This window comes from Streptomyces sp. 5-10 (assembly GCF_014712245.1).
Taxonomy (GTDB): domain Bacteria; phylum Actinomycetota; class Actinomycetes; order Streptomycetales; family Streptomycetaceae; genus Streptomyces; species Streptomyces violaceusniger.
Map to the genome: position 1 here is coordinate 1 of NZ_JACVYG010000064.1, position 56,923 is coordinate 56,923.

At 71.3% G+C, this 56,923-nt stretch carries 46 protein-coding genes and 4 pseudogenes; 16 read left to right on the plus strand and 34 right to left on the minus strand.

Annotated elements, in window-relative coordinates:
- Positions 1–1,323, plus strand: a pseudogene (locus IEJ02_RS41410) (hypothetical protein); the annotation flags it as partial.
- Between the two features lie 51 nt (positions 1,324–1,374).
- Entirely contained in the window at positions 1,375–3,195 is a 1,821-nt protein-coding gene (locus IEJ02_RS41415; RefSeq protein WP_191069498.1) for a protein kinase domain-containing protein, read from the plus strand.
- A gap of 79 nt (positions 3,196–3,274) precedes the next feature.
- Here the strand turns inward: IEJ02_RS41415 and IEJ02_RS41420 are convergent, their stop codons facing one another.
- Entirely contained in the window at positions 3,275–4,558 is a 1,284-nt protein-coding gene (locus IEJ02_RS41420) for an adenylosuccinate synthase (RefSeq protein WP_137978850.1), read from the minus strand.
- Between the two features lie 214 nt (positions 4,559–4,772).
- Here IEJ02_RS41420 and IEJ02_RS41425 point away from each other — a divergent pair, with 214 nt between their 5' ends.
- Positions 4,773–5,852, plus strand: coding sequence for a hypothetical protein (locus tag IEJ02_RS41425; RefSeq protein WP_191069532.1), 1,080 nt, complete (start codon positions 4,773–4,775; stop codon positions 5,850–5,852).
- A 63-nt stretch (positions 5,853–5,915) separates the two neighbouring features.
- On the opposite strand, the gene IEJ02_RS41430 is transcribed toward IEJ02_RS41425, so the two are convergent.
- The gene (locus IEJ02_RS41430) at positions 5,916–6,458 is read right to left on the minus strand and encodes a GbsR/MarR family transcriptional regulator (RefSeq protein WP_191069531.1); all 543 of its coding nucleotides are present in this window, start codon (positions 6,456–6,458) and stop codon (positions 5,916–5,918) included.
- Between the two features lie 101 nt (positions 6,459–6,559).
- Here IEJ02_RS41430 and IEJ02_RS41435 point away from each other — a divergent pair, with 101 nt between their 5' ends.
- Together IEJ02_RS41435 and IEJ02_RS41440 are read left to right on the plus strand one after the other, a co-directional pair.
- Positions 6,560–7,477 (plus strand): ABC transporter ATP-binding protein, encoded by a 918-nt coding sequence (locus IEJ02_RS41435; protein ID WP_191069499.1) that lies wholly within the window; start codon positions 6,560–6,562, stop codon positions 7,475–7,477.
- Positions 7,474–9,126: an ABC transporter permease gene (locus IEJ02_RS41440; RefSeq protein ID WP_191069500.1), complete on the plus strand. Its 1,653-nt coding sequence runs from the start codon at positions 7,474–7,476 to the stop codon at positions 9,124–9,126. The genes IEJ02_RS41435 and IEJ02_RS41440 overlap by 4 nt, the downstream gene beginning before the upstream one ends.
- Positions 9,127–9,224: 98 nt before the next feature.
- On the opposite strand, the gene IEJ02_RS41445 is transcribed toward IEJ02_RS41440, so the two are convergent.
- The 17 genes from IEJ02_RS41445 to IEJ02_RS41525 form a co-directional block, all read right to left on the minus strand.
- The gene (locus IEJ02_RS41445; protein WP_191069501.1) at positions 9,225–10,448 is read right to left on the minus strand and encodes a cytochrome P450; all 1,224 of its coding nucleotides are present in this window, start codon (positions 10,446–10,448) and stop codon (positions 9,225–9,227) included.
- Between the two features lie 149 nt (positions 10,449–10,597).
- Positions 10,598–11,278 (minus strand): response regulator, encoded by a 681-nt coding sequence (locus IEJ02_RS41450; protein WP_191069502.1) that lies wholly within the window; start codon positions 11,276–11,278, stop codon positions 10,598–10,600.
- Entirely contained in the window at positions 11,275–12,633 is a 1,359-nt protein-coding gene (locus tag IEJ02_RS41455) for a sensor histidine kinase (protein WP_191069503.1), read from the minus strand. The genes IEJ02_RS41450 and IEJ02_RS41455 overlap by 4 nt, the downstream gene beginning before the upstream one ends.
- Before the next feature lie 99 nt (positions 12,634–12,732).
- On the minus strand, positions 12,733–13,659 hold the full coding sequence (locus tag IEJ02_RS41460; protein WP_191069504.1) for an alpha/beta hydrolase: 927 nt from the start codon (positions 13,657–13,659) through the stop codon (positions 12,733–12,735).
- A 3-nt stretch (positions 13,660–13,662) separates the two neighbouring features.
- A complete protein-coding gene (gene kynU / locus IEJ02_RS41465) occupies positions 13,663–15,024 on the minus strand; it encodes a kynureninase (protein WP_223865316.1) in 1,362 nt (453 codons plus the stop codon).
- Entirely contained in the window at positions 15,017–15,859 is an 843-nt protein-coding gene (locus tag IEJ02_RS41470; protein WP_191069505.1) for a tryptophan 2,3-dioxygenase family protein, read from the minus strand. Before IEJ02_RS41470 ends, kynU begins: the two co-directional genes overlap by 8 nt.
- Positions 15,860–16,167: 308 nt before the next feature.
- The gene (locus tag IEJ02_RS41475; RefSeq protein ID WP_014178261.1) at positions 16,168–16,581 is read right to left on the minus strand and encodes a DUF3151 domain-containing protein; all 414 of its coding nucleotides are present in this window, start codon (positions 16,579–16,581) and stop codon (positions 16,168–16,170) included.
- 95 nt (positions 16,582–16,676) lie between these two features.
- Positions 16,677–18,239, minus strand: coding sequence for an MFS transporter (locus IEJ02_RS41480; RefSeq protein WP_191069506.1), 1,563 nt, complete (start codon positions 18,237–18,239; stop codon positions 16,677–16,679).
- Between the two features lie 107 nt (positions 18,240–18,346).
- Positions 18,347–19,369, minus strand: coding sequence for a class II fructose-bisphosphate aldolase (fbaA, locus tag IEJ02_RS41485; RefSeq protein ID WP_191069507.1), 1,023 nt, complete (start codon positions 19,367–19,369; stop codon positions 18,347–18,349).
- Positions 19,370–19,710: 341 nt separating this feature from the next.
- Positions 19,711–20,256, minus strand: coding sequence for an orotate phosphoribosyltransferase (pyrE, locus tag IEJ02_RS41490; RefSeq protein WP_137978840.1), 546 nt, complete (start codon positions 20,254–20,256; stop codon positions 19,711–19,713).
- A 102-nt stretch (positions 20,257–20,358) separates the two neighbouring features.
- The gene (locus IEJ02_RS41495) at positions 20,359–21,174 is read right to left on the minus strand and encodes an aldose epimerase family protein (protein WP_191069508.1); all 816 of its coding nucleotides are present in this window, start codon (positions 21,172–21,174) and stop codon (positions 20,359–20,361) included.
- Between the two features lie 25 nt (positions 21,175–21,199).
- Positions 21,200–22,120: an SRPBCC domain-containing protein gene (locus tag IEJ02_RS41500; RefSeq protein WP_191069509.1), complete on the minus strand. Its 921-nt coding sequence runs from the start codon at positions 22,118–22,120 to the stop codon at positions 21,200–21,202.
- A gap of 276 nt (positions 22,121–22,396) precedes the next feature.
- A complete protein-coding gene (locus IEJ02_RS41505; RefSeq protein ID WP_191069534.1) occupies positions 22,397–23,971 on the minus strand; it encodes a polyamine aminopropyltransferase in 1,575 nt (524 codons plus the stop codon).
- 149 nt (positions 23,972–24,120) lie between these two features.
- Positions 24,121–24,735, minus strand: a complete 615-nt coding sequence (locus IEJ02_RS41510; protein WP_191069510.1) for a DUF2617 family protein — start codon at positions 24,733–24,735, stop codon at positions 24,121–24,123.
- A gap of 444 nt (positions 24,736–25,179) precedes the next feature.
- A complete protein-coding gene (locus tag IEJ02_RS41515) occupies positions 25,180–25,470 on the minus strand; it encodes a hypothetical protein (RefSeq protein ID WP_191069511.1) in 291 nt (96 codons plus the stop codon).
- A 272-nt stretch (positions 25,471–25,742) separates the two neighbouring features.
- Complete coding sequence (locus IEJ02_RS41520) at positions 25,743–26,687, minus strand: DUF5996 family protein (RefSeq protein WP_191069512.1); 945 nt, start codon at positions 26,685–26,687, stop codon at positions 25,743–25,745.
- 303 nt (positions 26,688–26,990) lie between these two features.
- Positions 26,991–27,431 carry a MarR family winged helix-turn-helix transcriptional regulator gene (locus tag IEJ02_RS41525; protein ID WP_191069513.1) on the minus strand — a complete coding sequence of 147 codons (441 nt, stop codon included), beginning with the start codon at positions 27,429–27,431 and terminating at the stop codon, positions 26,991–26,993.
- Between the two features lie 70 nt (positions 27,432–27,501).
- On the opposite strand from IEJ02_RS41525, the gene IEJ02_RS41530 reads away from it, so the two are divergent.
- Positions 27,502–27,876, plus strand: coding sequence for a cupin domain-containing protein (locus IEJ02_RS41530; protein ID WP_191069514.1), 375 nt, complete (start codon positions 27,502–27,504; stop codon positions 27,874–27,876).
- A 32-nt stretch (positions 27,877–27,908) separates the two neighbouring features.
- Here IEJ02_RS41530 and IEJ02_RS49405 read toward each other — a convergent pair.
- Positions 27,909–28,041, minus strand: a pseudogene (locus IEJ02_RS49405) (IS630 family transposase); the annotation flags it as partial.
- 60 nt (positions 28,042–28,101) lie between these two features.
- On the opposite strand from IEJ02_RS49405, the pseudogene kilB reads away from it, so the two are divergent.
- A pseudogene (gene kilB, locus IEJ02_RS50585) lies at positions 28,102–28,470 on the plus strand (plasmid transfer protein KilB); the annotation flags it as partial.
- A gap of 244 nt (positions 28,471–28,714) precedes the next feature.
- Here kilB and IEJ02_RS41535 read toward each other — a convergent pair.
- On the minus strand, positions 28,715–29,047 hold the full coding sequence (locus IEJ02_RS41535; RefSeq protein WP_317986054.1) for a hypothetical protein: 333 nt from the start codon (positions 29,045–29,047) through the stop codon (positions 28,715–28,717).
- A 716-nt stretch (positions 29,048–29,763) separates the two neighbouring features.
- On the opposite strand from IEJ02_RS41535, the pseudogene IEJ02_RS41540 reads away from it, so the two are divergent.
- A pseudogene (locus IEJ02_RS41540) lies at positions 29,764–30,804 on the plus strand (NsdA family TPR-like regulatory protein); the annotation flags it as partial.
- A gap of 4 nt (positions 30,805–30,808) precedes the next feature.
- On the opposite strand, the gene cutA reads toward IEJ02_RS41540, so the two are convergent.
- Positions 30,809–31,141: a divalent-cation tolerance protein CutA gene (cutA, locus tag IEJ02_RS41545; protein ID WP_191069516.1), complete on the minus strand. Its 333-nt coding sequence runs from the start codon at positions 31,139–31,141 to the stop codon at positions 30,809–30,811.
- A 189-nt stretch (positions 31,142–31,330) separates the two neighbouring features.
- On the opposite strand from cutA, the gene IEJ02_RS41550 reads away from it, so the two are divergent.
- Entirely contained in the window at positions 31,331–32,503 is a 1,173-nt protein-coding gene (locus IEJ02_RS41550) for a pyridoxal phosphate-dependent aminotransferase (protein ID WP_223865317.1), read from the plus strand.
- A gap of 181 nt (positions 32,504–32,684) precedes the next feature.
- Positions 32,685–33,884: a putative hexosyltransferase gene (locus IEJ02_RS41555; protein ID WP_191069517.1), complete on the plus strand. Its 1,200-nt coding sequence runs from the start codon at positions 32,685–32,687 to the stop codon at positions 33,882–33,884.
- Positions 33,885–34,023: 139 nt separating this feature from the next.
- Here IEJ02_RS41555 and IEJ02_RS41560 read toward each other — a convergent pair whose 3' ends face one another.
- Together IEJ02_RS41560 and clpB are read right to left on the minus strand one after the other, a co-directional pair.
- Positions 34,024–34,560, minus strand: a complete 537-nt coding sequence (locus IEJ02_RS41560) for a YbjN domain-containing protein (protein ID WP_020869726.1) — start codon at positions 34,558–34,560, stop codon at positions 34,024–34,026.
- A gap of 224 nt (positions 34,561–34,784) precedes the next feature.
- The gene (gene clpB, locus IEJ02_RS41565; protein ID WP_191069518.1) at positions 34,785–37,376 is read right to left on the minus strand and encodes an ATP-dependent chaperone ClpB; all 2,592 of its coding nucleotides are present in this window, start codon (positions 37,374–37,376) and stop codon (positions 34,785–34,787) included.
- Between the two features lie 145 nt (positions 37,377–37,521).
- Between clpB and IEJ02_RS41570 the strand changes: the two genes are divergently transcribed.
- Complete coding sequence (locus IEJ02_RS41570; protein WP_137978829.1) at positions 37,522–37,926, plus strand: pyridoxamine 5'-phosphate oxidase family protein; 405 nt, start codon at positions 37,522–37,524, stop codon at positions 37,924–37,926.
- A gap of 135 nt (positions 37,927–38,061) precedes the next feature.
- On the opposite strand, the gene proP is transcribed toward IEJ02_RS41570, so the two are convergent.
- The 5 genes from proP to IEJ02_RS41595 all read right to left on the minus strand — a co-directional run bounded on the left by proP (position 38,062) and on the right by IEJ02_RS41595 (position 41,726).
- Positions 38,062–39,597, minus strand: coding sequence for a glycine betaine/L-proline transporter ProP (proP, locus tag IEJ02_RS41575; RefSeq protein ID WP_223865325.1), 1,536 nt, complete (start codon positions 39,595–39,597; stop codon positions 38,062–38,064).
- 130 nt (positions 39,598–39,727) lie between these two features.
- Positions 39,728–40,099 carry a cupin domain-containing protein gene (locus tag IEJ02_RS41580; protein ID WP_137978827.1) on the minus strand — a complete coding sequence of 124 codons (372 nt, stop codon included), beginning with the start codon at positions 40,097–40,099 and terminating at the stop codon, positions 39,728–39,730.
- 97 nt (positions 40,100–40,196) lie between these two features.
- A complete protein-coding gene (locus IEJ02_RS41585) occupies positions 40,197–40,469 on the minus strand; it encodes a hypothetical protein (RefSeq protein ID WP_191069520.1) in 273 nt (90 codons plus the stop codon).
- Positions 40,470–40,551: 82 nt separating this feature from the next.
- Positions 40,552–41,169 carry a Uma2 family endonuclease gene (locus IEJ02_RS41590; RefSeq protein ID WP_191069521.1) on the minus strand — a complete coding sequence of 206 codons (618 nt, stop codon included), beginning with the start codon at positions 41,167–41,169 and terminating at the stop codon, positions 40,552–40,554.
- A 68-nt stretch (positions 41,170–41,237) separates the two neighbouring features.
- On the minus strand, positions 41,238–41,726 hold the full coding sequence (locus tag IEJ02_RS41595; protein WP_191069522.1) for a hypothetical protein: 489 nt from the start codon (positions 41,724–41,726) through the stop codon (positions 41,238–41,240).
- 166 nt (positions 41,727–41,892) lie between these two features.
- Here IEJ02_RS41595 and IEJ02_RS41600 point away from each other — a divergent pair, with 166 nt between their 5' ends.
- Entirely contained in the window at positions 41,893–42,396 is a 504-nt protein-coding gene (locus IEJ02_RS41600) for a SigE family RNA polymerase sigma factor (protein ID WP_191069523.1), read from the plus strand.
- Positions 42,386–42,985, plus strand: coding sequence for a hypothetical protein (locus tag IEJ02_RS41605; RefSeq protein ID WP_191069524.1), 600 nt, complete (start codon positions 42,386–42,388; stop codon positions 42,983–42,985). Before IEJ02_RS41600 ends, IEJ02_RS41605 begins: the two co-directional genes overlap by 11 nt.
- A 104-nt stretch (positions 42,986–43,089) precedes the next feature.
- On the opposite strand, the gene IEJ02_RS41610 is transcribed toward IEJ02_RS41605, so the two are convergent.
- The 4 genes from IEJ02_RS41610 to dnaK are packed head-to-tail and all read right to left on the minus strand — an operon-like array spanning position 43,090 to position 47,316.
- The gene (locus tag IEJ02_RS41610) at positions 43,090–43,569 is read right to left on the minus strand and encodes a heat shock protein transcriptional repressor HspR (protein ID WP_191069525.1); all 480 of its coding nucleotides are present in this window, start codon (positions 43,567–43,569) and stop codon (positions 43,090–43,092) included.
- Position 43,570: 1 nt separating this feature from the next.
- Positions 43,571–44,749 (minus strand): molecular chaperone DnaJ, encoded by a 1,179-nt coding sequence (gene dnaJ, locus IEJ02_RS41615; protein ID WP_191069526.1) that lies wholly within the window; start codon positions 44,747–44,749, stop codon positions 43,571–43,573.
- A gap of 45 nt (positions 44,750–44,794) precedes the next feature.
- Positions 44,795–45,451 (minus strand): nucleotide exchange factor GrpE, encoded by a 657-nt coding sequence (grpE, locus tag IEJ02_RS41620; protein ID WP_137978820.1) that lies wholly within the window; start codon positions 45,449–45,451, stop codon positions 44,795–44,797.
- Positions 45,448–47,316, minus strand: a complete 1,869-nt coding sequence (dnaK, locus tag IEJ02_RS41625; RefSeq protein ID WP_191069527.1) for a molecular chaperone DnaK — start codon at positions 47,314–47,316, stop codon at positions 45,448–45,450. The genes grpE and dnaK overlap by 4 nt, the downstream gene beginning before the upstream one ends.
- 325 nt (positions 47,317–47,641) lie before the next feature.
- Here dnaK and IEJ02_RS41630 point away from each other — a divergent pair, with 325 nt between their 5' ends.
- Positions 47,642–49,906, plus strand: coding sequence for a (Fe-S)-binding protein (locus IEJ02_RS41630; protein ID WP_191069528.1), 2,265 nt, complete (start codon positions 47,642–47,644; stop codon positions 49,904–49,906).
- A gap of 68 nt (positions 49,907–49,974) precedes the next feature.
- On the opposite strand, the gene IEJ02_RS41635 is transcribed toward IEJ02_RS41630, so the two are convergent.
- On the minus strand, positions 49,975–52,710 hold the full coding sequence (locus IEJ02_RS41635) for a SpoIIE family protein phosphatase (protein ID WP_191069536.1): 2,736 nt from the start codon (positions 52,708–52,710) through the stop codon (positions 49,975–49,977).
- Positions 52,711–53,680: 970 nt separating this feature from the next.
- Between IEJ02_RS41635 and IEJ02_RS41640 the strand changes: the two genes are divergently transcribed.
- Complete coding sequence (locus IEJ02_RS41640) at positions 53,681–55,273, plus strand: VCBS repeat-containing protein (protein ID WP_191069529.1); 1,593 nt, start codon at positions 53,681–53,683, stop codon at positions 55,271–55,273.
- Between the two features lie 363 nt (positions 55,274–55,636).
- Complete coding sequence (locus IEJ02_RS41645) at positions 55,637–56,854, plus strand: IS110 family RNA-guided transposase (protein ID WP_191069530.1); 1,218 nt, start codon at positions 55,637–55,639, stop codon at positions 56,852–56,854.
- Positions 56,855–56,923: the final 69 nt, after the last annotated feature.

Sequence of the window (56,923 nt, forward strand, 5' to 3'; positions counted from 1 at the left end):
ACGCCGCACGCGGGCGCGCCCGGCCACGGCGCGCCCGGAAGCGCCACACCGCCGCAGGCGGGCCCGGGCGGTGCCGCTCCCCACTCGGCCGGTTCCGGCGGGCCCTACGCCCCCGGGGCGTACGGCTACCCGTCGCACGCCACGCCGCCGCAGGCGCCGCAGGCTCCGCAGGCGGACGCGGAGGGTGAGCCGCCGACGCCCGCGCATGGCTTTGGGCCGCCCGCGGTCACCTCGTTCGGGGCGGCCGCCGGGTCGCCTTCCGCCGGGTTCGGCGGACCAGGCGGACCAAGTGGACCAGGCGGGCCGGGCGGAACCGGTGCGCCGGGCGGGCCCGGGGGCGGCGCGTCGCAGACGTCCCCGAAGCCGAACCGGCGGCGCCGTAAGACGCTCATCGTCGTCTCCGCCGCCGTCGCCACCGCCCTCATAGCCGGAGTCGCCGCGCTGGTCATCGTCAAGGGGAACGACGACAAGGGCGACCGGGCCACGACCGACTACGACAAGATGACCCACACCCCGCCCGCGGACCCGGGCGGCTCCGGTGGCTCCGGCGGCGGCAACTCCAAGGAGCCCTCCGGGGGTTCGGACGGCCCCGGTCCGTCCGCGACCAAGCTGGGGACGGCGGGCGACGTGCCCACCGAGTACCTGGGCGCCTGGGAGGGCGAGATCAAGGAGAGCGGTGAGTCGACCGGCAAGATCCGCCGGGTCGTGCTCTCGCAGGGACCGATCGGCTCGGTCGTCGCCGAGACCCTGACCTCCGACTCGGACTCGTTCTGCCAGGACTCCGCCAAGCTCAAGTCGGCGGACAGCCTGCTCCTCATCGAGGACGAGGAGATGGACACCAGCATCCCCGAGGACAGTTGCAGCGCGGTCGGCGAGCAGACGCTGCGGATCGGCAACGACGGCACCCTCGCCTGGAGTACCACGGACGGCTCCTCCGAGGCGACGCTGCGCCCCGCCAAGAGCGGCGGCAAGCCCATCCCCTCCGGGTACGTGGGCACATGGCTGGCCAAGGACGCGTTCGGGAAGCCCGACGCCACGTTGAAGATCACCATCAAGCAGGGCGCGATCGGCTCCGTGGTGGCCCAGGACGTCGCGGACAGCACGAAGTACCACTGCGAGGGTGACCGGGTCCTGGCCTCGGTGGAGAAGGGACTCGTCCTCAGCCCCTCGAAGTTCACCGGGGGCACCCCTAAGAATCTCTGCGGACCCGGCACGTCACTCACGTTCACAACTTCCGGACATGACAAGCTGCGTGTCGAATATGACGACCCGGACGATTACAGCGATGAGACGATGACACAGACGTTCACCCGCCTCGACTGATCGGCCGATCGGCAGAGGGACTATCGGCACAGGGACAGGAGCCACACCGCGATGGAGAACCTCGGGGCCCAGGACCCGCGGTGGATCGGCGAGTACCGGCTGCTCGGCAAGCTGGGCGAGGGCGGAATGGGCCGGGTCTACCTCGCCCGCTCCGCCCGCGGCCGCACCGTCGCGGTGAAGCTCGTACAGGCCGAACTCGCACGCCAGGCCGACTTCCGCGGCCGCTTCAAGCGGGAGGTGGAGGCGGCGAGACGAGTCGGCGGGCAGTGGACCGCGCCCGTCCTCGACGCCGACACCGACGCCGAGGTGCCGTGGGTGGCCACCGGCTACATCGGCGGTCCGTCCCTGCACAGCGTCGTCGCCGAGGACTTCGGGGCGCTGCCCGAGCGCTCGTTGCGGATCCTGGCGAACGGCCTGGCCCTCGCGCTGCGCGACATCCACGGCGCCGGGCTGGTCCACCGCGACCTCAAGCCGTCCAACATCCTCGTCACCATCGACGGTCCGCGCGTCATCGACTTCGGCATCGCGCGCGCCCTGGACGCCGTGGGCACCACCACGGGCGGCAATCTGACGATGACCGGCGCGGTCGTCGGCTCGCCCGGGTTCATGTCGCCCGAGCAGGTGCGGGGCGAGCCGGTCACCGCCGCGAGCGATGTCTTCTGCCTGGGCTCGGTGCTCGCCTTCGCCGCCACCGGACGTCAGCCCTTCGGCAACCTGGACAGCGGCATCCACGCCCTGATGTACCGAATAGCCCAGGAGGAGCCCGATCTGGTGGGGCTCCCGGACGGGGCACGCGGGCTGGTCACCGCGTGCCTGGACAAGGACCCGGCCAAGCGGCCCTCGGTGGACGAACTGGTCGCCGCCACCCAGCCGGTGGCCGATGACGGCGAGCCCTGGCTGCCGGGCGGACTGCTCGCCCGGCTGGGGCGGGACGCCCTCCAGCTGCTGGAGGTGGAGGCGGAGAACGCGCAGCCGAACGCCATGGCGCCGCAGCAGGGCCCGTCCGCGTACGGCCACCCCCAGGCCGCCGCGCACACCCCGCCCGGCCCCTCCGCGTACGGCTCGCCGACGCCGTCGGCGTACGCGACCCCCCACGCCCACGCGGCCGGTGGTTCCCCGTACCAGATGTCCCAGCCCGCCACCCAGCCCTGGCAGGGCGGCTATCAGACGCCGATGGGCTACCCCGCCCCGGGCACGCGGCTGAGGCCGATCCGGGGTCTGGCCACCGCCTTGATGAGCATGTTCGGCATCTGGCTGGTGCTGACGCTCCTCGACATGTCGCTGAACATCTCGCTGCTCGACACCTACTTCGCCGTCGACTCCGGCACGGTCTCCGACGACCTGCTCTACAGCAAGCGGAGCGACGTCGAGGCGATGGACAGCGGCACCGGTGTCGCCGCGCTCGTGCTCGTCGTGCTGTGGCTGGTCTGGTTCCGGACCGCCTACATCAACTCCACGGTGCTGAACCCCGGGCGGCAGCGGTTCGGCAGCGGCTACGCGGTGGGCGCCTGGTTCATCCCGATCGCCCAGCTGTGGCTGCCCAAGCAGATCGCCAACGACGTCTGGACCTCCAGCACTCCGCCGGGGCCCGGACGCCGTGGCCGTGCGGTGCTGCACTGGTGGTGGACGCTCTTCGTGATCATGTTCCTGATGTTCCCGGTGAACGGGATCAGCGAGGTCATCGGCGACAACTCCCGGGAACAGCGGCCCAGCGTCATCATCAGCATCATCGACGACTCCATCGGCGTCCTGGCCGCGGTGCTGGCCATCGCCGTGGTGCGGCGGATCACCAAGATGCAGGAGCAGCGGGCCGCGCGGCCCGTCGGTCAGCCGCAGCAGCCCGCCGGGGTGTTCGGCCCGCCCGCGGCGTAGTGACGCCGGCGCGCGGGGCGCTCCCGAGAGCCGGACTCCCGGGGGCCGGGCTCCCGGGAGCGGCGCTCCCACCGAGGGGTCAGAGGAACGAGTTGATCTGGATGGTCTCGTCACGTCCCGGCCCGACGCCGATCGCCGAGATCGGGGCGCCCGACATCTCCTCCAGCGCCTGGACGTACTTCTGCGCGTTCTTCGGCAGCTCGTCGAAGGTCTTGGCCTGGGTGATGTCCTCCGACCAACCCGGCAGCGTCTCGTAGATCGGCTTGGCGTGGTGGAAGTCGGTCTGGCTGTACGGCAGCTCCTCGACGCGCTTGCCGTCGATCTCGTAGGCCACGCACACCGGGATCCGCTCCCAGCCGGTGAGCACGTCCAGCTTGGTGAGGAAGAAGTCGGTCAGGCCGTTGACCCGGGTCGCGTAGCGCGCGATGACCGCGTCGAACCAGCCGCAGCGCCGGTCGCGCCCGGTGGTCACACCGCGCTCGCCGCCGATCGTGCGCAGCTTCTCGCCGTCCTCGTCGAGGAGCTCGGTGGGGAACGGGCCCGCGCCGACGCGGGTGGTGTACGCCTTCAGGATGCCGATCACGCGGCTGATCTTGGTCGGGCCCACGCCGGTGCCGGTGCAGGCGCCGCCCGCGGTCGGGTTGGAGGAGGTGACGAAGGGGTACGTGCCGTGGTCGACGTCGAGCAGGGTGCCCTGCCCGCCCTCGAAGAGCACGACCCGGCCCTCGTCGATGGCGTTGTTGAGGAGCAGGGTGGTGTCGGCGACATAGCCGCCGAGCCGGTCCGCGTAGCCCAGCAGCTCCTCGACGACCTGGTCCACCGCGATGGCGCGGCGGTTGTAGAGCTTGGCCAGCACCTGGTTCTTGTAGTCCAGGGCCGCCTCCACCTTCTGCCGCAGGATCGACTCGTCGAAGAGGTCCTGGACCCGGATGCCCACGCGGTTGATCTTGTCCGCGTAGGCCGGGCCGATGCCGCGGCCGGTGGTGCCGATCTTCCGCTTGCCGAGGAATCGTTCCGACACCTTGTCGAGGGTCGTGTGATACGGCGTGATCAGATGGGCGTTACCGCTGATCAGCAGCTTGGACGTGTCGACGCCGCGGTCGGCGAGTCCGCTCAGCTCGGAGAGCAGGACCGCCGGGTCCACGACGACACCGTTGCCGATGACCGGGGTACACCCGGGCGAGAGGATTCCGGACGGGAGGAGGTGCAGCGCGTACTTCTGGTCGCCGACCACCACCGTGTGGCCCGCGTTGTTACCGCCCTGGTAGCGCACTACGTAGTCCACGGAGCCACCGAGCAGATCGGTGGCCTTTCCCTTGCCCTCGTCACCCCACTGAGCACCGAGCAGCACAAGTGCGGGCACAGGCGTACACCCCTTCCGGGCGGGGCATGTCCAACGTGCATGGTGACGCGCGCCACCACAAGAGCCGTCGAACCGGTGCCCCGGATAGACGAAGCCCCTGGCGCAACAGCGACAGGGGCTCTTGCACCGAGAGATTACCTGAGGAAGGACCGAGGTGTCGGCTCCAGATCCCCGGCCCCCTGCGCCGGACACCGCCCGGGGGCGCCCGCTGCTCATGGTCATCGACCCCAACGCCCGCCGAACGGACGGGGAGTCGGTGCGGATCGCGAAGGATGTGCTGTGTGCGGGCGCGCAGACGAAAATCTGCCTGCCGGACGGCCCGGAGGAGGTCGAGCGGGCGCTGGCCCGCCGGGGCGCCCGCCGGCCGGTGCTGGTGGGCGACGACCGCGCCCTGCTGCGGATGGTGGAGCTGCTGCACCGGCGGCGGGAGCTGGCGGACGCCACGCTGTCGGTGGTCCCGGTCGGCGGCTCCGCCACGGTCGCCCTGGCCCATTCGCTCGGGGTGCCGACGGACGCGGTCGCCGCGGCCCGTACGGTCCTCGACGGGACCGCGCGCCCGCGTGACCTGCTGGTGGACGAGAGCGGCGGGGTGGTCCTCGGCGGTCTGCGGATCCCCTCCGGGCTCGCTCCTCACGGTGCGCACGACCGTGTGCCGGGCGACGGCCACGGCGCGGCGGCCGGGCCGGACGGGGCGGCCGGAGCGGACGGGCACGCCCCGGGGCCGTACGGCGAGGGGGCGAGGGGCCGGGACTGCGGCTGCGACCCTTGCGTCCACGACCGCCTCCGGGCCGAGGACGGCGAGGACGGCCGGGACGGCACAAGCCCGCCCGGCCCCGACCGGGAGCGCCCCGACCGGGAGGGCGATGGCCAGGAGGGCGATGGCCGGGAGGGCGATGGCCACCGGCCGTGGTGGAGCCCGGCGGCCCGCACCGCCCGCACGGCGCTGACGCTGCTCTCGCTCCCCGTCATCGGACTGGCGGGCGGCGCCCGGCGCCCGGCGCATCCGCCGCCGCAGCGGCTGCGGATCGAGGCGGACGGGGTGCTGCTGACCGACCTGGACCGGCCGGTGGAGCGGGTCTCGGTGTCGACGGCCGAGCCGGGCGGCGGGCTGGCCGAGATCGTGGTCCACCCCCACGCGGCGGGCGGCCCGCTGCGCGCCCGGGCCCGGGCCGTCACCGTCTCCGGCCCGGACTTCCGCTACCACGCGGACGCGCTGATCCGCGGCCCGGTCCGCAGCCGCACCTGGACGGTCCTGGCCGAGGCCTGGAGCCTGATGCTCCCCCACCGCCCTTGAGCGCCACTCGCGCCGCCGCGGGGCCCGGTGGGGCCGGGCGGCGCGGGCGGGCCCGGCCGGCCGTCAGCCCGCTTCGGCCTCGCGGGCCTCGGCGGCGCGGCGCTCGGCCTGCTGGTCGCGCCAGCGCTGCAGCATCTTGGGCAGCTCCCGCTGCACGAACTCGAAGAAGTCGGCGGTCTCGGTGATCCGCAGTCCCGCCGGGGTGCCGGGGCCGAGCACCTTGGCGCCGTCGCGCATGGTGCTCTCCCAGCGGGCGACCATCTGGTCGCGGCGGGTCAGCGTCTCGTACCAGACCTCGTTGTAGAGCCGGTAGCGATCGCGGCGGGAGCCCGGCTCGCGCTCCCGCACCACCATGTCCACCTGGGACAGATAGCGGATCGCGCCCGAGACCGCGGCCGGGCTGATCCGCAGCCGCTCGGCCAGCTCCGCCGAGGTGAGGGCCCCGGAGTCGGAGACGAGAAGCGCCGCGAAGACCCGGGCCGCCATGCGCTGCATCCCGGCCTCGGCCAGATCGGCCGCGAACCTCTCGACGAACCTGGACACCGCCGCCTCGTCACGCGCCGTTTCACCGCGCGCTTCATCGGGCGCGCCCTCCGGTTCGATCATCTCCCTCACCGCTTCATCATCTCCTCTCTTCGTCACATCATCATAAGTTTATACAGTTCCTTAACTTCACAAATTTGTGAAACTAGCGTAGCTTCGAAATCATGAAAACGGCTATCTCCGTGTCCGGCCTCCACAAGTCCTTCGGCCGGACCCACGCGTTGGACGGCCTCGACCTCGAAGTCGAGGCAGGTGAGGTCCATGGCTTCCTCGGGCCCAATGGCGCCGGGAAGTCCACCACCATCCGGGTCCTCCTCGGGCTGCTCCGCGCCGACTCCGGCGCGGTGCAGATGCTCGGCAAGGACCCCTGGCACGACGCGGTCGACCTCCACCGCCACATCGCGTACGTCCCCGGAGACGTCACCCTGTGGCGCAACCTGAGCGGTGGAGAGGTCATCGACCTGTACGGGCGGCTGCGCGGCGGTCTGGACACCGCACGCCGCGCCGAGCTCCTGGAGCGGTTCGAGCTCGATCCCACCAAGAAGGGCCGTACGTACTCCAAGGGCAACCGCCAGAAGGTCGCCCTGGTCGCCGCGTTCGCATCCGAAGTGGAGCTGCTGATCCTCGACGAGCCGACCTCCGGGCTCGACCCGCTCATGGAGGAGGTCTTCCGCGAGTGCGTCGCCGAGGAGCGCGACCGCGGTCGTACGGTGCTGCTCTCCAGCCACATCCTCAGCGAGGTCGAGGCGCTCTGCCGGAAGGTGAGCATCATCCGCAAGGGCCGGCGAGTGGAGTCCGGTACCCTCGCCGAGCTGCGCCATCTGACCCGTACGTCGGTGACCGCCGAGCTCGCCGGCGAGCCGAACGGCCTGTCCGGCCTCCCCGGTGTGCACAACGTGGACATCCAGGGCCGCCAGGTCAAGCTCCAGGTCGACTCCGACAAGATGGACGCCGTGCTGCGGCAGCTCACCCAGGTCGGGGTGCGCAGCCTCATCTCCACCCCGCCCACCCTGGAAGAGCTCTTCCTGCGCCACTACCAGGACGACATCACGCGCACGGAAGCCGAGGCGATCGCCCGATGACCGCCGTAGCCGACGCCCGGGTCTCCCCCCGCGCCCGCGGATCGGCCCACGATCTGGCGGGCACGGGCACGCTGCTGCGGCTCGCCCTGCGCCGCGACCGGATCATGATGCCGGTGTGGGTGCTGTGCCTGGGGCTCACGGCCAGCAGCACCGTCGGCCGTCTGAAGAGCGCGTACGACACCCCCGCCCGCCGCGCCAACCTCGTCCACGACATGAATGGGAACGGCTCGACCCGGGCCCTGTTCGGCGCCGCCTTCGACGACTCGCTGGGCGCGCTCACCGTCTGGCGCGTGGGTGCCTTCCTCACGGTGTTCGCCGCGATCATGAGCCTGCTCATCGTGATCCGGCACACCCGTGAGGAGGAGGAGACCGGCCGTCAGGAGGCGCTCTCCGCCGGCATGGTCGGCCGCCGCGCGGGGCTCACCTCGGCCCTGCTCGCCGTGGCCATCGCCAACGGCGCGGTGACCCTGCTCATCGCGGGGAGCCTCGCGGGCCAGGGCGGCACCGGCGCACTGGCCCTCGGCCTCGCCGTCGGGCTGTCCGGTATGGCCTTCGGCGGTCTGGCCGCCGTCGCCGCCCAGCTCACGGAGAACGCACGGCTGGCCCGGGGCCTGAGCTCCGCCGCGGTCGGCGTCGCCTTCGTGCTGCGCATGGCGGGTGACGCCGCCGAGGACGGCAGCAAGGGCTCCGGCCATGTCCTGGTCTGGCTCTCGCCGCTGGGCTGGGCCGAGTACGCCCGGCCGTACGCGAACGAGCGCTGGTGGCCGCTGCTGCTGATCGCCGTGCTCGCCGCGGCCTCGATCGCCCTCGCGTACTCCCTCGCCGGGCGGCGCGACGTGGGCGCCAGCTTCTACGCCAGCCGTCCCGGCCCACCGGCCGCCGGCCCGCTGCTGAGCGGGGTCTACGGCCTGGGCTGGCGGCTCCAGCGCGGTGCCCTGCTCGGCTGGGCCGCGGGTTTCGTCTTCGCGGGCGCCATCTTCGGATCCATCTCCGACGGTGCGAACGACTTCCTCGGCGACAGCGACAAGACCCGCGACATCATCCAGCGGATGGGTGGCGCCCAGGGGCTCAACGACGCGTTCCTGGCCGCCATGGTCGGCGTCCTCGGCACCATCCTCACCGTCTACACCGCCACCTCCGTGCTGCGGCTGCGCGGCGAGGAGACCGACCAGCGCGCGGAGCCCCTGCTGGCCAACGCCGTCGGCCGGCTGCGCTGGGCCGGGAGCCATCTGGTCATCGCGTACCTCGGCCCGGTGGTCATCCTCGCCATCGGCGGTCTGGCGCTGGGGCTGGGCTACGGCATCGCGGCGGGCGATCTGGCCGACCAGCTCCCCCGCTGCCTCGGTGCCGCCCTCGCCCAGCTCCCGGCGGTGTGGGTGCTCACCAGCGTGACGCTCTTCCTCGTGGGCGTGGTGCCGAAGTACTCGGCCGCGGCCTGGGCCTTCGTCGGCTGGGTGGTCGCCCTGGGCTGGATGGGCCCGGCGCTGGAGCTGTCCGATTCCGTCATGAACACCTCGCCCTTCAGCCATCTGCCGAAGCTGCCGGGCGACGAGGTGACGGCCGCACCGTTCCTGTGGCTGCTGCTTCTCTCGGTCGTTCTCGCCGCCGGAGGACTGGTGGGTATGCGCCGTCGTGACATCGGCGGCTGACCCCCGTCGGCCCACCACACCCCGGCAACCGCCCCCTGTTGTCCACAGGCTGTGGACAACAGGGGGCTCGTTTGTCCCGCGTGCTCAGGGCTCCGTGCTCAGAGCTCGACCTGGAGCTCCCGCAGACCGCGGATGACGAAGTTCGCCCGCCGCTCGGGCTCCTTGACCAGCCGCAGCCCGGGCGCCTTGCGGAGCAGCGCGCCGAAGGAGGCGATCAGCTCCAGACGGGCCAGCGGGGCGCCCAGGCAATAGTGGATCCCGGCGCCGAAGCTGATGTGGGGGTTGTCGGCGCGGGAGAGATCGAGGGTGTCGGGCCGGTCGAAGCGGTCCGGGTCGCGGTTGGCCGAGCCGAACAGCAGCGCCACCTCGCTGCCGCGCGGGATGACCGTGCCGCCGACCTCGATGTCCTCCAGCACCCACCGCTCGAAGAGCTGGAGCGGGGTGTCGTAGCGCAGCAGCTCGTCCACGGCCGTGGGCAGCAGCGCGTCGGGGTCGGCGCGGAGCAGGGCGAGCTGCTCGGGGTGGCGGAAGAGCGCCCACCAGCCGTTCCCGGTGGTGTTGACCGTGGCCTCGTGGCCCGCGTTGAGCAGCAGCACACAGGTGGAGATCATCTCCTGCTCGGTGAGCCGGTCGCCCTCGTCATACGCGGCGATGAGCCCGCTGATCAGATCGTCCCCCGGGGCCTTGCGGCGCGCCGCGATCAACTCGCGCAGATACGCGGAGAATTCGACGGACGCGCGCACGGCCCGGCGCGCCGTGTCCTCGCCCGGGCTCAGCTCGTACATCCCGCAGATATCCGCCGACCAGGGCCGCAGGGCGGGGCGGTCGGCGGGCGGAATGCCCAGCATCTCGGCGATGACGGCGACCGGCAGCGGTTCGGCTACCGCCGCGATGAGATCGCCGCCGCCTGCGGTGACGAGCGAGTCGACGAGCTCCTCCGCGAGCCGCTGGATCGTCGGCACCAGCGCCTCGACCGTCCGCGGGGTGAACGCCTTGGAGACGAGCCGGCGCAGCCGGGTGTGGTCCGGCGGTTCCAGGTCGAGCATGCCGTGGTCGTTGAGGGTGTGGAACGGCTCGTGCTCGGGCGGCGGCGCGGTGCGGCCGAACTCCTCATGGCTGAAGCGGTGGAGATAGGTGCGGCCGAGCCTGCGGTCCCGCAGCAGGGCGCTGACATCCGCGTGACGCGGGATCAGCCACTGGCGGGAGGGCTCGAACCAGTGCGCGCGGCCGCGCTCGCGCAGTTCGGCGTAGGCCGGATACGGGTCCGCGACGAACGACGGCCGCCAGGGGTCGAAGGCGGGGGCTTCCGCACTGCTGCTCATCCCCGGACGGTACCGCCGGGCCCGCCCGGCCTCCAGGGGTCGCCAGGTGCCTCCAGGGGCCTCCAGGGGACGCCAGATGTCTCCGGGGGCAGTCTCGGGGGCTCACTGGGCCTCAGGACCCACCGGGCCTCACGGCCTCACCGGGCCGGTCAGCCTCCGGGCGTCACCAGGCGGACCTCGTAGGCGAACACCGCCGCCTGGGTGCGGTCGCGCAGCCCCAGCTTCACCAGGATCCGGCTGACATGCGTCTTCACCGTCGACTCGGCGACGATCAGCCGCTCGGCGATCTCCGCGTTGGAGCAGCCCTGGGCGACCAGCACCAGCACCTCGTTCTCCCGCTCGGTCAGCTCGGCCAGCCGCCCCTGCGGGGAGGGACGCGGACCGCTGAACCCGACGGTCTCGCCGATCCGCGAGAACGTGCTGATCAGACGCTTGGTGACGGTCGGCGCGAGCAGTGCCTCGCCCGCCGCGACGACGCGGACCGCGTCGCCGAGCTGCCGGGCGGAGGCGTCCTTGAGCAGGAAGCCGCTCGCTCCGGCGCGCAGCGCCTGGTAGACGTACTCGTCCAGGTCGAAGGTGGTCAGGACGAGCACCTTGGCGTCCGCGTCCGCCGCGACGATCTCACGGGTGGCCTCGAGGCCGTTGACCTCCGGCATCCGGATGTCCATCAGGACGACATCGGGGCGCAGGGCCGCCACCTGGGCGATGGCCTGGCGCCCGTCGACCGCCTCGCCGACGACCTCGATATCGGGCTGGGCGTTCAGCAGCACCGAAAAGCCCTCGCGGACCATCACCTGGTCGTCGGCGATCAGCACGCGGACGGGCGTCATGCTTCCCGCTCCGTAGCCGTATCGGGGGCCGGGATGAAGACGGTGACCTCATAACCGCCGTCCTCCTCCCGCGCCCCGGCCCGTATCTCCCCGTCCAGCATCGTGACCCGCTCCCGCATCCCGAGCAGCCCGTGCCCCATGCCGGGCGACGGCGGCACGGCCTTGGTGGCCGGCCCGTTGACGATGCGCAGCCCGAGACCGCCGAGTACGTACGACACCTCGACGCGCGCGGTGGAACCCGGGGCGTGGCGCAGCGCGTTGCTCAGCGCCTCCTGCACGATGCGGTACGCGGACAGCTCCACGCCCTGCGGCAGCGTGCGCACCGCACCGGTCGTGATGTGCTCGACCGCCAGGCCCGCCGCCCGTACCCCCGCGAAGAGGCCGTCGAGCGCGGCCAGCGTGGGCTGGGGCGCCTCGGGGTCGGCGTCCATATCGATGTCATCGGCCCGCACCACCCCGAGGACCCGGCGCAGCTCGGTGAGGGCGATCACCGCGTTCTCCCGGATGGTCGCGAAGCTCCTGGTCAGCTCCTCGGGCGGGTTCTCCACCCGGTACGGGGCCGCCTCCGCCTGGATGGCGATGACGGACATGTGGTGCGCGACGACATCGTGCAGCTCCCGCGCGATGGTCGCGCGCTCCTCCAGCGTGGTGCGGCGGGAACGCTCCTCGACGGTCACCGACTCCTGCACCGCGATCCGCCGCTTGCTCTCGTGCAGATTGCGCGCGGTGACGACGGCGCAGAGCACCAGCCCGGAGACGAACAGCACCTGGAAGGAGTCCGAGGTGAGCTGGCTGTCCGCCAGCATCTGGAGGGAGTCCGAGGTGTACCGGCTGTCGGTGTCGACGTACGCGGCGACAGCCGCGAGAAGGGCCGTGAGCAGCCATATCTCGGCGGCCGCCCGGGGACGCGTCCGGGCCGCCGTCACCACCATCACCAGGACGTGCGAGATGGCCAGCGGAATGGGCCACGGCCAGCCCACCGTCTGATCCAGACCCAGGAGCCCCAGCCCCGTCACGGCGCTCGCCCCGAACGACAGCCACCAGGCGCCGACCGGCCGGAACAGCGTCAGCAGCAGCGGCACCCCGCTCAGCAGGGCAAGGACCAGGCTCATGTCGTCGGGCACCAGGATGACCGACTGCATCATGACGTAGAACGCGCAGACTGTGAGCGCGGCATGCGGCAGCCGGCACACGTATCGCCGGGCCCGCTCCGGGGCCCGGCGCACCAGCGGATGCCCCGGGCTCAACGGCGGCAGTGGACGGAGGGCGAACGCGTCGTTGATCAAATCCTCCCGCAGGCCGGACAACGCGCTGCGGGCGATGCGGATTTCGGTCCGCGGAATCGTCTGGGTCACGTCTCATACCGTAGAGAGCGGACGGGCCCACGTCGTCCCCACCAGTACGGATTGTCCGGCGTCCGTCTGAAGTACTACGTGGCAGGGCCCGGCTCGGCGTTACGCGGCCGCGTCCGTCCCCGCCAGGCGGGCGATCTCGTCGGCGACGGTGTGCGCGGCGGGCGTCGTGGGGTCGATGGGCGGGAAGTGGCCGCCGTCGGTCCTGATCAGCCGTACGTGCTGTCCGGCGCGGGACGCGGCCTCCGCGAAGGCGTCCGCGACCGCCGGCGGCACATCGATGTCGGTGCCGCCCTGCACGATGGTGGTGGGGATCGCGGTGGGCAGCAGCGCGGCGGGGTCGGCGAGGCCCAGCCGGGCCGTCAGCTCATCGCCGTCGACGTCCACGTCGGCGTCAACGTCACCGTCGCCAATGCCAATGCCAATGCCATTGCCTTCGCCGAGGAGTTGGTCGACGGCGCCGGAGCAGACGTCCAGCGCACGGGCGGTGGCGAGGTCCGCGATGGGGGCGAGGGCCACGACACCGCGGAGCGGGGAGGGGGAGGGCAGATGCCAGGGAGTGCCGGACGGCAGCCGATGCCGGGCCGCCGCCCACAGCACGGCGTGCCCGCCCGCGGAGTGCCCGGTGAGCACCACGCGGTCCGGGTCGGCACCGGGGAGCCCGAGGTCCCGGACGAGGCCCGGCACGGTGTCCACGGCGGCCGCGATGTCGTCGAACGTCTCCGGCCACCGCCCGGCCCGCGCGGGGTCCGCCCCACCGCGCCGGTACTCGACGGACGCCACCGCCAGGCCACGCCCCGCCAGGAAGGCGGCGAGGGGCGAGACATGGCGGCGGTCGTAGGGGGCGCGCCAGGCGCCGCCGTGGAAGAGGAGGACCAGCGGGGCGGGGCGGGCGGCCCCGCCCGCCCCGGGCGGCGGAAGGTAGAAGTCCACCACCTGGTCCGGGTGTTCGCCGTACGCGGCGGTCCGGGCCGGGTCCACGGGCGCGAGCCCGAAGACCGACGTCTCCTCGGCCGCCGCCCCGCCCATCGGTCAGCCCTCCTTCAGCACATCGGCCAGCACCCGCACCGCCCGCTCCACCTCGGCGAAGCCCGTGTACAGCGGGGTGAAGCCGAAGCGCAGCACATCGGGGCGGCGGAAGTCGCCCACGACGCCGCGCCGCACCAGCTCCGCCATCACCTCCCCGGCCTCCCCCGCCTCCGCGCACCGCAGCGCCACCTGGCTGCCGCGCTCGGCGTGAGCGGCGGGGGTGATCGACCGGACGCGGCCCGCCGGGACGTACGTCTCGACACAGCGGAGGAAGAAGTCCGTCAGGGCCAGGCTCTTGGCCCTGACGTCCTCGATCGTCACGTCGTCCCACACCTCGAGCGCGGCCTCCAGCGCCAGCATCGAGAGGATGTCCGGGGTGCCGACGCGGCCGCGGACCGCGCCGTCGGCCGGGGTGTAGGCGGAGGCCATGCCGAAGGGGTCGGCATGCGAGTTCCAGCCGGGCAGCGGCGAGTCGAAGCGGGGCTGATGGGCCTGGGCGACGTACAGATACGCGGGCGCGCCGGGCCCGCCGTTGAGGTACTTGTACGTGCAGCCCACGGCGAGGTCCACCCCATGGGCGTCCAGCCCGACCGGCAGGGCGCCCGCGCTGTGGCACAGGTCCCACACCACGAGCGCGCCCGCCGCGTGCACGGCGGCCGTGGTCCCGGGCAGGTCGTGGAGGCGGCCGGTGCGGTAGTCCACGTGGTTCACGAGCGCGACGGCGGTGCGCGCGCCGACGGCGGTCGGGACGTCGCCCGCGGCCACCGGCCGCACGGTGCAGCCGGTCATCCGGGCGGCGGACTCGGCGATATAGCCGTCGGTGGGGAAGGTGGCCTCGTCCACCAGGATCTGATCCCGGTGGGCGCCGCGCTCCTGGGCGATCCGTACGGCCGCGACGACCGCCTTGAAGACGTTCACGCTCGTCGAGTCGCCCACCACCACCTGGCCGGGGGCGGCGCCGATAAGCCGGCCGACGCGGTCGCCGATCCGCTCCGGCGCGGTCCACCAGCCGCTCTCATCCCAGGAGCGGATGCGCAGCTCACCCCATTCGCGGGCGACCACATCGGCCAGCCGGGGCGGGACGGCGCGGGGCAGCGCGCCCAGCGAGTTGCCGTCGAGGTAGATCGTGTCGTCGAGGGTGAAGGCGTCGCGTTTGGCGCGCAGCGGATCGGCCGCGTCGAGCCCGGCGGCCTCATCGGCCAGAACGGTCCTGGCGGGCTCATCGGCCGGAGCGGTCCTGGCGGCCTCGTCGGCCGGAGCGGTCCTTGGCGTACCGGGCTCGGCCGCACCGGGCCGAGCGGCGGTCGGCTTGGACTCGGTCGGCTCGGTACCGGCCGACTCCGTCGGAATCGTCGCGTCAGACATGGCTGCGCGCCGTCCACAGCTCGGGGAAGACGTTCTTGGCCGCGCGCTTCTCCAGCCAGGCGACCCCGGCCGAGCCGCCGGTGCCGGTCTTGGAGCCCATCGCCCGCCGGGTCGCCACCAGGTGGTCGTTGCGCCAGCGCCAGACCAGCTCGGCGACCTCGGTCAGCGCCTCGCCGAGCCGGATCAGCTCGCTGTCGTGCGGGCCGGAGTAGATCTCCTCCCAGACCCGTTCCACCCCGGGATCCGGTTCATGGCGCAGGGCGGGATCGCGGTCCAGCACCTCGGCCGGGACGGCGAGGCCGCGCCGCGCGAGGTAGCGCAGCACCTCGTCGTAGAGGCTGGGCTCGGTCAGCGCCTTCTCCAGCTCGGCGTGGACCCGCGGCGCGCCCCGGTGCGGGACGAGCATGGACGCGGACTTCTCGCCGAGCAGGAACTCCAGCCGCCGGTACATCGCCGACTGGAAGCCGGAGCCCTCGCCGAGCGCGGAGCGGTACGCGTTGAACTGGCCGGGGGTGAGATGGGCCAGCGGTGTCCACGAGGCGTTGAGCGACTCCAGCTCGTAGGCCGAGCGCTGGAGCGCGGCCATCGCGGTGGGCAGATCGTCCTCGCGCAGCGCCTGCGCGGCGGTCTGCCACTCATGGACGATCACGGTGAACCACAGCTCCATGACCTGGGTGGTGACCAGGAACACCATCTCGCCGGGGTCGTCGGAGAGGGGGTGCTGGAGGTGGGTGAGCACGGACGCCTGGATGTAGTCCTCGTACGGCGTGGTGCCGTCGAAGTCCAGATGCGGGGCTTCGGGCTCGGCGTGGTCAGGGACAGGCTGCTGCGACATCGCATCTCCTGAGTACTGCTCGCTACCGGGTAGCGGTCCGCCCCTTCCTTTCGGTCTCGGAGCCCCGGTCCCCTCGGGGCCCACAGCCGAAGGGGCCCCGCACCGCATCATCCGCGCAGCGCGCACGATCGGCAAGTACGGAAGGGGCCCGTGGGGCATACGACACCCCACAGGCCCAGTGCGCCTCGCGCCGCCTCAGCGGAACAGGGCCCGCCTCAGCGGATCAGGAAAGGCGAGATCAGAAGACGTGAATCAGGAGACGTGCGTCAGGAGACGTGCGTCAGAAGACGTGCGTCAGAAGACGTGCGTCAGGAGAGCGTGTCCGCCGCGGTCGGGGAGGACTCGCGCAGGAAGGTCGAGCAGCGCTCGTACTCCTCCTGCTCGCCGATGGACTGCGCGGCGCGCGCGAGCGCGTGCAGGGCGCGCAGGAAGCCCCGGTTGGGCTCGTGCTCGAAGGGCACCGGGCCGTGGCCCTTCCAGCCGCTGCGGCGCAGGGCGTCGAGCCCGCGGTGGTAGCCGGTGCGGGCGTACGCGTAGGACTCGACCACCCGGCCGGCCTCGAACGCCTCGTCGGCGAGCTGTGCCCAGGCGAGCGAGGAGGCCGGGTACTTCGCGGCGACCTCGGCCGGGGCCGCGCCGGAGGCCAGCAGCTCGCGCGGCTCCGGGTCGTCGGGCAGATGGGTCGGGGGCGGTCCCCCGAGCAGGTTCTCGTGAATGGCCATGGGTTCCAGTCTGCCTGGTCCGGGGCCCCACTCGACACGCTCAAGCCATGAGCCTCATGGATCCGGGTGCGCGTCCGGCGCGAAGAGGGCGCGGGTCAGGGGCGAGGGCGCCGCTCGCCCGGGTCCAGGGGCGGCGCGGACACCCCGCAGTGGTAGGCGCACTCGGGGCGGCACGGCGGCCCCGCCGCCCGCGCCACGCCCTCGGCGCCCTCCGCGGGCACCTCGGCCCCGGCTCTCTCCGGCCCCGCCCCCACCTCCACGCCCGCCTGCTCCAGCACGTCCGAGCGCACCGTGCGCCAGGCGAGGATCGCCCCCAGCAACAGCACCCCGGCGCAGATGGGCATCGCCCGCCGGAAGGTGCTCGAGAAGGCGTCCGCCGATCGGTACGCCTCCGGGCCCATCCCCGCGAGCAGCGGCAGCGCCGCCACCGCGACCAGCCCGGCCGCCCGCGCCGCCGCGTTGTTGACACCGCTGGCCAGGCCCGCGCGGGCGACGTCCACCGAGGCCAGGACGGTCGCGGTGAGCGGGGCGACCACCACGACCATGCCCAGTCCCAGCACCAACAGCGCGGGCAGGATGTCCCGCCAGTACACCGCCCCCACCCCGGCCCGGGTCATCAGCAGCATCCCCGCCGCGCACAGCAGCGGGCCGACGGTCAGCGGGATCCGTGGGCCGATGCGCTTGCCCAGCTCCCCCGAACGGGCCGACAGCAGCAGCATCAGCGTGGTCGTGGGCAGCAGCGCGGTACCGGCGGCGAGCGCGGAGTAGCCCACCACCACCTGGAGGTCGAGCACCGAGAGGAAGAAGAAGCCGCCGAAGGCCGCGTAGACGCACAGGGTCACCACATTGACGGCGCTGAACTGGCGGGAGGCGAAGATGGAGAGCGGCAGCATCGGCTCGCGCAGCCTCCGCTCCACGGCGATGAAGGCCGCCCCCAGCGCCAGCCCGGCGACGCCCGGAACCACCACGGCGGGCGAGGCGCCCCTCTGCGGCGCGGCGATCAGCGCATAGGTGACCAGGGCGAGGGCCGCCGCCCCCAGCACGGCGCCGAGGACGTCGAACCGGCCGCGCGGCTGCGGATCGCGGGTCTCCGGTACGTGGCGCAAAGCCACCGGCACACACACCGCCGCCAGCGGCACATTGATGAAGAACACCCAGCGCCAGCCGGGCCCGTCCACCAGCCAGCCGCCGAGGAACGGCCCGATCGCCGCCCCGATGCCGCCGAAGCCGGACCACAGCCCGATCGCCCGCGCCCGGTCATCGGGATGGATCACCGACTGGATCAGCGCCAGCGACCCGGGGGTGAGCAGCGCCCCGCCGATGCCCTGGAACGCCCGCGCGGCGATGAGCACCCCGGCGTTCGGCGCCAGCCCGCACACCAGCGAGGCCAGCGCGAACCACACCACCCCGATGACGAACACCCGCCGCCGCCCGAACCGGTCCCCGAGCGCCCCGCCGAGCAGGATCAGCCCGGCGAGGGTGAGCATGTAGGCGTTGACGGTCCACTGCAGTACGGGCAGATCGGCGCCCAGGTCGAGCCCGATGCGCGGCAGGGCGACATTGACGACGGTGCTGTCGAGGAGCGCCATGGCGGAGCCCAGCACGGTGGTGAACACCAGCCACCGCCCGGCCGGCACGGACAGTCGCACTTCCGGCATACCTGGATGATCCCCCGGGCAGCGCCCCCGGGGCCAGCCCAGAACACAAACGGGCCCGGGGCTCGCCGGGAAGGCGAGCGCCGGGCCCGGAGGGGCGAGCCGAAGAACTACTTCAGCTTGGTGCCCGTGGACCGAAGATCCGCACAAGCCTTGGTGACCCGCTCAGCCATCCCCGCCTCGGCCAGCTTCCCCCAGCTCCGCGGGTCGTACGTCTTCTTGTTGCCGACCTCGCCATCGACCTTCAGCACCCCGTCGTAGTTACGGAACATGTGGTCCGCGATCGGACGGGTGAAGGCGTACTGGGTGTCCGTGTCGAGGTTCATCTTCACCACGCCGTTCTCCAGCGCGGTGCGGATCTCCTGCTCCGTGGAGCCGGAGCCGCCGTGGAAGACGAAGAAGAACGGGTCCTGCTTGCCGTGCTTCGCGCCGACACCGTCCTGGAGGTCACGCAGCAGCTCCGGACGGAGGACGACATTGCCCGGCTTGTAGACGCCGTGGACGTTGCCGAAGGAGGCGGCCAGCAGGTAGCGGCCCTTGTCGCCCAGGCCCAGGGCCTCGGCGGTGCGCAGGGCGTCGTCCACCGTCGTGTACAGCTTGTCGTTGATCTCGTGCGTGACGCCGTCCTCCTCGCCACCGGTCGGGGTGATCTCGACCTCGAGGATGATCTTCGCCTTGACGGCCTCGGCCAGCAGCTCCTGCGCGATGTCGAGGTTGTCGGCGAGGGTCTCGGCGGAGCCGTCCCACATGTGGGACTGGAACAGCGGGTTCTGGCCCTTGGCGACGCGCTCCTGCGAGATCTTGAGCAGCGGACGGACATAGCCGTCCAGCTTGTCCTTCGGGCAGTGGTCGGTGTGGAGGGCGATGTTGACCGGGTACTTCTCGGCCACGACATGCGCGAACTCGGCGAGGCCGACCGCACCGGTCACCATGTCCTTCTTGTACTGGCCACCCAGGAACTCGGCACCACCGGTGGAGATCTGGACGATGCCGTCGCTCTCCGCCTCGGCGAAGCCGCGCAGGGCGGCGTGCAGAGTCTGCGTCGAGGTCACGTTGATCGCCGGGTAGGCGAACTTGCCCGCCTTCGCCCGGTCGAGCATCTCGTTGTAGATCTCAGGGGATGCGATGGGCATCTGACCGCTCCTTGTATGTGCGGGTTAGTCGTACTTGGCCCTGACCTAGGGTCTGTCATCAAAGGGGGCGCCCTGCTCCCGACGCCTGGCACGGCCGCTCGCTGCGTTGTCGCGTCACCCGAGTACGCCCAGTACGAGGGCGACGCTCCGCCTTGCGATCGACCGCACCAGACGCCGCTCGCGGCCGGGCGCCCCCTTTGATGACAGACCCTAGGGGCGACGTCATCGTCGGGGCCATAATCCCAGACTCCGCCGATTGCTCCACACGGCGCACGCCGAGACCACACGGACGGGGGTGGGTGGTTTCACGTGAAACCTCCCACCTCCCCAGCCTGCCGGATTCAGCTCAGCCCGAGGTCGGTGAGCGAGTACGCCGGGAGGTACGGCAGCCCGGCGTCCGCGATCGCGGGCGCGGCGCCGCGCTCGACGATCGTCGCGACCGCGACGACCTCCGCACCGGCCTCCCGCGCCGCCTCCACCGCGGTCAGCGGCGAACCGCCGGTGGTGGAGGTGTCCTCGACCACCAGCACCCGGCGGCCCGCGATGTCCGGGCCCTCGATCCGCCGCTGCATACCGTGCGTCTTCTGGGCCTTGCGGACCACGAAGGCGTCCAGCCGGCGCCCGCGCGCGGCGGCGGCGTGCAGCATGGACGTGGCCACCGGGTCGGCGCCCAGCGTCAGCCCGCCCACCGCGTCGTACTCCAGATCGGCCGTGGCATCGAGCATGACCTGCCCGACCAGCGGCGCGGCCTCGGCGTCCAGGGTGATCCGGCGCAGGTCGATGTAATAGTCGGCCTCACGCCCGGAGGAGAGGGTCACCTTGCCGTGGACCACGGCCTTGTCCTTGATCTGCTGCAGCAGGGCGTCACGCGCATCGCTCATGCGCATGAGCTTATGCGGTGCCCCTCGGAACCCCTCAAGCCGCTCCGTACCGTGAGACCGACCGCATCAGTCGGGAGGCCGACCGCATCAGTCGTGAGACCGACCGCGTCAGGCCAGTGTGCGCCAGCTCCAGGTCATGGCGATCTCCAGCGGATCGATGGGGGTGACCAGGCGCGGCATGAGGTTGAGGCCGTTGGGCGGGCCGGACTGCGGTTCCACGCACACCGCCTCCGCCTGCTCGTCGTAGACGACCACCCACTCCGTCCGGCTGGTGACCTTCAGCTCGAGCCGGCCGGGCCAGGTGAGCGTGACGTCCACCCCCTGCGGCATCCCGAAGCAGTCGTCCCAGGGGCCGGGCTTCGGCGCGATCCGGCGGCCGGTGGGGAGGTGGTCCTCGCCGCGCTCCTCCTGCCATGCGGCGTCGAAGGCGATCTCGGCATCGGCGCCGCCGTCGCCCAGGTTCCGCAGGAACCACGGATGCCAGCCCGCCTGCGCCGGGAAGGAATCGCCCTCGGTCTCCACGCTCATGGTGACGGTCAGGCTGTCCGGGGAGAGCTCGAAGGTCTGGGTGACCCGGCCCTCGTACGGCCAGGGGTCGGCGAGGTCGTAGGTGAAGGCCGCGCTGGACCGATCCGTGCTGACGGGGGCCCATTCGACGTTCCGGCCGGTCCCGTGGATCGCGTGCGGCGGGGAGTTGATGGGCAGTTGGTGGGTCCGCCCGCCGTTGCGGAACCGGCCAAGACCGGTCCGGCCGCACCACGGCACCATCGGGAACGACCCGAACCGCGGGCCCTGCCGCAGCAGCTCCGTACCGCCGATGCGCAGTGAACCGATACGGCAGCCGTTCTCGGGTGAGACGGTCAGCTCGGCGTCCCCGGCGGTCAGCCGTACGCCCTTGGTCTCCGTTGTGTCTTCGGTGGTCACAAAGACCGAGCCTATGCGCCCTGGCTCATCGGCGGCGGCGAAGTACGCGACGTCCCACGACGACGACGGAGGCGAGCACGACGGCCGCGGCGGGCGCGGCCCAGCGCAGGGTGGCGCTGGTGGAGACGGTCTCGGGCGCGGGGACCGGGGCGTAGCGGCCGCGCGGCGGGGCGTGGTCGACCTCCTCGGTGGAGCGGCCGATCATCGTGCGGCGGGCGTGGGCGGCCTCGGCCGGGGGCTCCTCGTCCAGGTCGTCCAGATCGCCGAGCTCGCCGAAGCCGACGGACTCCTCGACGGCGTCCACCTCGTCGAGGTCCTCGAGGTCGCCGACGTCCTCGATGTCCATGTCGTCGGCCGACAGCGGAAGCTCGGCCTCGGTCGGCAGCCCGGTCTCGTCCGCGGCGGCGGCCGCACCCGCGTCAGCGCCCGCGTCGGTGGTCTCGTCGGTGGCCGCATCGGTGGTCTCGTCGGCGGCCTGCCCGGGGGCCTCGTCCTCCGTGGGCGCGCTGATCGGGGACGTCTCAAGACCGGCCGTGAGCGCCGCGGCGAACCGGTCCAGCATGCGGCGGGCCACGGTGGTGGACGCCTCGTCGTCGAACTCGGCCAGCCGCCCGTCGCTGTGGACCGTCCCCGAGCAGTTCAGCTCCGTACCGCCCTCGACGGGCTTCGGCGTGATGGTCAGCGCGAGCTTCACCGAGCCGCTGCCGCGCGCCTCGCTGCCCTCGCCCTCGACCTCGAAGGCATCGGCGCGCCGGACGACGCGCAGCGCGCCGCGGTAGGTGATGGTGGACCCGCCGATGCGCAGCCGCAGCCGCCCGGCGAGCGGACCGGCGGCCTCATCGGCGTCCTGCTGGAGCCCGGGAACGCAGCGAGCGACGCGGGCGGGCTCCGCGAGCGCCAGCCGGACGGTGTCGACGGGAAACGGAACGAACACCTCATGCTCCATAGGTCAAGACAGTACCCATCGCACGTTCCCTGAGACCCGTTCCCGCGCAACTTTCCGCGCGCCGCTGACGCACACCGCCGACGCGAGCCCCCGGCGCGCGGACCCGCCCCGCACGCGGACACGTCCCACACGCGGGTGGGCGCCCGGGTGGCCGGGATGCGCATGGTCGCGGTGTCCGCACACGCCCCGCACGCAGGGCCCACACGCAGGCCCACACGCAGGCCCGCACGCAGGCCCGCACGCGGGTGGGCGCCCGCCGCCGGGCCCGCGGTGACGTCACTCCCCATAGCGCGGACGCATGAGCGTCGACGGGGGCAGACCCGCCTCCCGAGCGCGCTCGGCCGTGCGACGGGCCGCCCGCAGCCCCTCCTCCGTCAGCGAGCGCGGCCGCGGCCGGTGCGGGGCCAGCCGCAGCCCCACCGGGGAGCGCGCCGCCAGGACGAAGCCCCAGTCGTGCGGGCTGCCGCGCCCGGGGCGCGGGGCGCCGATCACATACGGAGTGGTCCGCAGCCCGACCGAGCGCATCGTCGCGTCCACCGTCCAGAACGCCCGCGGATCGGGCCGGAGCGGCCCGGCGTGGACCACCAGCCGGCCGCCGGGCGCCAGCACCCGCTCGGCCAGGCCGTAGAACTCCTGGGAGTAGTACTTGGTGCTCGGGGTGAGCTCGGGGGCGGGCAGATCGCACACCACCACGTCGTACGCCATGGACCGGCGCAGCCAGTCGAAGGCGTCCGCCGTCACCGCCCGCACCCGCGGATCACGGTAGACGCCGCCGTTGAGCGCGGACAGACCGGGATCGCGCCGGGCCAGCCGCACCACCTCCGCGTCGCGCTCCACGACGGTCACCGAGCGGACCCCCGCGTACCGCAGGATCTCGCGCGCCGCGAGCCCGTCGCCCCCGCCCAGCACCAGGACCCGGCCGTGCGGTCCGGCGGCCATCGCCGGGTGGATCAGCGCCTCGTGGTAGCGGACCTCGTCGCGCCCGCTGACCCGCAGCCGCCCGCCCACGAAGAGGGCCAGCGGCCGCCCGCTCGTCCCCCCGCCCACCAGCACGATCTCCTGCTCGCCGGTGTGCAGCGCGACCCGCACCCCCGGTCCGTAGACCGCCTGGCGGGCGGCCCGCTCGAAGGAGGGGGTCAGCACGGCACCGGCGGCCAGCGCGGCGAGCACCAGCCCGTTGGCGACGATCAGCGTCCACCGCGCCCGTACGCTCAGATCGCGGCGGAACAGCCAGAGCACCAGCGCGCCGCCCGCGACCGCGTTGACCGCGCCGGTGACCAGCGCGCCGGTCAGCTGGCCGAACGCGGGCAGCAGCAGAAAGGGAAAGGCGAGCCCACCGACCAGCGCGCCCACATAGTCCGCCGCGAACAGATCGGCCACCGCGCCGCCCGCGTCCTGCCTGCGCACCCGCTGGATGAGGGTCATCAGCAGCGGCACCTCGGCCCCGATGAGCACACCGATGGCGAACGAGAAGCCGACGAGCGCGGAGCGCGAGTGACCGCCCCACGCGAAGCACGCGTACAGCGCCATCGCCGAGCAGCCGCCGACGAGCGCGAGCACCGCCTCGACCGCGCCGAAGCCCACGGCGGCCCGGCAGCGCAGCCGCTTGGCCAGCAGCGAGCCGACGCCCATGGCGAAGACCATCACGGACAGCACCACGGATGCCTGGGTGACCGAGTCACCGGCCAAGTACGAGGCGAGGGCGACGAGTTCGAGCTCGTAGACGAGCCCGCAGGCGGCGCAGACGAAGACCGCGCCGAGCACGAGGAAGCGGCCGAGCCCCGCCCGCACGGGCAGCCGCGCCGGAGGGCCGGACTCCGGCGACGACGGCGCATCCGAGACGGCGGACATGGGCGAATCGATCACAAAGGGAACGCTACGTCACATATCGCTTACGTCTCGTCCCCCACACGAGTGCATTGCCGTTCGTGCGTCTGGCATCGATGACCTCTCGGCCCCGCGCGATCCCCTTCAGACGCAGGGGACTTGGGGCGACGCCTTCAGACGCAGGGGACTTGGGGCGACACCTCGCCGGGCAAACCGCCGGGCAGACCGCCGGGCAGACCGCTCATATCGAGCCCGCCCGCGCCCGGCGGCCGGAGCGCGGCCGGCACCCGGGCCCCCACACAGGTGCGGGTGGTGACCAACCGCCCCTCCTGGGGGTAGGCATGCCAGGTCCGCCACCCCACCGTGCCCTCGTTCCACTGCGCGAGCAGCGCCGTGAACGCGTTCGGGCTGCCGGGGAACGTACCGGCCAGGCCGTGCGGATGGTCGGCCACCAGCGCGAGCAGCTCCTGGGCGCGCCCGGCGAAGGCCCCTTGTGACAACTCCTCGACGCGCGCCGCGAATTCGTATTCGCGGCCGTCGACGAGGGTGGAAACCCCCAGCGGAAGCGGGGTGCTGTTGCCGGACATACAGGCCACCGTCTCCGAGCAACGGCTGCCCTCCCCTTCGAGGAGGACCTGGTGCGAGGCGCCCAGAAGCCGCAACTGGACGGCGAAGTCATGGAGTTGAAGATCGAGCACAGCGAGGGCGGGAAGCGGTTCCCGTCCCAGGCCCCAGGCGAGGTCAGCGGCGCGGGTATCGGTGTAGGCAGTCTTGAGGATCGTGAGCATGGATCGGCTCCGCAAGCACGCAGTGGAAAAAGATGGGCCAGCTCGCCCCGCGGGGGACCAGGGGCATGCGCATACGGCGGCTCGTGCCCACGTGGGGCCGTAAGGTCGATTGGTGGTATACGGAATCATGAAATGCTGGGCGCCACATCGTTTTTACCCACCTTCGCCGGGTTTCCACCCCCTAGGGCGCTCCCTAGGGCAAGTGTTCAACAAGCCAGCGCCCGGCGCACGTTGGCGCGCCGGGCGCTGGCTCATCGCTTCACGGCCGTAAGGACGGCGTGGCAACCGTAAGAAGGGCATGGCGACCGCAAGAACGGTATGGCGACCGTAAGGCCGCGCGGCAACCGTAAGAACGGCACGGCGACCGTAAAGGCCGCGCCAACCCCGGGTCAGGCGCCCCCGAATCAGGCACTCCAGGGGTCCCGGGGTCAGACACTCCAGAGGTCAGGCACCCCCGCCGCAGCCACCGCCACCACCACCGCCGCCACCGCAGCCACCCCCGCCACCGCAGCCGCCTCCGCCGCCGCAGCCACCGCCGCCGTGGTGACCACCCCCGTGATGGCCACCACCGCCGCCGTCGCCACCGGCCCACCAGCCGCCACCGGCGGCCCCGCTGGATCCGGCGCCCCAGGACCGCTTGCGCCGCCCGCTGTACCCCTTCGACCGACCGGCGCCCAGCGCGGCGAGCGCCGCGAACGTGAACGCCAGCACGACCAAGACCACAACAGAACCCATGGTCCTCACTCTCCTTCCAACCCCCGTAGCGAGGTACCGCTTCGTACCTGCCGGGTCCCATGCCCGACCTCATGGGGGGCCAAAGCGGAGTTGAGGAAGTCCAGAGGTTCAGCGCGCATCCTCTGCGCGGTCCGCGGCCTGGGAGGTGACCGTTGGTCCACGCCCGCTCCAGGCCCGGCCCGTAGTCGGGCACCTCCGCGGGTAACCGCACGAACAGCCACGACGCACCCGCGGATGAACGACCGCACCTCGCGACGCTTCCCGCGGAGCGCTTAGCGGTGCTCCCAGTGGACGGGGTCGGCTTCCAGGACCGCGCGGTCCCAGTCGGCCAGTTCGGCGGCCGCCTCATAGGTGCTGTGCAGGAATTCGCTCAGCGTCCGGTCCGGATCGGGTGCGGTGGCGACCGCCTCGTAGGGCAGCACGAATTCACCGACATCCCGCCGGTACGAGGCCGTCTCGGGGCGCACCGGCTGGTCGGCGAAGCCGGCGGGCTCGGGGTAGGCGTAGGAGTAGAAGCCGCCCTCCTCGCCGCCGCCGGGCCAGAAGCCGCAGCTGGAGAGCTCCACGGAGTACGCCTCCTGCGTCACCCGGTCCGGCAGGTTCGGCACACCGCCGGGGGGATGCGGCGGCGCGGTGCGGCCGGAGAAGCGGGTGACGCACAGGTCCATCGCTCCCCAGAAGAAGTGCACGGGGCTGGCCTTGCCGACGAAATGGGACCGGAATTCCCCGAACACCCGGTGTGCGTTCAGCAGCTGACCCCAGAAGAGCCGGGTGGCGTACGGATCGTACGACGCGTGCCGGTGGTCCTCCGGGAACGGTATCGCCACGGGCACCTCGTTCGGCCGCGGGTACATCCGGGTCTGGATGCCCAGGTCCCCCAGCACACCCATGATCTCGGAGTAGAACTGGGACACCGGCTTGGACTCCAGCGTCAGCTCGCGCCGACTCCCATCGCTGACCCGGATCCCCAGCCGGTGCTCGACAAAATCAAACTCGATATCGAACGCCCCGGTCCGATACGGGACCGTGGACGTGCTCAGCCCGCGCGGCGTGACGTACAAGGTCACCTGCCACCACTGATTGGCCGGTGGCGCGTGGTCCAGCCGGATCTTGCCGACGATCTGGGTCCACATGTGCAGGGTGTCCCGGGTCTCGGCCCAGTCCTCCAGCCGAAGCCGCGGCCAGGCGCCGGCCTGCTGCGTCCTCTGCTTGGCCATCTCGCCTCCCGCAGGGCCACACCGCTCCGACAACGTGCTGCACATCGCAGCCGTTGCATTCCGGCCCGGCCGAGTACCCACGTATCCCGCCACTAAAAACCAGCGCGGAACAGCGAGTGTGCCCCGCACCGGGTGGGGTGTCGCTGGTGTGGAGGCAGAAGCAGGGAGACACAGACGGCTACTGTTCTGACAGGGAAGTTTCACCGGTCCGCGGAGGCCTCGGCACGGCACCTCACGCGCCGTCGGACTGCGCGCGGACGGTTCGTTCACGGCCGGCGGTCTCCAGGGCGGTGGGCCATCGGCTCACCAGGCAGGGCGGATCGGTCCCGGCGGTGCAAGGAGTGTCAGGTCGGCGACGAGTTCGCTGAAGCGCGCCTCGCCCAGTACTTCTCGCCACGGCGTGACGGCAGCCCGGGCCGCCTGGTCGGCGGCACGTGTGGCGGCCCAGCCGAACTCGGTCAGTCCCAGGAGGCGGGCGCGGGCGTCGTGCGGGTGTGGATGCCGCTCCACGTACCCCTTTCGGACCAGCTCCTCGACCAGTTGGGCGGCGGCCTGCTTGGTCACCCCCAGGTGCTCGGCCAGGTCGGCCGTGGTGGCGCCGCCCACCGAGATGCGAGCGAAGGCGAAGCCGTGTGCAGGTCGTAGATCCTCGAATCCCTGCTGGGACACGCTGGTGTGGATTTCCTGCACCAGCTGTCCGGAGAGTGCCAGCACGAGTGCCGAGAAGGCCAGGGCGTCGTCCATGGGCTTGACTATAACTCGTCAAGCCACTTGTCTTTCTAGACAAGAAACTTGTCTAGATGGAGGTTGGAGCATGCCGTTCATCCGCGGTGACGAGGCCGTCGTACATGAGATTCACGGTGGCCGTTTCGTTTCCTACGTCCGTCCGGACACCGGCAGCCGGGACCTCGCCGCCTGGCGCGTCGAGATCCCGGCCGCAATGGCGGGGCCGACCCACACGATCAGCGACGAGGAGACGTTCTACGTCCTCTCCGGTCGCCTCCGACTCACGGTTGACGGTGAAAGCGCCGAACTCCGCACAGGTGACGCGGCAGTGGCACCTGCAGGCTCCGAACTGGCGGTCGCCAACACGACCGACCAGCCCGCCCACATGTGGGTCACCACACGTGTCGGGCTCACCGCCAAAATGGCTGACGGCAACAGCATCACACCGCCCTGGGCTCACTAGTGTGCCGCGACCGCGCAGTTCGCCGGATTGGGTCAGGCGGCGACTCTGAGAGGGCGTCCTCCCCAGCGGATGCCCTTCTCGCTTCGGACGCGGGCGTTTCTTGCCTTCGGCGGCCAGGATGTCGCGGTGGCGGGCGTTGGCGTTGCGCCACCGCAGATAAGCGTGTGGGTACAGGAGTTGGCCCCACGGCGCCCGAAGTTCGGCATTGCGTGATCAGCTTGGGCCGTGGAGACCATCATCGCCAGCGCCATAGCCGTCCTGGGAACGCTGATGGGTTCGGCGATCACCCTGGCGTTCCAGCAGCGCGCCACCGACAGGAGCCATCAGTTCACCCGTCGTGAGACGCTCCGACAGGAGCGGCTCGATGCCTACTCCGTCTATGCCGGCGCGTTGATCAACTACCGTCGCTGCCTCGTTCACCTCTGGTTCTGTGAGCACGAGCATCCCCCACCGGAGAGCCCGGACACCGTGCGCATCCGCGCCTACGACTTGCGCTCCAATGCTCAAGAAGCTCTCTTCCGGATGCAGATGCTCACGGACGACGAGACGCTGAGCCAGGCTGCGGAGGACCTGCTTGCAGACATCACGGGGGTTCGTGATCAATCTCCAGCCGGACCGCCCCGGGAGCTGACCAGGCACGGGGGTGGTCCGGTGTTGTTACTTCTTGTTGCGCGTCTTTCCGTCCGCAGCGACCTCAGTACTTCTGTCGGCAGCAGCGATGCCAGGGACGCGCGACCAGGACGGAGGACCTGCAGCGGCAGTTCAAGCAGACCTTCTTTCCCCGGGCGCAGACCACGCCCCGGTGCCGGACCGACCAGCCAGCTATCTGACGCCCGAGTCATTCGGACGCCTCGTTCGTCTGAGTCGGTCCGCCGCTTTCACACTCGTCGGGCACCGGCAGACGCCCGCCCCGGCTCTCCGCGATCCGAAGCGCGTCTCGCAGCGCCTCGACCAGGCGTTCCGAGAGGTAGCGGAGCTCTCGCGCGCCCGCCTTCCGATCGCGGAGCATGAGGCGGGCATGACCGATGAGTTCAGTTCCCATCTGAAGCTGAACCGCTTCCATCTCGTCAGCCAGCCGCGACAGATATCCCTCACCGTCCGCGTCCGATACCAGATAGCACGGCTGCCCGGCGGGGCCGGGCCACGGCAGCAATCGTGGTTGGGTGCTCACCTGACCACCACCATCCCGTGCGGAGCGCACAGCAGCTCCACGCGAGGTACGTTCTCGCTGCGCGGCAGTGGACGATCCGACACCCGATGCACCTGGTGCACGCGCGGAAGTTGCAGCGTCGGCGCGTCCGCACAGGTCACCGAAGCACCTGTCTCACCAACGCCGTTACGACCAGCTCCGGACGCCGGCAGTCGCAGCAGCCACCGCACGAATCGGGGGATATGGTTTGGCACGTTGACGCTCCTTCGCAGCGTTGACCACGCCCCCGGGCCGCTCGCATCGGTCGCGGGGGTCTCTTGTGTCTGCCGACTCTGGTGCGGAGGAAAGCCGGTGGCTTGCCGCCCGTGGCTATACCCATCATGGGTAGGCTGACGGTCACGATTGTGCGACACACTGTCACCAGCAGGCGCAACGGGGCACGCCATGACCGCTTACCAACCGCCGACCGCACTACCGCGAGAACTTCTCAGCCACCCAGAGATGCGCGCCGCGATCGTGGCTCACGACTTCGGCGCCGTCTTCTCCCTTGCCCGCGACGTAGCCCACATCAGTTACTCGAAGATCGCCGCCGAGTGTGACATCAAGCCCGAACGCGTCGGCACTCTGGCCCGTGGCCAGGGCCGCATCACGTCGTTCGGGAAGATCGCGACGATCGCCGACGCCTTACGCATCCCCGGGCATCTCCTCGGCCTCGCCCCCGCGACTGGGAGGCGGCTACCGCACGCGGTCACGTCCCTACCGCCTCAGCACGCACCTCACCCACGACCCGAGAGGGAAGCGAAACAGTGCTGCGCAGGGAATTCTTTCGAGCATCGGCCGGGGCCGGCCTGGTCCTCGGTCTGCCTGAGCTGAACCAGATCAAGACCGGCCGCCGGATTGATCGAGACGTGCCCGAGCTGCTGCGACAGCGCACAGCACGGCTACGGCGACTCGATGACGTGCTCGGCGGTGGAGACACTTACCGCGTCTATCTCGGCGAGTACCAAGCGACCAAGGCGATCCTTCGAGAGGGCAGCTATACGGAGGAAACCGGGCGCGGGCTCCTGTCGGTCCTCTCCGAGCAGGCCCAGCAAGCCGGGTGGGCCGCATTCGACGCCGGCAAGCACGCCGATGCCACCAGCCTCTACGAGGCCAGTCACCAGGCTGCCACTCAAGCGGGGGACACCGCCCTCGCCGGGAACGCCCTCGCCTTTCTCGCGTACCAGAAGATCAACACGGACCGCACCGTCGGGATAGAGATAGCCGTGGAGTCTTGCGCCACCGCAGGCCCCGACGTCCCGCCCGGCGTGCGCGCGCTACTGTACGGGCGCCTGGCCTGGGCGTACGCCGCTGCCGGAGACGCGGACGCGACCGAGCGTGCCCTCGACGCCGCTGAAACGGCGCTCAGCGAGGACGACGGAACCCCACAGCCCGACTGGGCGGCGTGGGACGGGAACGGACTGCAGATCATGGCGGGCCGATGCTGGACCGAGCTACGCCGCCCCATCCGTGCCGTTCCCGTACTGGAGGACTTTCTCTCCCGCTACGACGACACCCACGCCCGCGACAAGAGCCTCTACCTGTCCTGGCTCGCCGACTCCTACCTCACCGCCGGAGAGATCGAGCAGTCCACGGCCATCACCAACCGCGTCCTCGAGCTCTCCGCCGGGGTGGCGTCCATCCGCCCACGCCAGCGCCTCGCGCCGATCCTCCACCAGCTCAAGGCCCACAAAGAGCTTCCGGCCGTAGCCGACGTCCTGAAGAAGGCCAGGGCGTGAGAGGTCAGTTCCCGGACTCCGGCTCAGTGGTGCGCTCCACCCATCGCAGGTAGGAGTCCGAGCCCGCGACGATCGGCACCGCCGACACCTCGGGGTTCTTCCACGGATGGTGCTCCAAGAGGTGTGCTTCAAGCTCGGCGTAACGGTCCGCACGGGTCTTGAACAGCAGCTGCCACTCTTCCCCCGTCCCGAACTCCCCCTGATGCCAGAAGACCGAGATCACCGGCCCGACGATCTGTGCCCCGGCCGCGAGCCGAGCCGTCACCACCGCCCCCGCGAGTTTCTCGGCTTCCTCACGGTTCGCCGTCGCCGTCGCCACCTGAAGGAAATCAGTCATGCGCGCGAGCGTAGCCCCGTGCCACAGCGCGGGCAGCGCTGTGGCAGTCGTTGGACATCGACGGACATCGATGGATTCCGGCCCAGGCGGGTATCCGCGTATCCCGCCACCCGAAACCGGCGAGCGCGCCCCCGCGCCGGGCAGCGGCAGAGTTGATGGAGGCCGATGGTTCGGCGGAGTATGGGCGCCATGGGACGACCGCCGCTCAACCGCCGACTGGCCGCCTTCGGCACCACGATCTTCGCCGAGATGTCCGCCCTCGCCGTGCGCACCGGCGCGATCAACCTCGGGCAGGGCTTCCCGGACACCGACGGCCCCGAGGAGGTGCGCGAGGCCGCCGTCCGCGCGCTGCGTGACGGCCGGGGGAATCAGTACCCGCCCGGCCCCGGCGTGCCCGAGCTGCGCGCCGCCGTCACCGAGCACCAGCGGCGCTGGTACGGCCTGGGCTTCGACCCCGACACCGAGGTGCTGATCACCGCGGGCGCCACCGAGGCCATCGCGGCGTCGCTGCTGGCGCTGGTGGAGCCGGGCGACGAGGTGATCGCGCTGGAGCCGTACTACGACTCGTACGCCGCCTGTGTGGCCATGGCGGGCGGCGTCCGCGTCCCCGTCACCCTGCGCCCCGACGGTGACACCTTCCGGCTGGACCTGGACGAGCTGCGCGCCGCCGTCACCGACCGCACCCGGCTCATCCTGCTCAACACCCCGCACAACCCCACCGGCACCGTGCTCACCCACGATGAGCTGGCCGCGGTCGCCGAGCTCGCCGTCGAGCGCGATCTGCTGGTGGTCACCGACGAGGTCTACGAACACCTCGTCTTCGGCACCGAGCACACCCCGCTCGTCTCCTTCCCCGGGATGCGCGAGCGGACGGTCACCATCAGCAGCAGCGGAAAGACGTTTTCGTTCACGGGCTGGAAGGTCGGCTGGGTGACCGGCGCGCCCGAGCTGGTCACGGCGGTGCGTTCGGCCAAGCAGTACCTCACCTATGTCTCGGCGGGCCCCTTCCAGTACGCGGTGGCCGAGGCGCTGGCCCTCCCCGACGCCTATTTCCACGGCGTCCGGGACGATCTGCGCGCCAAGCGCGATCTGCTGGCCGACGGCCTGGCCGACGCGGGCTTCCACGTCTTCCGCCCCTCGGGGACGTACTTCATCACCACCGACATCCGCCCCCTCGGCGAGACCGACGGCTTCGCCTTCTGCCGCTCCCTCCCCGAGCGCTGCGGTGTGGTCGCGGTCCCGAACGCGGTCTTCTACGACCACCAGGACCAGGGCTCCCCCTTCGTGCGGTTCGCCTTCTGCAAGCGCGAAGAGGTCCTTACTGACGCCGTGGCCCGCCTCAAGACCCTCGCCGCGGGGTGACCGCCGCGGGGTGACCCGCCGCCTCCGGTGACCCCGCTCCCCCGGTTGGACGTCCCGGGTCGCGGGCGGCCGCGGCCTGGCGGATGGTCGGTGTGTCCGCCGAGCTCCCCGGTTCGTCCCCTCCCGGGGGCTCGGCGCATGTCCGTCGTGTGCCCCTCGTGTGCCCGCACCGGAGGTCTCCGTGTCCACCGACACCGCCGCGTCCACACGGGCCCCGGAGCCGCCCCGGCGGCAGGCCGAACGGCGGCGGGTGCTGGGGCGGGTCGGGGCCTCGCTGGGGCGGGCGTGGGTCGCGCTGGCGGTGTACGCGACGGTGCGGGCCGCCGGGATCTTCTGCGTGGCGCTGGGGTCCTGGCGGGCCGGGAAGCATCCGCGGACACAGCTCGGGCACTACTGGGACAGCCTCTGGTACGTGGCCATCGCCCAGCACGGCTACGGCACCAACCGTCCCTCCGTCAGCCACCCCGGCCTGACCTTCAGCGATCTGGCGTTCTTCCCGCTCTACCCGGCGCTGATCCGGGCCGTCACCGGCGTCGTCCCCGTGAGCGCGGTGACGGCGGGGCTGCTGGTCGCCTGGGTCGCGGCCGGGCTGGCGGCCTGGGGGATCCACGCGGTCGGGGAGCGGCTGTACGGGCGGCGGGTGGCCTTGACGCTGGTCGCGCTGTGGGGGCTGCTGCCGCATGCGGTCGTGGAGTCCATGGCGTACACCGAGTCGCTGCTGACGGCCCTGGCGGCCTGGTCGCTGTACGCGCTGCTGACCGGGCGCCGGCTGTGGGCCGGGGCGCTCGCGCTGTGCGCGGGGGCCACGCGGCCCAACGGGGTCGCAGTCGCGGCGGCCGTGTGCGCGTGCGCGGCCGCCGAGATCTGGCGCCACCGCGGGCGGACGTCCTGGCGGGTGTGGGCGGGCGCGGCGATGTCACCGCTCGGCTGGCTCGGCTACGCCGCGTGGGTGGGGGCGCGGCGCGGCACCTGGCGCGGCTATCTGGACGTCCAGGACGACTGGGGGACGCATCTCGACCTCGGTGCGAGCGGCTTCCGCTCCACCCGCTCCCTGCTCATGGGGAGCGGCTATCTCTCGCACTACATGGCGCTCATCGTCGTCGGCGCCTCGCTGCTCGCCCTGGTCGGGCTCGTGCTGCGGCCACCGCCGCTGCCGCTGGTCGTCTACACCCTCACCCTGGTGTTCATCGCGCTCGCCAGCGCCAACTACTTCGCGTCCAAGCCGCGCTTCCTGCTGCCCGCCTTCCCGCTGCTGCTCCCGGCGGCGCTGGCGATGGCAAGAGCCCGGCCGCGCACCGCCGTCCTGCTGGGCGGCGCGCTGGCCGGGCTCTCCTGTCTCTACGGGGCGTATCTGCTGACCATGGCCACCAGCCCGATCTGATCGACACGGCCGACCGACCGACGCGGCCGACTGACCGACACAGGACTGACCGACACGGCCGACGGGTTTGCTGACCGGGATACGGCTTCTCCGAGCGCTCTACGACACCTCCGACCGCGATACGGCTCGGCTCGGCGGCTCAGGCCTCGTCGTCGCCCGGCTTGTCGTCGCCATCGGACTCGATGTCGGCCTCCAGACCGAGCTGTTCGACCAGCCAGCGGTCGAACTCGATCGAAGCCCGCACCCAGCTGACCGTGCTGGACACGAAGTGCTCCAGGCTGACGCCGGTGCCGATCAGCATCTGCGCCTCACCGATCAACCGGACCGTGCCGTCGTCATTGGTGTGGCTGTAGACCTTCGGCCACAGCGTGCGGCGGTTCCAGTCGTCGATCGCCTCGAGCAGCCGCGGCTTCTCATCGATGCCGTGCGGCCGGTCGTAGAACGTGCGGACGGAGAAGACCTGCTGCTCCTCCTCCCCGCGGAACATGAAGTAGGTGCGGAACTGCTCCCACGGCGCGGCGAGGTCCCCCTCCTCGTCGACGACGTACTTCAGCTCCATCTGCTCCAGCAGCTGCTTGACCAGGTCCTGGTCGGGCAGCACGGGGCCGCTCGGACCCGTCGGTTCGGGCTCGGGCTGACCCCCGAAATTCGGAATCGAGGACGGGTCGATGCTCACCGTGGATTTCCCTTCGTATGGAATACCGCCATCCTCCCTCACACCCGCCCCCGCCGTGCAACCCCGGCCGTACATTGCCCGATCCGGCCGAAACGACTGCCGAAAAGACGGCCGACACGGCTGCCGAAACGACGGCCGGGCGGACCGGCGACGACGGCCGGGCGAACGGGCGACGACAGCCGGGAGGACCGGCGGGGCCGGGGGTGCCGAGCGGCCCCGGGCCGCTACTGCGCGGGGCCCACCAGCAGGTCGCCGCCGACCCGGTCCACCCGGACCTTGTCGCCGTCCCGGACCTCCCCGGCGAGGATCTCCTTGGCCAGCCGGTCGCCGATCGCGGTCTGGATCAGCCGGCGCAGCGGGCGCGCCCCGTACGCCGGGTCGTTGCCCTCCTCGGCGAGCCACTCCAGCGCGGCCGGGGTGACGTCGAGGGTCAGCCTGCGGTCGGCGAGGCGGCGGGCCAGCCGGGCGATCTGGAGCTCGGCGATCCGGGCCAGCTCCGGGCCGCTGAGCGCGGAGAAGACCACGAGGTCGTCCAGGCGGTTGAGGAACTCGGGCTTGAAGGAGGCCCGCACGGTCTCCAGCACGCTCTGCTTCTTCTCCTCCTCACCGAGCAGCGGATCCATCAGGTACTGGCTGCCCAGGTTGGAGGTGAGCACCAGGATGGCGTTGCGGAAGTCCACCGTCCGGCCCTGGCCGTCGGTGAGCCGCCCGTCGTCGAGCACCTGGAGCAGGATGTCGAAGACCTCGGGGTGGGCCTTCTCCACCTCGTCCAGCAGCACCACGCTGTACGGGCGGCGGCGCACCGCCTCGGTCAGCTGGCCGCCCTCCTCGTAGCCGACGTAGCCGGGCGGGGCGCCGACCAGCCGGGCCACGCTGTGCTTCTCGCCGTACTCGCTCATGTCGATGCGGACCATGGCCCGCTCGTCGTCGAAGAGGAAGTCGGCGAGCGCCTTGGCCAGCTCGGTCTTGCCGACGCCGGTGGGGCCGAGGAAGAGGAAGGAGCCGGTGGGCCGGTCCGGGTCGGCGATGCCCGCCCGGGTCCTGCGCACGGCGTCCGAGACGGCCCGTACGGCCTCGGTCTGGCCGATCAGCCGCTTGCCCAGCTCGTCCTCCATGCGCAGCAGCTTCTGGGTCTCGCCCTCCAGCAGCCGGCCCGCGGGGATGCCGGTCCAGGAGGCGACCACATCGGCCACGTCGTCCGGGCCGACCTCCTCCTTGACCATCGTCGGGCGGTCCTGCTGGACCTCGGCCTCGGCCTCCGACGCCTCGGCGAGCTCCCGCTCGACGGCCGGGATCTCCCCGTACAGCAGCTTGGAGGCGGTGTCGAAGTCGCCGTCGCGCTGGGCGCGCTCGGCCTGGCCGCGCAGCTCGTCCAGCTTCTCCTTCAGCTCACCGACGCGGTTGAGGCCCTGCTTCTCCTTCTCCCAGCGGGCGGTGAGGCCGCGCAGCTCCTCCTCCTTGTCGGCGAGGTCGCGGCGCAGCTTCTCCAGCCGCTGCTTGCTGGCCTCGTCGGTCTCCCGGGCGAGGGCCATCTCCTCCATCCGCATCCGGTCCACCGAGCGCTGGAGCTCGTCGATCTCCACGGGCGAGGAGTCGATCTCCATCCGGAGCCGGGACGCCGCCTCGTCCACCAGGTCGATGGCCTTGTCGGGCAGGAAGCGGGAGGTGATGTACCGGTCGGAGAGGGCGGCGGCGGCCACCAGCGCGCCATCGGCGATCTGCACCTTGTGGTGGGCCTCGTAGCGGCCCTTGAGCCCGCGCAGGATGGCGACGGTGTCCTCGACGGTCGGCTCGGCCACCAGCACCTGCTGGAATCGGCGCTCGAGCGCGGCGTCCTTCTCGATCCGCTCGCGGTACTCGTCGAGCGTGGTGGCGCCGACCATGCGCAGCTCACCGCGGGCCAGCATCGGCTTGAGCATGTTGCCCGCGTCCATCGCGGAGTCGCCGCCGGCGCCCGCGCCGACCACGGTGTGGAGCTCGTCGATGAAGGTGATGATCTGGCCGTCGCTGGACTTGATCTCGGCCAGGACGGTCTTCAGCCGCTCCTCGAACTCCCCGCGGTACTTCGCGCCCGCGACCATCGCGCCGAGGTCGAGGGCGACCAGGCGCTTGTCGCGCAGGCTCTCGGGCACATCGCCCTTGACGATCCGCTGGGCGAGCCCCTCGACGACGGCCGTCTTACCGACGCCCGGGTCGCCGATCAGCACCGGGTTGTTCTTGGTGCGCCGGGAGAGCACCTGCACCACCCGGCGGATCTCCTGGTCCCGGCCGATGACCGGGTCCAGCTTGCCCTCGCGCGCGGCGGCGGTGAAGTCCGTACCGAACTTCTCCAGGGCCTTGTACGTGCCCTCCGGATCGGGCGTCGTCACCCGCTGTCCACCCCTGACCTTCTCGAACGCGGCGAGCAGCTTCTTGGCGCCCGCCCCCTGCTGGTCGAGCAGCTCCCCGGCCTGGCCGCCCTTGGCGGCGATGCCGATGAGGAGGTGCTCGGTGGAGACGTAGTCGTCCCCGAGTTCCCTGGCCCGCTGGGTGGCGTCCGCGATGACGGCCAGCAGGTCGCGGCTGGCCTGCGGCGGGGCCACGGTGGAGCCCTGGACGCTGGGCAGGGCGGCGAGCAGCCGCTCGGCGCCGTCGCGCACCAGGGCCGCGTCGGCCTCGACGGCGGCCAGCAGATCCATCACGTTCTCGTTGTCCTGGCCCTGCAGCAGGGCGAGCAGGAGATGCGCGGGCGTCATGTCCGCATGCCCGGAGGACACCGCCCGGTCATTGGCGGCGCTCAGCGCCGCCCGGCTCTTGTTGGTCAGCTCGGCATCCACGTCCCTGTGCTCCTCCTCGCTCCGATCTTCTCATCCCTGCCCTACCCAACCTCCGTAAAGTTGAGTCTATTCCACTCAACCTCGCGAACGCCACTCCTCTGGCCTCAGGTTCTGGGCCAATGGGCCATGCCTTAGGTTCTGGGCCATGCCCGTCGATCCCCGCAACCCCGATCCCGAGTACCTCGCTTTCTGGCGCGAACGCCATGTGTGCACCCTGACCACCCCACGCCCGGACGGCACCCCGCATGTGGTCCCGGTCGGCGTCACCTACGACCCCGAGGCCGGGCTCGCCCGCGTCATCGCGAGCCGTCACAGCCGTAAGGTCGCCCATGTCCGGGCGGCGGGCGAGGGCGGTGCGCGGGTCGCGGTCTGCCAGCTGGCGGGCAGGCGGTGGGCCACGCTGGAAGGGCTCGCGGTGGTACGGGAGGAACCCGAGCTGATCGCGGACGCCGAGCGCCGCTACGCCGAGCGCTACCAGCGCACGCCCCGCCCCAACCCGGACCGCGTCGTCATCGAGATCGCCCTGAACCGCGCCATGGGAAGGGCCTGAGGCCCGTCACGCCTCTTGGCCTGAGGCCCGTCACTCCCCTTGGCCTGAGGCCCGTCACCCCTCCTGGCCTGAGGGTCCCCTCACCCCTCCTGGCCTGAGGGGTCCCGTCACTCCCCTTTGGCCCGAGGGGTCCCGTCACTCCTCTTCCTCCTCCCGGTGACCGGCCCCCGCCCAAGGGTGGCGCAGCCTGATCCAGACGTCGCGGGCCCGCCGCCCCGCCTCCGTACGGCTCTCGGCCACCGCCGTCCGCGCCTCCTCCTCGGTCTCCACCATGGGCCCCGACCCGCGCAGCGGCTTCCCCGCCGTCTCGTGCAGGTACACCGTGGCGATCAGCCCGATCACGCCCGCCACCATCAGGTAGAAGGCGGGCACCAGCGTGTTGTGCGTGGTGGCCACCAGCCACGAGGCCAGCAGCGGCGTCGTCCCGCCGAACAGCGACACGGAGAGGTTGTACGAGATCGACAGCGCGCCGTAGCGCAGCCGGGTCGGGAACAGCGCCGGGAGCGTCGCGGCGCTCGTCCCCGCGAAGGTGACCAGCATCGCGCCCAGGATCAGACAGCCGATCGCGGGCAGCAGGACGCCGCCCTCCCGGATCAGCAGCACCGCCGGAACGGCCAGCACGATCATGCCCAGGCTGCCGAACAGGAACAGCGGCCGCCGCCCCCAGCGGTCGGACGTGCGGCCGACCACCGTGATCGCCAGCACCACGAACAGCATGGTGCCCAGCACCAGCACCTGGGCCGTGGTGGCGTCGGCGCCGAGCGTGGAGGTCATGAACGTCGGCAGGTACGACGTCACCATGTAGTTGGTGACGTTGTACATCAGCACCAGCCCCATGCAGATCAGCACCGCCTGCCAGTGCCGGGTGAAGATCTCCTTCAGCCGCCCCCGCCCGGACTGGCGCGCCTCCTCCACCGGCCGGGGCTCGCCATGGGCCGCCGCCGCCTCCGCCGCCTCGGCCGCCCGCTCGGCCTCCTGCTGGAACGCCGGGGTCTCCTCAAGCCGCAGCCGCATGTACAGACCGATGAGCCCCAGCGGCCCCGCCACCAGGAACGGCACCCGCCAGCCCCAGTCCACCATCCCGTTCTCACCGATGGCCGCGGTGAGCACGGTGACCAAGCCGGAGCCCAGCGAATAGCCGATGAAGGTGCCGAAGTCGAGCCAGCTGCCGAGGAAGCCACGGCGCTGATCGGGCGCGAACTCGGCGATGTACGTGGTCGCCCCCGCGTACTCCCCGCCGGTCGAGAAGCCCTGCACCACCCGGCAGGCCAGGAGCAGCAGCGGGGCGGCGAAGCCGATCGCGTCGTAGCCGGGCAGCAGACCCACCCCGAAGGTGCCCGCCGCCATCATGATCATGGTGGTGGACAGCACCCGCCGCCGCCCGATCCGGTCGCCCAGCGGCCCGAACACCAGCCCGCCCAGCGGCCGCACCAGGAACGCCACCGCGAAGGTGGCGAAGGTGGAGACCACCTGGGTGGCGGGGTTGTCAGACGGGAAGAAGACCTTGCCGAGGGTCACCGCGACATACGCGTAGACACCGAAGTCGAACCACTCCATGGTGTTGCCGATGGCCGTCGCCGCGACGGCCCGGCGCATCCCCGGCTTGTCGACGACGGTGACGTCCTCGATCGCCAGCTGCTCCTTGCGGCGGCGCAGCAGCGTCCGGATCAGCTGGTCGGTACGGGCGCTGCCGTGCGGCCAACCTCCGCGGCGGGGGCCGCGCGGTGGTCTTGGACCGGTAGTCATCTCGTCCCCTGCCGCCGGCTGGAACCGCTACCCGACGCCGCTCCCGCCCCCGGGCTCACGCCCCGGCATCGCTGGACTTCGCGTAGGTCTCCGCCATCTGCCCGCCGACGTCGTACATCACCACCTGTTCGTCACCGACCACCCACGCCTCGTGGCCGGCCGGCACCACATACACATCGCCGGGGCCCACCTCGCCCTCGGCCCCGTCGTCCATGCGCACCCGCATCCGGCCCTGCACGATGATCCCGCTGTGCTGGACCTGGCAGCTGTCCGTCCCCACGATCGGCCGCACCGACTCCTTCCAGCGCCAGCCGGGCTCGAAGGTGGCCACGGCGAGGTGCAGTCCGGTCAGGTTCAGCGCCTCCAGATGACCACCGGGAAAGTCCCGCCGCTCATCCGGCTTGTCCATCGTCTTGATCTCCAACATTGGCGGTACCTCCTCCCATATCTCCATGGTGCGCCTGGGACGCCCCATCGGCGCGAGATCACCGGGAAGCCGTCCGCCGCGTGGGCATGGGCCGTGCCTACGGTGCCGAGAGGGCGACGCGGCGGAACTCGACGGACTCGATGGTGACGCCGGGGGCCGAGGCGCCGAGCAGCGGGGCGGCCGCGCGGGCCCGCTCCTCGTCCTCGAACGTCAGGATCAACATGCCGCGTCCGTCCACGGGCTCCAGCCACTGGCCGGAGACGAAGCCCTGCGCGGCGGTGAGCTTCGGCAGGATGTCGTTCATCAGCGCGGCGGCGGCCGCGGGGGCCTGGGCCGGGTCGATCGTGAGGGTGACGAGGGCTACGTACACGGCAAGGGTCCTTCCAGCGGTGGAATGCTGCGTTCAGCAGTAGGACCCGGCGTCGACCCGGAACTCATCGCGGCCCGGTTACTCAGCCTCGACGTGGTCCGGTGATCTCCTCCGTGATCGCGAACCCCTTCGCCGGCCCTTCCGGGATCTGCACCTCGGTGCCGTACGGGACACGGATCTCGGCGGCGTACGTCCCCTCGCCCGGGGAAGGGGAAGTCAGCACGGTGACGGTGCCGTGGTTGTCGTGGTCGTCGATGAGGACGTAGACGGGGATACCGGCCCCCGCGTAGGCGCGGCGCTTGCGCACGCGGTCGCGCTGCTGGTTCTCGTAACCGGGCGAGACCACTTCGACGACGAGCTTCACGGCGGAGGCGACGAAGCCGAGGCCGTCCTCGGTGAGGGCTTCCTCGGCGTGCTGGGGTGCGACGCACGCGTCGGGGGTCCAGACACTGAGCCCGTGCACCACGCTCATCGCCATGTAGGCGGCGTAATCGGTACCGACCAGGTATCTGTCCATCGCCCGGCACAGGCGGTTGAGGGGGCGAGCGTGGTCGGGATGCCCGATCGCCGACATCTCGAGTGTGTCCCCGAAGAGTTCCACGCGTGAGCCCTCGGGAGGGTCCAGCGTCTGCCACACCTGGCGCAGGGCTTCCCGGAGCCTGGACATGCTGGACGCGCCGGGCGCGCTGGACGTGGGCATGGCCTCACGTTAGGCACACCAGTGGCCCGGCGGCCGAAGTCCGGTCGCCGGGCCACTCGATCAGGTGATCAGCGGTGGGACGAGCGGTACTTCGCCACCGCCCGGGCCTTCTCGGCGCGGGCCTTCGCCTCTGCCTCCGACATCTTCGCGATCCTCACGGCCCTTTCCCGCTGCGCGCGGGCCCGGTTCTGGGCGCCTGTGGCCGAGGACTTGTGGGACCGGCCTTCCGCCTCCGCGATGGCGATGGTCCTGTCCCGCTGCGCGAGGGCCCGCTTCTGGGCCGCCGTGAGCCCGGGCGCGCGCTTCCACGCGCCGGGCTCCTCCTTCTGCCCACGGGCCCGCTCCCGGGCCCGCGCCTCGTCACCGTCCTTGCCGTCCGCCACGGCCTTGGCCCGCGCCTCCTTCTCGGCGTCCGGCGCGGAGTGGGAGGCCGGCGCGGCGGCGTTGGCCTGTGACTCCGCCGCCAGGAGCAGGCCGCCGAGCGCGAGGGCGCTGACCGCGGCGGTCTTGAGCTTCGTGGCTGTCTTGCTCGCCTTGCGGCGTCCGGCGTGGCGCATGGGGGTTCCTCTGCTGTCGGTCCGACTGGGACATGGCGAATACGCGCCACGGGGGCCCTGCGGCGACACCCGACCCCGGTGATACAGGTCACAGCACGGCGCCGTAGCGCGGCGCGGACGCCGGTGCGTCCTCCTGTGCGGGGAATCGGCGGAAGAGGGGCGATGGGTGCGGCGGGAAGAGGAGTTCGACGATTTCTATGCACTGGCCTATCCCAGGCTGGTTCGGCAGCTCTACGCGATGACCGGGGATCTCTCCGAGGCCCAGGATGTCGTCCAGGAAGCGTTCATCAAGGCCTGGGACCGGTGGGAGCGGTTCTCGGGCGCCGCTTCGCAGGAGGCGTGGATCCGCACCACGGCGTGGCGGCTCGCCGTATCCCGGTTCCGCCGGGTGCGGCGCGGTTTACAGCTGCTGCAGCGCCATCATGAAGATCGACACGTGGAAGGCCCCTCCCCGGAGCACATCGCCCTCATGGACGCGCTCAAAACGCTTCCGGCCAAGCAGCGAAGCGTGATCGTTCTCTACCATTTGTGCGATCTGAGCGTCGAGCAGATCAGCGCCGAGATGGGCTGGCCGACGGGCAGCGTCAGGACGTGGCTGGTCCGGGGGCGGACGTCGCTCGCTCACTACCTTTCCCCCCTGCCGGACAAAGAGGTAGATCATGTCGGATGAGCGCCGGGTCGAAGCCTGGTTCGCCGAGACCGCGACGGCACTCGACGATGTCCGGGTCGAACGGACCCTGTCCGGGCGGGACGTGCGACGGCGGAGTGCCGGGCGGCGCAGGCGCCGTGTTCTTGCCGGCGCCGTCGCCGCCGTCGGGGTGGTGGCCTTCGGAGCGGCCACCGTCTGGAACGTCACGAGGCCGGAACGGTCAGCGGTGGAGCCCGCTCACCCCCGGGAAGGCAGGGACATGGAGCGGGCCCAGGAGAAACTGCGCGCCTACTATTCCGGCCTGCCGGAAGCTCTCGCCTCCCGGAGGCCGGCCCAGGCCGCCAAGCTGTCGAAGCTGATGGCGGTGCACTTCACCGAGACCGCGCTGAGGAATGCGATGGTCAGCAAACGCAAGGGGGCGGACGGCCTCGCCGCCACGTGTGGGCGGGTGACGGCGGATACGGTCTTCACCGTCGGCGAGCCTCGCCGCACCGGTGCCGGCACCGTCCGGGCGCGGGTCGTCAACAGCAGCGGACCGGTAGCGATCGACGTCGACTTCGACGTCCGCGCCATGAAGATCTCGAAGTGGAGTTGCCCGGGCGGGTCGTGACCTGCCCCCGTCCCGCGTCCGCGCACAAGCGGGCCCGGCGACCGGGAAACGGTCGCCGGGCCACGTGGCCACAAGGCCTTGATGCGCTAGAGGCGCTAGAGGCGCTAGTCGCCGCGCTTGGGCTTCGGCCGCCAGACCACCAGGGCGCTGCTCTGCTGGACGTCCTGGTAGCGGACCAGGTCGCGGCGGTAGGAGGCGTGGACCTGGGCCTCGCGCTGCTGCATGGCCGTCGCGGCGCCCTCGACCGCGGCCTGGAGCTCGGCGACCCGGGCCTGGAGGGCCGCGACCTGGTTCTCCAGTTCGATGATGCGCTTGATCCCGGCGAGGTTGATGCCCTCGTCCTGGGACAGCTGCTGGACCTGGCGGAGCAGCTGGATGTCGCGCGCGGAGTACCGTCGGCCGCGGCCGGCGGTACGGTCGGGCGAGACCAGGCCGAGGCGGTCGTACTGACGCAGGGTCTGCGGGTGCAGCCCGGAGAGCTGGGCGGCCACCGAGATGACGTAGACCGGCGAATCCTCGGTCAGCTCATAGGGGTTGCGGGGTCGGCCGGCGCCCCTGCCTCCGATTCCTCCTCGGCCGTCCATCTCAAGCTCCCTTCGCGGCCTTGAACAGCTCCGCCCGTGGGTCCTCTCCCACGGTCGCCTCGCGATACGACTCCAGCGCGTCACGCGCCGGGTCGCTCAGGTCCTTCGGCACCGTGACCTCGACGGTGACCAGCAGGTCGCCGCGGGTGCCGTCCTTGCGCACCGCGCCCTTGCCCCGGGCGCGCATGGTCCGCCCGTTGGGCGTGCCGGGCGGCAGCTTCAGGGTGACCGGCGGGCCGCCCAGGGTGGGGACCTTGATCTCGCCGCCGAGCGCCGCCTCGGGAAGGGTGACGGGCACGGTGACGGTCAGGTTGTCGTCCTTGCGGCCGAAGACCGGGTGCGGGTCCACGTGCACGACCACGTACAGATCGCCCGCCGGGCCGCCGGTCTCGCCCGGGGCGCCCTTGCCGCGCAGCCGGATCCGCTGGCCGTCGCTGACCCCCGCGGGGATCCGGACCTGCATGGTGCGGGCGGAACGGGCCCGTCCGCTGCCCTTGCAGGTCTCGCACGGGTTCTGCGCGATCAGCCCGCGGCCGCGGCACTCCACGCACGGGTCGGTGAGCGAGAAGCCGCCCCCGCCGCCCCGGCTGACCTGGCCGGTGCCGACACAGGTCGGGCAGACGCGCGGGGTGCCGTCCCGGTCGCCGGTGCCCGAGCAGGCCTTGCACGGGGCCTGGCTGGACATCCGCAGCGGGACCGTGGCCCCCTCGACGGCCTCGGTGAAGCTGAGCGTCACCTCGGACTCGATGTCCTGGCCCCGGCGCGGCTGGGCGCGGGTGGCGCCGCCGCGGCCGAACAGCCCGCCGAAGACGTCCCCGAGCCCGCCGCCGAAGCCGCCGGCACCGCCACCGCCGCCCTGCGCGCCGCCGAAGAGGTCGCCCAGGTCGAAGTTGAAGCTGCCGGTGGAGCCCGGTCCGCCCGGCCCGGGGCGGAAGCCCCCGTTGCCGAACAGCGCGCGGGCCTCGTCGTACTCCTTGCGCCGCTTGGGGTCCCCGAGGATGTCATTGGCCTCGGAGATCTCCTTGAACCGGTCCTCCGCCTTGGCGTCGCCCTTGTTGGCGTCCGGGTGGTACTCGCGGGCGAGCTTCCGGTACGCCTTCTTGATCTCTGCCTCGGTGGCGTCCTTGGGGACGCCGAGGACTTTGTAATAGTCCTTCTCCACGAAGTCCTTGGTGCTCATCCCCGACGTCCCTCCTCTCCTGCTGCTCTCGCGGTCACCGTCACGTCAGCCCTCTTCCGGGCCACCGCTCTCCTCGTCCGGCGCCGCGGTCTCGCCTTCGCCCTTGCCGGGGGTGGCTCCCGGCTGGGGCTCGGCGACGGCGACCCGCGCCGGGCGGATCGTGCGCTCGCCGATTCGATACCCCGGCTGCAGAATCTGCACGCACGTGGTCTCGGTGACATCCGGCGCGTAACTGTGCATCAGGGCCTCGTGGATCAGCGGGTCGAAGGGCTCGCCCTCCTTGCCGAACTGCTGGAGGCCCAGCTTGGCCACCACCGTCTCCACGGACTCGCCCACCGACTTGAAGCCGCCGACGAGCTCGCCGTGGTCACGGGCGCGGCCGATGTCGTCGAGCACGGGCAGCAGCTCGGACAGGAGGCTCGCCACGGCGATCTCCTTGACCGTCACCCGGTCCCGCTCGACCCGGCGCCGATAGTTCTGGTACTCCGCCTGGAGCCGCTGGAGGTCGGCCGTCCGCTCGTTGAGCGCGGTACGGACCTGGTCCAGCTGTGCCTGAAGGGCTACCTGCTCGAGGTCCCCGGCCGGGGCCGCCGGGCCCGCCTTGTCGGCGGACCCGGCGCCCTTCGCCGCGTCGTCGGGGGTCTGCGCGGCCTCGGAGGGGACGTCGGGCTGCTCCTCGAAGCCCGGGGTCTCCTCCGTCACGCGGCACCACCCTGACCCTTGTCGGCCTTGTCGTCGTCGACGATCTCGGCGTCCACCACATCGTCATCGGCCTTGGCCTGGCCCGCGGCGCCGGCGTCACCGGCGGCGGCACCGGCCGCGTCCGCGCCGTCCGCGGTGTTGGCGTACATGGCCTGGCCCAGCTTCTGGCTGACCGCGGCGACCTTCTCGGTCGCGGTGCGGATCTCGGCGGTGTCCTCGCCCTTGAGCTTCTCCTTCAGCTCGGTGAGGGCCTCCTCGACCTCGGTCTTGACCTCGCCCGGGACCTTGTCCTCGTTGTCCTTGAGGAACTTGTCCGTCTGGTAGACCAGCTGCTCGGCCTGGTTGCGGGTCTCGGCGGCCTCGCGGCGCTTGTGGTCCTCCTCCGCGTACTGCTCGGCCTCGCGCATCATGCGGTCGATGTCGTCCTTCGGCAGCGCGGAGCCGCCGGTGACGGTCATCTTCTGCTCCTTGCCGGTGCCGAGGTCCTTCGCGCCGACGTGCATGATGCCGTTGGCGTCGATGTCGAAGGTGACCTCGATCTGCGGCACGCCGCGCGGGGCCGGGGGCAGGCCGGTCAGCTCGAACATCCCGAGCTTCTTGTTGTACGCCGCGATCTCGCGCTCGCCCTGGTAGACCTGGATCTGCACGGACGGCTGGTTGTCCTCGGCCGTGGTGAAGATCTCCGAGCGCTTGGTCGGAATGGTCGTGTTGCGCTCGATCAGCTTGGTCATGATGCCGCCCTTGGTCTCGATGCCGAGGGACAGCGGGGTGACGTCCAGCAGCAGGACGTCCTTGACCTCGCCCTTGAGGACACCGGCCTGGAGGGAGGCGCCGATGGCCACGACCTCGTCCGGGTTGACGCCCTTGTTGGCCTCCTTGCCGCCGGTCAGCTCCTTGACGAGCTCGGCGACGGCGGGCATGCGGGTCGAGCCACCGACCAGGACCACGTGGTCGATCTCGGACAGCGAGATGCCCGCGTCCTTGATGACGTTGTGGAACGGGGTCTTGCAGCGCTCCAGCAGGTCGGAGGTGAGCTGCTGGAACTGGGCGCGGGTGAGCTTCTCGTCCAGGTGCAGCGGGCCCTCGGCGGACGCCGTGATGTAGGGCAGGTTGATGGTGGTCTCGGACGAGCTGGAGAGCTCGATCTTCGCCTTCTCAGCGGCCTCGCGGAGGCGCTGCAGGGCCATCTTGTCCTTGGACAGGTCGACGCCGTGGCCGTTGTTGAACTGCTTGACCAGGTAGTCGACGACGCGCTGGTCCCAGTCGTCACCACCGAGGTGGTTGTCACCGTTGGTGGCCTTGACCTCCACCACGCCGTCGCCGATCTCCAGCAGCGAGACGTCGAAGGTGCCGCCACCGAGGTCGAAGACCAGAATGGTCTGGTCGTCCTTCTCCAGCCCGTAGGCGAGCGCGGCGGCGGTAGGCTCGTTGACGATACGCAGGACGTTGAGGCCCGCGATCTCACCGGCTTCCTTGGTCGCCTGGCGCTCGGCGTCGTTGAAGTACGCCGGGACGGTGATGACCGCGTCCGTGACCTTCTCGCCGAGGTACGACTCCGCATCCCGCTTGAGCTTCTGCAGGATGAAGGCGCTCATCTGCTGCGGGTTGAAGTCCTTGCCGTCGAGGTTGATCTTCCAGTCGGTGCCCATGTGGCGCTTGACCGAGCGGACGGTGCGGTCCACGTTGGTCACTGCCTGGCGCTTGGCGACCTCGCCGACCAGCACCTCGCCGTTCTTCGCGAACGCCACGACGGACGGCGTGGTCCTGGCGCCCTCGGCGTTGGTGATGACGGTGGGCTCACCGCCTTCGAGAACACTGACGACGGAGTTCGTCGTACCCAGGTCGATGCCGACCGCACGTGCCATTTCGGGATCCTCCAGCTACAGCATTGAGTGGAACAGACTCAAGCGTGCACCACCGCTCTACGGCTGTCAACAGACCTGAGTCGACAGGGCTCAAGTTTTATATGAGGCTTATGCCCAAGCGGGCGTGAAAGAGGTGGAGGATGGACCCGGCGAGGCGGACGAGGGGCCACGGGGAGGGGCCAAGTGAGGGGAGGCGGGGCCAAGTGAGCGACACAGATCACCGGCTCGTCGACTACATGGGTTCCCGTCCGGACGGGTAATCTCGGTCAAGCCACATTAAGTTACTGCTTAGTAATCCAGCTCTCGCAGGTTCGAGGAGCCCCTTATGCAACTCGCCGCGATCATCGTGTCGCTGGTCCTCACCGCGGTCGGCGTTGCCCTGCTCGGCCGGGCCGTCGCGCAGTTCGTGCGCTTCTTCAAGCTCGGCGCGCCGGTCCCGGCGGGGGCCAGGACCGACAATCCCTGGCAGCGCAGCGTGACCCTGGTCCGGGAGTTCCTCGCGCACACGCGCATGAACAAGTGGGGCGTCATCGGCGTCGCCCACTGGTTCGTGGCGATCGGCTTCCTGACCCTGCCGCCGACCATCATCAACGCCTATGGCCAGCTCTTCCAGGCGGACTGGACGCTGCCGATCCTCGGCGGCTTCCTCCCGTACGAGCTGTACATCGAGTTCATCGGCACGATGACCACGCTGGGCATCCTGACGCTGATGGTGATCCGGCTGCTGAACCTGCCCAGCCGGGCCGGCCGTAAGTCCCGGTTCACCGGCTCCACCGCCTGGCAGGCGTACTTCGTCGAGTACGTCATCCTCATCATCGGCCTCGCGATCATGGCGCTGCGCGGCACCGAGGGCGCGCTGCACCACGTCGACCATTACGAGCCCGCGTACTTCGCCTCGTACCCGCTGGTCCAGCTCTTCGACGGGCTCGGCGTGGACACGGTGCAGAACCTGACCTACTTCTTCGCGATGATCAAGCTGGGCACGACCATGATCTGGATGATCACGGTCAGCACCAACCTCGACATGAGCATCGCCTGGCACCGCTTCCTCGCCTTCCCCAACATCTGGTTCAAGCGGGAGTCCAGCGGCGAGGTGGCGCTCGGCGCGCTCCAGCCGATGGTGAGCGAGGGCAAGCCGATCGACTTCGAGGACCCGGACGAGGACGCCCAGTTCGGCGTCTCGCAGATCGAGCACTTCTCCTGGAAGGGCATCCTCGACTTCTCCACCTGCACCGAATGCGGCCGCTGCCAGTCGCAGTGCCCCGCCTGGAACACCGGCAAGCCGCTCTCGCCCAAGCTGCTGATCATGGCGCTGCGCGACCACTCGCACGCCAAGGCCCCGTATCTGCTCGCCGGTGGCGGCAAGACCATGGAGGGCGAGGAGAAGGCGAGCCAGGAGCAGCTGGCCGGTGTGCCCGCGGCCGCGCTGGCGGAGGCCGAGCGTCCGCTGATCGGCACGCTGGAAGAGAACGGCGTCATCGACCCGGACGTGCTGTGGTCCTGCACCACCTGCGGTGCCTGCGTCGAGCAGTGCCCGGTGGACATCGAGCACGTCGACCACATCGTGGACATGCGCCGCTACCAGGTGATGATCGAGTCCTCGTTCCCGTCCGAGGCGGGCACGATGCTCAAGAACCTGGAGAAGAAGGGCAACCCCTGGGGGCTGGCCAAGAAGCAGCGGCTTGCGTGGACCAAGGAAGTCGACTTCGAGGTGCCGGTCGTCGGCAAGGACATCGAGGACCTCACCGAGGTCGACTACCTGTACTGGGTCGGCTGCGCGGGCGCCCTGGAGGACCGGGCCAAGAAGACCACCAAGGCCTTCGCGGAGCTGCTGCACATCGCGGGCGTCAAGTTCGCGATCATGGGCGGCGACGAGGCGTGCACCGGTGACTCCGCCCGCCGCCTGGGCAACGAGTTCCTCTTCCAGCAGCTCGGCCAGCAGAACGTCGAGATGCTGAACATGGCGTTCGGCGAGGACGCTGACGAGGGCGTCGTCGTCGAGAAGTCCAAGAAGAAGATCGTCGCGACCTGCCCGCACTGCTTCAACACGATCGCCAACGAATACCCGCAGCTGGGCGGCGACTTCGAGGTCATCCACCACACCCAGCTGCTGCAGCACCTCATCGACGAGGGCAAGCTGGTCCCGGTCACCCCGGTCGAGGGTCTGATCACCTACCACGACCCCTGCTACCTGGGCCGCCACAACAAGGTCTACACCCCGCCGCGCGAGATCATCGCCAAGGTGCCGGGGCTGCGGAACGAGGAGATGCACCGCCACAAGGAGCGCGGCTTCTGCTGCGGCGCGGGCGGCGCCCGGATGTGGATGGAGGAGCGGATCGGCAAGCGCATCAACAACGAGCGCGTGGACGAGGCGCTGTCCCTCAACCCGGACATCGTCTCCACCGCCTGCCCGTTCTGCCTGGTGATGCTGACCGACTCCGTCAACGGCAAGAAGAATGATGGCAAGGTCAGCGAGGCGCTCCAGGTCGTGGACGTGGCGCAGCTGCTGCTCGACTCCGTCAAGACCCCCGCCGAGCCGGAGGGCGACGGCGAGTCGACCAAGGCCCCGGAGCCCGCGCCGGCAAAGTGACGCACTCGCCGTACCGACGATGACGAGGCCCGCCCGCGCACCGCTTCCAGCGCAGGCGGGCCTCACCCTTACGCCCGCGGCCTGCCGTTCTTCGACAGCGGCAGCGCCTGCTCGGTCCAGATGACCTTGCCGTCCGCCGTGTAGCGGGTGCCCCAGCGGTCGGCGAACTGGGAGACCAGGAAGAGCCCCCGGCCGCCCTCGTCCGTCGTCCCCGCGTACCGCAGATGCGGGGAGGTGCTGCTGGTGTCGAAGACCTCGCAGATCAGGCTGCGGTCGCAGAGCAGCCGCACCCGGATCGGACCGGTCGCGTAGCGGATCGCGTTGGTGATCAGCTCGCTGAGGATGAGCTCGGTGGTGAACGCGACGTCGCCCAGATCCCACTCCGCCAGCTTCCGGGCCACCGCGGCACGCACCTCGGCCACCTGCGCCGGATCGGACGGCACCTCCCAGTCGGCGGTCAGACCGGGCTCCAGCACCCTCGTACGGGCCACGATGAGCGCGATGTCATCGCTCGGGCGATCGGGCAGCAGCGCGTCCAGCACCGCCGTACAGGCGTCCTCGGGCGTCCGGCCGGGGTGGGCCAGGGCACCGCGCAGCATCTCCAGGCCGGTGTCGATGTCCCGGTCGCGCTTCTCGATCAGCCCGTCGGTGTAGAGCACCAGATGGCTGCCCTCGGGCAGCTCCAGCTCCGCCGTCTCGAACGGCAGCCCGCCCAGGCCCAGCGGCGGTCCGGCGGGCAGGTCCAGGAACTCCACCGAACCGTCCGGACGCACTAGCGCGGGCGGCGGATGGCCGGCCCGCGCCATCGTGCAACGCCGCGTCACCGGATCGTAGATCGCGTACAGACACGTCGCCCCGGTGATGCCCTCGCTGCCACCTCCACCACCGCTGCCGTCGCCGTCCAGCCCACCAGGGCTCTCGTCCTGGTCGATCCGGGCGATCAGATCGTCGAGATGGGAGAGGATCTCGTCGGGCGGGAGGTCGAGCGTGGAGAAGTTGTGCACCGCCGTCCGCAGCCGCCCCATCGTCGCCGCCGCGTGCAGACCGTGCCCGACCACATCGCCCACCACCAGCGCCACCCGGGCCCCGGGCAACGGGATGACGTCGAACCAGTCGCCCCCGACCCCCGACTCCGCCGGCAGATAGCGGTACGCCACATCCAGCGCGTTCTGCTCCGGCAGCATCCGGGGCAGCAGGCTGCGCTGGAGGGTCACCGCCATCGTGTGCTCGCGGGTGTAGCGGCGGGCGTTGTCGATGCTCACGGCGGCCCGGGTGACCAGCTCCTCCGCGAGGGAGATGTCGTCCTCCTCGAAGGGCTCCGGCTTCTCCGCGCGCATGAAGCTGGCCACGCCCAGGACGACGCCCCGGGCCCGCAGCGGGACCGTGATCATCGAGTGGATGCCGTAGTCCACGATCCGGCGGGCGTGCTCGGGGTCCTGTTCCTGCCAGCCGCCGAAGTCGCCCAGGACCGGCTCGACGGTAACCGCTCCGCTGCGGAAGCCCCGGGCCTGGGGCGCGCTCGGGCCGAACTCGATCAGCATGCCGAGGGGGTAGAGCGGGCCGTCGTCCCGGATGCCGCTCAGGGCCGTACGGCGCAGGACCGTACGGCCGCCGTCTGCGGCCGCCACGGCGGCCCACGAGCCCGCGTCCAGGCCGCCGATGTCCGACACGCCGTCCGGGGGCTCCTCGCCGCGCAGCACCGAGTCCGCGAGGTCCACCGAGACGTAGTCGGCGAACCGGGCCACCGCGTACTCCGCCAGCTCCTGGGCGGTGCGCACCACGTCCAGCGTGGTGCCGATGGAGACGCCCGCGTCGTACAGCAGCTTGAGGCGGTTGCGCGCGAGGTCGACCTTGCCGGACAGCGCGCGCAGCTCCGTGGTGTCGCGCAGGGTGGCGACGCTGCCGGGCGGGCCGCCGTCGCGGTCGGTGGGGCGGTGGCTGACGGACAGCAGCCGCTCACCCGCCGTATGGACCTCGTCGGTGGCGGGGCGCCCGGACGCCAGCAGCGCGGCGGTGTGCGGATCGAAGCCGAGCTCGGACACCAGGCGGCCCTCGGCGTCCGGCGGGAGGTCGAAGAGCCGGCGCGCCTCGTCGTTGGCCAGCACCAGCCGCCCGTCGCCGCCGACGATCAGCACGCCCTCGCGCACCGAGTGCAGCACCGCGTCATGGTGCTCGTACATCCGCGTCATCTCGGACGGGTCGAGCCCGTGGGTCTGGCGCCGCAGCCGCCTGCTGACCAGGGCCGTGCCCGCCGTGGCGAGCGCCATGGCGGCCGCCGCCGCTCCGAACAGCAGCGGCAGCTGCTGGTCGGCGGCGCCGCTCACCTTCTTGATCGTGATACCGGCCGCGACCAGGCCGACGACCTTCCCCTGGGCGTCCTTGACGGGCACCACGGACCGTACGGACAGGCCGAGCGTGCCGGTGTAGGTCTCCTGGACCGTCCGGCCCTCGGCCGCCGGGCGGATGCTGCCCATGAAGTGCTTGCCGATCCGGGCGGGGTTGGGGTGGGTGTAGCGGACCCCCTGTGGCGTCATGGCCACGACGAAGTCGACCCCGGAGCCCTTACGGGCCCGCTCGGCGAGCGGCTGCAGCACGGCGCTGGGATCGGGGCCGCGCAGCGTGCTCACCATGCCCGGCGCGTTCGCGAAGCTCTCGGCGACCGCCATGGAGCGGTTACGGGCCTCCCGCTCGCTGTCGTAGCGGGACTGGAGGACGAGTGCCACGACGGCGGCGACGACCAGCAGCAGCACGACGCCGACCTGCAGGACGAAGACCTGGCCGGCCACGGTGCGCACGCCGCGCACCGGGTGCCAGCGGGGCCGCTGCCCATTGCCGCGGCCGTTGGGGGCGCCGGGACCGCCGCCGGGACCGCCGCCGGAGCCGGGGCCGGAGCCGGGGCCCGATCCGCGGCCGCTCCAGCGGGTGCGCACCGGCGACCGCCCGTGCGGGCTCAGCTGGGCGTACGGGCCCTGCCGACCCCGCGGGCCCCAGCGGTCAGAGGAGCCCGGCGAGCCCTGCGGGTCGGCTTGATCGCGCCGATCCCACTGATCGCGCTGGTCGCGCTGGTCGCGCTGGTCGCGCTGATCACGCCGATCCCACCGATCACGCTGATCGCGCTTGTCTCGCCAGTCCCGCTCGTCTCGCTGGCCTCGCGGATCTCTCGGGCCCTGCTGATCCTGCTGATCCTGGGTGTCCTGCTGAACGCGCCGCCCACGTCGCTCCCATGCCGAGCGGGGCCCCTCACGCCGACCGCGTGGGCGCCAGTCGGTCATCGTGCGGGCCAGCGGAACCCGTGGTCGACCGAAAAGTCCGGCCATGTCGCCATTTTTAGCACCCTCGCTCAGCGGCGGGCGAGCGGCATCCTCAGCCGCCGGCCGAGCACTCCCGTCCGACATCGCGATTACACCCCGCCCGCACCCTCTTTCACCCGTCTCGCCGCCTCACCCGTCATCCGCACACCGTGCGTTAAACACATGGTTGCCCCCGTTTTTCCGCGTCGAAGTTCCGCGTCGGACGTACCGATACTGGCCGTGAAGTATCCCTTCTCACAACGACGTTGCGAATTCCCTACAGGATCATGCCCAACAGGGCATCCGTAAATGTCCTGGACGGCCCTTGTGCTCCAAAGGTCATCTTTACAGTCAAGCAGACTGATCGGTACCGCATCGTCCGCAAAGATCACCGAGCGGCGGAGGCCGAAGCGCCAGGCATCACCCTCGTAACGAAGTGCCGTGCCCCTTGGCCTGAGCCGTCCTGATGGGTTGAGGTGGCCCGATGACGCCCGCACCTCCCCCCACAGCACCACCCGGCCGCGTCCCGGGCCCCCGACGCCGCTCCCTCCCCCGCGTCCCTCGCATCCCCCGCGTCCCTCACGTCCCCACCGCCTCTGCCGTCGCCTCTGCCGCCACTTCCGTCACGGCCTCCATTACCGCCGGTACGGCCTGTCTGGCGCTGCTGCTCACCGCCTGCGGCCCCGACGACGGCGCCCAGGGGCAGCACGACGGCTCCGCCGCCGGGTCCGTCATCACCCCCACCGCGACCGCGCCCGTCCCCCACGGCAAGGGCAGCCGGCTGCCGGACGACGTCAACGGCGACGGCTACCCCGATCTGCGCGTCCCCGTCCCGTCCGGCAAAGGGGGGCTGCCCAGCCGGATCGCCTTCGTCCACGGCTCGTCCCACGGCCTGAATCCCGCCACCCGGACCGTGCTCCGCCATCGCGACCTCGGGCTGCCCTCCCAGGACGTCACCGTCGCGGGCGCGACCGAGGTGGCCACGGCCGACCTCGACGGCGACGGCTACGCCGACGTCACGACGACGGCGGGCGAGGCGCTCGGCGAGCAGGAGGCCGAGCGCACCCAGGCCACCGTCCGGACCGTCCCCTACATCTCCTGGGGCGGCCCCGGCGGCCCCCACCGCACCCGTTCCGCCGCCCGCGTCCAGCTGACCGGCCCGGACGACGGCGTGGACGCCCAGCGCCCCACCGTGGGCGACTTCAACGGCGACGGCCACCACGACCTGGCCCTGGTCCGCGCGGACCGGCACTCGCTGCTGGTGCTGTACGGGCCGTTCGACCGGGCGGGCAAGGCGGCCAGGACCGTGCCGTACGCGAGCCCGCTGGAGGGCCACGGCGAGATCGGCGATCTCATCGCCGACACCATCGCCGACACCGCCGACGGCCGCCACCGCGCCACCGATCTGGTGGTGCACGCGCTCAACGACAACGATCAGTCCGGCTCCATCCTCCTCACCGCCGGGTCCCACGGCCTCAGCCACACGGGCCGCGGGCTGCGCGAGGGCAACTCGATCGCCTTCGGCGACTTCGACGGCGACGGCCGCCGCGATGTCGCGGTCGGCGACAGCGGCACCCGTAACGACGAGCCGGGCGTGGAGACGGAGCGGCCGGACATCGGCAAGACGGTGAGCGTCTACCACAAGGGGGCGGCGCCGACGGCCGGTTCCGCTCCGCGCCCCCTCAAAGTGCCCGGGATGTCGGGCACCCTGGCCGCCGCCGATACGGACGGGGACGGCACCGATGAACTGGCCGTCTCGCTCGGGCGCGGCGGCGTCGAGCTGCTCACCCTGCGGGGCTCCCGCCCCGCCACGACCCGCGTCGCCCGGCGCCATCTGCTGACCCGCGCGGCACCCGCCGTCGTGGACGGCGAATCCGTCCGTAAGGGCGAGCGCGCGGCCCGTCTCTACGGTGTCGCGGACTTCGATCACGACGGTAAGGACGAGGTCGTCCTGGCCTGGGGCCCCGGCCTGGCCTTCTCGCGGTACGGCGAGCGGCCCGAGTGGTGGTGGATCACGGACGGCACGGCGGACAAGACGGCCTTCAGCAGCAAGCCGTTCGCGGCGGACGCGGACTAGCCAAGCGGACCAGGGCGCGAACCAGGACGGGCGAACGCCGGACCAACGCCGGGCCGGACCAACGCAAGGCGGGACCCAACGCCGGGCGGGCACGCCGGCGCCCCGTTATGTTTTTCGCGGTCCCGCAAGGGGATCGCTGGCCTCCGGGCCCGGTATGACTTTTGCCCCCTGTCGAAGGCATGACCTGGGGGGTGGTGTCGCCGGGCCTGGGAGGTGCCGTCGGAGACGCTGATCAGAGGTCCGGCCACCGCCCGGTCCGGCGCAATGCCGGACAGCTCACGGGCGACAGGTCTGCATAACGTGGATGCGCGCGTACGACACCACTGCCGTGGCCAGCACGTTCAACACTCCTGGAAGGGTGCGATGTCCGACACCGAAGACGTGGGCGTGTTCGTCGGCCTGGACGTCGGCAAGAGTGCTCATCACGGGCACGGGCTGACCCCGGCCGGCAAGAAGGTCTTCGACAAGCCCCTGCCCAACAGCGAACCGAAACTGCGGGCTGTCTTCGACAAGCTGGCCGCGAAGTTCGGCACCGTCCTGGTCATCGTGGACCAGCCCGCCTCCATCGGTGCCCTCCCGCTGACCGTGGCCCGGGACGCGGGCTGCAAGGTCGCCTATCTGCCCGGCCTGGCGATGCGCCGGATCGCCGACCTCTACCCGGGCGAGGCGAAGACCGACGCGAAGGACGCCGCGGTGATCGCGGACGCCGCCCGCACCATGCCGCACACCCTGCGCTCGCTGGAACTGACCGACGAGATCACCGCCGAGCTGACCGTCCTTGTCGGCTTCGACCAGGATCTCGCGGCCGAGGCCACCCGCACCTCCAACCGGATACGCGGCCTGCTCACCCAGTTCCACCCCAGCCTGGAGCGCGTCCTGGGTCCGCGCCTGGACCACCAGGCCGTGACCTGGCTGCTGGAGCGTTACGGCTCCCCGTCCGCCCTGCGCAAGGCCGGCCGCCGCAGACTCGTGGAGCTGATCCGCCCGAAAGCCCCCCGCATGGCCCAGCGGCTGATCGACGACGTCTTCGACGCACTGGACGAACAGACCGTTGTCGTCCCCGGCACCGGCACCCTCGACATCGTCATCCCCTCTCTGGCCGCTTCTCTGGCTGCCGTCCACACCCAGCGCCGGGCGATGGAAGCCCAGATCAACACCCTGCTGGAGGCTCACCCTCTTTCCCTGGTCCTGACGTCGATGCCCGGCGTCGGCGTCAGGACCGCCGCCGTCCTGCTGGTCACCGTCGGCGACGGCGCCAGTTTTCCCACCGCCGCCCACCTGGCCTCCTACGCCGGACTCGCCCCGACAACGAAGTCGTCCGGCACCTCGATCCACGGTGAACACGCACCCCGAGGCGGCAACCGGCAGCTCAAACGGGCGATGTTCCTGTCCGCCTTCGCCTGCATGAACGCCGACCCCGCCTCCCGCGCCTACTACGACAGGCAACGAGCACGCGGCAAGACCCATACCCAAGCCCTCCTCCGACTCGCCCGCCAACGCATCAGCGTCCTGTTCGCCATGCTCCGCGACGGCACCTTCTACGAATCCCGGACACCAAGGGATGTCGAGCTCGCCGCATAACCCCAACAACCCCGAACAACCCCAAACCAGACATGGGTGCCTTGACGGAAGACATAGAGGCACCCCCCC

Excerpts from the sequence above, each read along its gene's own strand:
- IEJ02_RS41415 (WP_191069498.1), top strand. The coding sequence starts at position 1,375 with ATGGAGAACCTCGGGGCCCAGGACCCGCGGTGGATCGGCGAGTACCGG.
- IEJ02_RS41425 (WP_191069532.1), top strand. The coding sequence starts at position 4,773 with ATGGTCATCGACCCCAACGCCCGCCGAACGGACGGGGAGTCGGTGCGG.
- IEJ02_RS41430 (WP_191069531.1), bottom strand. The coding sequence starts at position 6,458 with ATGATCGAACCGGAGGGCGCGCCCGATGAAGCGCGCGGTGAAACGGCG.
- IEJ02_RS41435 (WP_191069499.1), top strand. The coding sequence starts at position 6,560 with ATGAAAACGGCTATCTCCGTGTCCGGCCTCCACAAGTCCTTCGGCCGG.
- IEJ02_RS41440 (WP_191069500.1), top strand. The coding sequence starts at position 7,474 with ATGACCGCCGTAGCCGACGCCCGGGTCTCCCCCCGCGCCCGCGGATCG.
- IEJ02_RS41445 (WP_191069501.1), bottom strand. The coding sequence starts at position 10,448 with ATGAGCAGCAGTGCGGAAGCCCCCGCCTTCGACCCCTGGCGGCCGTCG.
- IEJ02_RS41450 (WP_191069502.1), bottom strand. The coding sequence starts at position 11,278 with ATGACGCCCGTCCGCGTGCTGATCGCCGACGACCAGGTGATGGTCCGC.
- IEJ02_RS41460 (WP_191069504.1), bottom strand. The coding sequence starts at position 13,659 with ATGGGCGGGGCGGCGGCCGAGGAGACGTCGGTCTTCGGGCTCGCGCCC.
- kynU (WP_223865316.1), bottom strand. The coding sequence starts at position 15,024 with ATGTCTGACGCGACGATTCCGACGGAGTCGGCCGGTACCGAGCCGACC.
- IEJ02_RS41470 (WP_191069505.1), bottom strand. The coding sequence starts at position 15,859 with ATGTCGCAGCAGCCTGTCCCTGACCACGCCGAGCCCGAAGCCCCGCAT.
- IEJ02_RS41475 (WP_014178261.1), bottom strand. The coding sequence starts at position 16,581 with ATGGCCATTCACGAGAACCTGCTCGGGGGACCGCCCCCGACCCATCTG.
- IEJ02_RS41480 (WP_191069506.1), bottom strand. The coding sequence starts at position 18,239 with ATGCCGGAAGTGCGACTGTCCGTGCCGGCCGGGCGGTGGCTGGTGTTC.
- fbaA (WP_191069507.1), bottom strand. The coding sequence starts at position 19,369 with ATGCCCATCGCATCCCCTGAGATCTACAACGAGATGCTCGACCGGGCG.
- pyrE (WP_137978840.1), bottom strand. The coding sequence starts at position 20,256 with ATGCGCATGAGCGATGCGCGTGACGCCCTGCTGCAGCAGATCAAGGAC.
- IEJ02_RS41500 (WP_191069509.1), bottom strand. The coding sequence starts at position 22,120 with ATGGAGCATGAGGTGTTCGTTCCGTTTCCCGTCGACACCGTCCGGCTG.
- IEJ02_RS41505 (WP_191069534.1), bottom strand. The coding sequence starts at position 23,971 with ATGTCCGCCGTCTCGGATGCGCCGTCGTCGCCGGAGTCCGGCCCTCCG.
- IEJ02_RS41510 (WP_191069510.1), bottom strand. The coding sequence starts at position 24,735 with ATGCTCACGATCCTCAAGACTGCCTACACCGATACCCGCGCCGCTGAC.
- IEJ02_RS41515 (WP_191069511.1), bottom strand. The coding sequence starts at position 25,470 with ATGGGTTCTGTTGTGGTCTTGGTCGTGCTGGCGTTCACGTTCGCGGCG.
- IEJ02_RS41520 (WP_191069512.1), bottom strand. The coding sequence starts at position 26,687 with ATGGCCAAGCAGAGGACGCAGCAGGCCGGCGCCTGGCCGCGGCTTCGG.
- IEJ02_RS41525 (WP_191069513.1), bottom strand. The coding sequence starts at position 27,431 with ATGGACGACGCCCTGGCCTTCTCGGCACTCGTGCTGGCACTCTCCGGA.
- IEJ02_RS41530 (WP_191069514.1), top strand. The coding sequence starts at position 27,502 with ATGCCGTTCATCCGCGGTGACGAGGCCGTCGTACATGAGATTCACGGT.
- cutA (WP_191069516.1), bottom strand. The coding sequence starts at position 31,141 with ATGACTGATTTCCTTCAGGTGGCGACGGCGACGGCGAACCGTGAGGAA.
- IEJ02_RS41550 (WP_223865317.1), top strand. The coding sequence starts at position 31,331 with ATGGGACGACCGCCGCTCAACCGCCGACTGGCCGCCTTCGGCACCACG.
- IEJ02_RS41570 (WP_137978829.1), top strand. The coding sequence starts at position 37,522 with ATGCCCGTCGATCCCCGCAACCCCGATCCCGAGTACCTCGCTTTCTGG.
- IEJ02_RS41580 (WP_137978827.1), bottom strand. The coding sequence starts at position 40,099 with ATGTTGGAGATCAAGACGATGGACAAGCCGGATGAGCGGCGGGACTTT.
- IEJ02_RS41590 (WP_191069521.1), bottom strand. The coding sequence starts at position 41,169 with ATGCCCACGTCCAGCGCGCCCGGCGCGTCCAGCATGTCCAGGCTCCGG.
- IEJ02_RS41595 (WP_191069522.1), bottom strand. The coding sequence starts at position 41,726 with ATGCGCCACGCCGGACGCCGCAAGGCGAGCAAGACAGCCACGAAGCTC.
- IEJ02_RS41605 (WP_191069524.1), top strand. The coding sequence starts at position 42,386 with ATGTCGGATGAGCGCCGGGTCGAAGCCTGGTTCGCCGAGACCGCGACG.
- IEJ02_RS41610 (WP_191069525.1), bottom strand. The coding sequence starts at position 43,569 with ATGGACGGCCGAGGAGGAATCGGAGGCAGGGGCGCCGGCCGACCCCGC.
- dnaJ (WP_191069526.1), bottom strand. The coding sequence starts at position 44,749 with ATGAGCACCAAGGACTTCGTGGAGAAGGACTATTACAAAGTCCTCGGC.
- dnaK (WP_191069527.1), bottom strand. The coding sequence starts at position 47,316 with ATGGCACGTGCGGTCGGCATCGACCTGGGTACGACGAACTCCGTCGTC.
- IEJ02_RS41630 (WP_191069528.1), top strand. The coding sequence starts at position 47,642 with ATGCAACTCGCCGCGATCATCGTGTCGCTGGTCCTCACCGCGGTCGGC.
- IEJ02_RS41640 (WP_191069529.1), top strand. The coding sequence starts at position 53,681 with ATGACGCCCGCACCTCCCCCCACAGCACCACCCGGCCGCGTCCCGGGC.
- IEJ02_RS41645 (WP_191069530.1), top strand. The coding sequence starts at position 55,637 with ATGTCCGACACCGAAGACGTGGGCGTGTTCGTCGGCCTGGACGTCGGC.